This window comes from Microbulbifer maximicatervae (SeqCode), from assembly GCF_052467825.1.
The window spans coordinates 5,208,867-5,249,832 of record NZ_CP174327.1 but is presented as its reverse complement, the minus strand read 5'-3'; the positions used below and the strand labels follow the sequence as shown (position 1 = coordinate 5,249,832).

General features: G+C 48.2%; 35 protein-coding genes, 1 tRNA gene and 1 riboswitch (1 of these 37 running past the window's edge). Of the genes, 19 read left to right on the top strand and 17 right to left on the bottom strand.

What is annotated here, in order from left to right:
- Positions 1 to 410: 410 nt before the first annotated feature.
- Both ACJJII_RS23040 and ACJJII_RS23035 read right to left on the bottom strand, forming a co-directional pair.
- On the bottom strand, positions 411 to 1,526 hold the full coding sequence (locus ACJJII_RS23040) for a DUF3419 family protein (RefSeq protein WP_444917868.1): 1,116 nt from the start codon (positions 1,524 to 1,526) through the stop codon (positions 411 to 413).
- Between the two features lie 26 nt (positions 1,527 to 1,552).
- Entirely contained in the window at positions 1,553 to 2,695 is a 1,143-nt protein-coding gene (locus ACJJII_RS23035) for an SDR family oxidoreductase (RefSeq protein ID WP_444917867.1), read from the bottom strand.
- A gap of 808 nt (positions 2,696 to 3,503) precedes the next feature.
- Here ACJJII_RS23035 and ACJJII_RS23030 point away from each other — a divergent pair.
- A complete protein-coding gene (locus tag ACJJII_RS23030; protein WP_444917866.1) occupies positions 3,504 to 5,015 on the top strand; it encodes a thioredoxin domain-containing protein in 1,512 nt (503 codons plus the stop codon).
- A gap of 61 nt (positions 5,016 to 5,076) precedes the next feature.
- Here the strand turns inward: ACJJII_RS23030 and ACJJII_RS23025 are convergent, their stop codons facing one another.
- On the bottom strand, positions 5,077 to 6,003 hold the full coding sequence (locus ACJJII_RS23025; RefSeq protein WP_444917865.1) for an SGNH/GDSL hydrolase family protein: 927 nt from the start codon (positions 6,001 to 6,003) through the stop codon (positions 5,077 to 5,079).
- Between the two features lie 262 nt (positions 6,004 to 6,265).
- Positions 6,266 to 6,364: riboswitch (TPP riboswitch) on the top strand.
- Positions 6,365 to 6,449: 85 nt separating this feature from the next.
- Between ACJJII_RS23025 and thiC the strand changes: the two genes are divergently transcribed.
- The 7 genes from thiC to ACJJII_RS22990 all read left to right on the top strand — a co-directional run bounded on the left by thiC (position 6,450) and on the right by ACJJII_RS22990 (position 13,583).
- Positions 6,450 to 8,360 carry a phosphomethylpyrimidine synthase ThiC gene (gene thiC, locus ACJJII_RS23020; protein WP_444917864.1) on the top strand — a complete coding sequence of 637 codons (1,911 nt, stop codon included), beginning with the start codon at positions 6,450 to 6,452 and terminating at the stop codon, positions 8,358 to 8,360.
- Positions 8,361 to 8,471: 111 nt separating this feature from the next.
- Complete coding sequence (thiO, locus tag ACJJII_RS23015) at positions 8,472 to 9,548, top strand: glycine oxidase ThiO (protein WP_444917863.1); 1,077 nt, start codon at positions 8,472 to 8,474, stop codon at positions 9,546 to 9,548.
- The gene (thiS, locus tag ACJJII_RS23010; RefSeq protein ID WP_444917862.1) at positions 9,548 to 9,748 is read left to right on the top strand and encodes a sulfur carrier protein ThiS; all 201 of its coding nucleotides are present in this window, start codon (positions 9,548 to 9,550) and stop codon (positions 9,746 to 9,748) included. Before thiO ends, thiS begins: the two co-directional genes overlap by 1 nt.
- Before the next feature lie 2 nt (positions 9,749 to 9,750).
- A complete protein-coding gene (locus tag ACJJII_RS23005) occupies positions 9,751 to 10,557 on the top strand; it encodes a thiazole synthase (RefSeq protein ID WP_444917861.1) in 807 nt (268 codons plus the stop codon).
- 7 nt (positions 10,558 to 10,564) lie between these two features.
- The gene (gene thiE / locus ACJJII_RS23000; RefSeq protein ID WP_444917860.1) at positions 10,565 to 12,118 is read left to right on the top strand and encodes a thiamine phosphate synthase; all 1,554 of its coding nucleotides are present in this window, start codon (positions 10,565 to 10,567) and stop codon (positions 12,116 to 12,118) included.
- On the top strand, positions 12,112 to 12,861 hold the full coding sequence (locus tag ACJJII_RS22995) for a HesA/MoeB/ThiF family protein (protein ID WP_444893139.1): 750 nt from the start codon (positions 12,112 to 12,114) through the stop codon (positions 12,859 to 12,861). The genes thiE and ACJJII_RS22995 overlap by 7 nt, the downstream gene beginning before the upstream one ends.
- Before the next feature lie 248 nt (positions 12,862 to 13,109).
- Positions 13,110 to 13,583 carry a Dps family protein gene (locus ACJJII_RS22990; RefSeq protein WP_108734073.1) on the top strand — a complete coding sequence of 158 codons (474 nt, stop codon included), beginning with the start codon at positions 13,110 to 13,112 and terminating at the stop codon, positions 13,581 to 13,583.
- 33 nt (positions 13,584 to 13,616) lie between these two features.
- On the opposite strand, the gene ACJJII_RS22985 is transcribed toward ACJJII_RS22990, so the two are convergent.
- On the bottom strand, positions 13,617 to 14,495 hold the full coding sequence (locus tag ACJJII_RS22985) for a LysR family transcriptional regulator (RefSeq protein WP_444917859.1): 879 nt from the start codon (positions 14,493 to 14,495) through the stop codon (positions 13,617 to 13,619).
- A 166-nt stretch (positions 14,496 to 14,661) separates the two neighbouring features.
- Here ACJJII_RS22985 and ACJJII_RS22980 point away from each other — a divergent pair, with 166 nt between their 5' ends.
- The 4 genes from ACJJII_RS22980 to ACJJII_RS22965 all read left to right on the top strand — a co-directional run bounded on the left by ACJJII_RS22980 (position 14,662) and on the right by ACJJII_RS22965 (position 23,341).
- A complete protein-coding gene (locus ACJJII_RS22980) occupies positions 14,662 to 16,641 on the top strand; it encodes an acetoacetate--CoA ligase (protein WP_444917858.1) in 1,980 nt (659 codons plus the stop codon).
- A 368-nt stretch (positions 16,642 to 17,009) separates the two neighbouring features.
- Complete coding sequence (locus tag ACJJII_RS22975; RefSeq protein ID WP_108734070.1) at positions 17,010 to 17,384, top strand: hypothetical protein; 375 nt, start codon at positions 17,010 to 17,012, stop codon at positions 17,382 to 17,384.
- A 150-nt stretch (positions 17,385 to 17,534) separates the two neighbouring features.
- Positions 17,535 to 19,334: an autotransporter assembly complex protein TamA gene (locus ACJJII_RS22970; protein WP_444917857.1), complete on the top strand. Its 1,800-nt coding sequence runs from the start codon at positions 17,535 to 17,537 to the stop codon at positions 19,332 to 19,334.
- Positions 19,334 to 23,341: a translocation/assembly module TamB domain-containing protein gene (locus tag ACJJII_RS22965; RefSeq protein WP_444917856.1), complete on the top strand. Its 4,008-nt coding sequence runs from the start codon at positions 19,334 to 19,336 to the stop codon at positions 23,339 to 23,341. The genes ACJJII_RS22970 and ACJJII_RS22965 overlap by 1 nt, the downstream gene beginning before the upstream one ends.
- 40 nt (positions 23,342 to 23,381) lie before the next feature.
- Here the strand turns inward: ACJJII_RS22965 and ACJJII_RS22960 are convergent, their stop codons facing one another.
- From ACJJII_RS22960 to ACJJII_RS22920, 9 genes are all read right to left on the bottom strand, one after another.
- Positions 23,382 to 24,143, bottom strand: coding sequence for a hypothetical protein (locus ACJJII_RS22960; protein ID WP_444917855.1), 762 nt, complete (start codon positions 24,141 to 24,143; stop codon positions 23,382 to 23,384).
- A 178-nt stretch (positions 24,144 to 24,321) separates the two neighbouring features.
- The gene (locus tag ACJJII_RS22955) at positions 24,322 to 24,795 is read right to left on the bottom strand and encodes a hypothetical protein (RefSeq protein WP_444917854.1); all 474 of its coding nucleotides are present in this window, start codon (positions 24,793 to 24,795) and stop codon (positions 24,322 to 24,324) included.
- Positions 24,796 to 24,883: 88 nt separating this feature from the next.
- A complete protein-coding gene (locus tag ACJJII_RS22950) occupies positions 24,884 to 26,011 on the bottom strand; it encodes an acetyltransferase domain-containing protein (RefSeq protein WP_444917853.1) in 1,128 nt (375 codons plus the stop codon).
- Positions 26,012 to 26,489: 478 nt separating this feature from the next.
- Positions 26,490 to 26,819: a YceK/YidQ family lipoprotein gene (locus ACJJII_RS22945; protein WP_413662864.1), complete on the bottom strand. Its 330-nt coding sequence runs from the start codon at positions 26,817 to 26,819 to the stop codon at positions 26,490 to 26,492.
- Positions 26,820 to 27,044: 225 nt separating this feature from the next.
- Entirely contained in the window at positions 27,045 to 27,548 is a 504-nt protein-coding gene (locus tag ACJJII_RS22940; protein ID WP_444917852.1) for an SMI1/KNR4 family protein, read from the bottom strand.
- A gap of 38 nt (positions 27,549 to 27,586) precedes the next feature.
- Entirely contained in the window at positions 27,587 to 28,063 is a 477-nt protein-coding gene (locus ACJJII_RS22935) for a DUF6892 domain-containing protein (protein ID WP_444917851.1), read from the bottom strand.
- Between the two features lie 150 nt (positions 28,064 to 28,213).
- The gene (locus ACJJII_RS22930) at positions 28,214 to 28,942 is read right to left on the bottom strand and encodes a thiaminase II/PqqC family protein (protein WP_444917850.1); all 729 of its coding nucleotides are present in this window, start codon (positions 28,940 to 28,942) and stop codon (positions 28,214 to 28,216) included.
- A gap of 102 nt (positions 28,943 to 29,044) precedes the next feature.
- Complete coding sequence (locus tag ACJJII_RS22925) at positions 29,045 to 29,893, bottom strand: M90 family metallopeptidase (protein ID WP_413662861.1); 849 nt, start codon at positions 29,891 to 29,893, stop codon at positions 29,045 to 29,047.
- Positions 29,890 to 30,312, bottom strand: a complete 423-nt coding sequence (locus tag ACJJII_RS22920) for a nuclear transport factor 2 family protein (RefSeq protein WP_444917849.1) — start codon at positions 30,310 to 30,312, stop codon at positions 29,890 to 29,892. Before ACJJII_RS22920 ends, ACJJII_RS22925 begins: the two co-directional genes overlap by 4 nt.
- A 184-nt stretch (positions 30,313 to 30,496) precedes the next feature.
- Here ACJJII_RS22920 and ACJJII_RS22915 point away from each other — a divergent pair, with 184 nt between their 5' ends.
- Positions 30,497 to 31,255, top strand: coding sequence for a substrate-binding periplasmic protein (locus ACJJII_RS22915; RefSeq protein ID WP_444917848.1), 759 nt, complete (start codon positions 30,497 to 30,499; stop codon positions 31,253 to 31,255).
- 86 nt (positions 31,256 to 31,341) lie between these two features.
- Here ACJJII_RS22915 and ACJJII_RS22910 read toward each other — a convergent pair whose 3' ends face one another.
- Complete coding sequence (locus ACJJII_RS22910) at positions 31,342 to 32,070, bottom strand: SDR family oxidoreductase (RefSeq protein WP_444917847.1); 729 nt, start codon at positions 32,068 to 32,070, stop codon at positions 31,342 to 31,344.
- Positions 32,071 to 32,108: 38 nt separating this feature from the next.
- A complete protein-coding gene (locus ACJJII_RS22905) occupies positions 32,109 to 33,209 on the bottom strand; it encodes an alkene reductase (protein WP_444917846.1) in 1,101 nt (366 codons plus the stop codon).
- A gap of 138 nt (positions 33,210 to 33,347) precedes the next feature.
- Between ACJJII_RS22905 and ACJJII_RS22900 the strand changes: the two genes are divergently transcribed.
- Positions 33,348 to 34,220: a LysR family transcriptional regulator gene (locus ACJJII_RS22900; RefSeq protein WP_444917845.1), complete on the top strand. Its 873-nt coding sequence runs from the start codon at positions 33,348 to 33,350 to the stop codon at positions 34,218 to 34,220.
- Positions 34,221 to 34,586: 366 nt separating this feature from the next.
- Here ACJJII_RS22900 and ACJJII_RS22895 read toward each other — a convergent pair whose 3' ends face one another.
- A complete protein-coding gene (locus ACJJII_RS22895; protein ID WP_444893151.1) occupies positions 34,587 to 35,489 on the bottom strand; it encodes a LysR family transcriptional regulator in 903 nt (300 codons plus the stop codon).
- A gap of 152 nt (positions 35,490 to 35,641) precedes the next feature.
- Here ACJJII_RS22895 and ACJJII_RS22890 point away from each other — a divergent pair, with 152 nt between their 5' ends.
- The 4 genes from ACJJII_RS22890 to ACJJII_RS22875 all read left to right on the top strand — a co-directional run bounded on the left by ACJJII_RS22890 (position 35,642) and on the right by ACJJII_RS22875 (position 39,079).
- Complete coding sequence (locus tag ACJJII_RS22890) at positions 35,642 to 36,619, top strand: DUF1852 domain-containing protein (protein WP_444896507.1); 978 nt, start codon at positions 35,642 to 35,644, stop codon at positions 36,617 to 36,619.
- A 28-nt stretch (positions 36,620 to 36,647) separates the two neighbouring features.
- Complete coding sequence (locus ACJJII_RS22885) at positions 36,648 to 37,676, top strand: methionine synthase (RefSeq protein ID WP_444917844.1); 1,029 nt, start codon at positions 36,648 to 36,650, stop codon at positions 37,674 to 37,676.
- A 25-nt stretch (positions 37,677 to 37,701) separates the two neighbouring features.
- Positions 37,702 to 38,214, top strand: a complete 513-nt coding sequence (locus ACJJII_RS22880; RefSeq protein ID WP_444917843.1) for a flavin reductase family protein — start codon at positions 37,702 to 37,704, stop codon at positions 38,212 to 38,214.
- An 82-nt stretch (positions 38,215 to 38,296) separates the two neighbouring features.
- Positions 38,297 to 39,079, top strand: coding sequence for a sulfite exporter TauE/SafE family protein (locus tag ACJJII_RS22875; protein ID WP_444917842.1), 783 nt, complete (start codon positions 38,297 to 38,299; stop codon positions 39,077 to 39,079).
- A 444-nt stretch (positions 39,080 to 39,523) separates the two neighbouring features.
- On the opposite strand, the gene ACJJII_RS22870 is transcribed toward ACJJII_RS22875, so the two are convergent.
- Positions 39,524 to 39,600: transfer RNA gene (locus ACJJII_RS22870), tRNA-Arg, on the bottom strand.
- Positions 39,601 to 39,965: 365 nt separating this feature from the next.
- Here ACJJII_RS22870 and ftsH point away from each other — a divergent pair.
- Positions 39,966 to 40,966, top strand: partial view of an ATP-dependent zinc metalloprotease FtsH gene (ftsH, locus tag ACJJII_RS22865; protein WP_444917841.1) — the 5' portion only. It continues 973 nt past the right edge of the window; the window shows 1,001 of its 1,974 coding nt (coding positions 1-1,001); it begins with the start codon at positions 39,966 to 39,968; the stop codon falls past the right edge of the window.

Here is a 40,966-nt window from a genome sequence, read left to right as displayed (position 1 = left end):
TCCAGACTGTGGAAATCCGCGCAAAACAAACCCCTGCAAGTTTCCCTGTTGGGGCTTTGTTTTTTGGATAGGGTGAAATACTTTTACTACCGGGCAGCACCTGCGCTGCCATGTGAGTCGTGCGCGATCCCGGAGCCGTGCCAGCTTGGAACACCGGAGGCGCTCATAGGATAGTGTGGGACAGCCCTACCCGTTGGATTGGAGGTGAACCGTGCCTGTGGTGGTCTAAACCGGTATAGTGGTTTATCAGGCTTCTAATTCGAAAAGGGCAGTCTAATAGGGCGGCCCTTTTTAGTGCCTGCGCTGTACTCTAGCTTAGCTGGCGAGCACCGTTGTAAGTCTTCTATTAGGAATTCCTAAAGGTAGCTGTCATTTAAATTACTGTAATAGCTATACATTGGTGAGGTAATTTAGTCTCCTCTTTTCACTCCAACATTAAAGCTATAAACAAACGATATATCGCTATTATTGAGCTCTTCCTCAAGAACTGGGTTAAAAGAAAATTTATTTTTTATAGAGTCAGGAATTATTCTTTTGGTAATAAAGTGGCGCATGCAGAGGATGCTGTTTTCGCTAGCTGCTGAGTATATTGCGTTTAGTAGGGAAACAAAGCTCTCTTCATCAAGATAAGCTGAGACGTCAGAAATGGAGAATTTATCAATTTTATTTTTACAGTTGTATAAATATTGTTCTATCGGTGAGGTTACTATTTCTATGGCTGTTTTATCTAGTGCTCCCTTAATTACTGGGTAGTTATTTTTTTCCAAATATAAAGGCATTCCATATTCGGGGTTGTATTTTCCAGTTAGCAGGAATGTCATAAAGAAATTGTTAAGAACCAGGTGGTTCATTAGAGAGTGGTCCATTCTGCCTAATAAATACTCAGAGATTGACACTTCTTGTGGGATGTGTTCATAGAACCCAGGATCTTTAAGGAAAGTTCTGAAGAAATATTTGTTGGTAAGGAAATGCAAAAATGTTTTCCAGGCTGAGGTATTCCATTTGTTTTTAACAAACTCACGCTGTTCTTCAATGCTTTTTAGGTGGGTTAGAGTTTTTATTTTGCTGGGTCGAAAAACTTTAATTATCATACTGATTAACTTGAAGTGCTTTTCGAAAGCGCCTTCATAAATAAACCCTTTTTCAATGATATTTATGTTGTTTGACCAAAACAACTCCGCCTTTTTTGATAAAGAGGGTTTTATGTTGTCATAGGTGTTTAATCTCTTTTTGCATGGGAGTATTCCTGAGAATCTTAAAAATTCCTCATAATTTAATTTCTGGATGCCAATTTTTTTTAGTTCAAAGAGAAAGTTTTGGCTGGGATTCAAGTCAATGGCAGTTATTTTTTTTGGATTACCCAGTAGAAGGCTTAAGGCGCGATCTCCACCGCCAGTAACACATAAAATACTATCATTTTTATTGATATTTAGAGCCTTAAGCTCTGATCTTGAATCTTCATTTGGCCCTGAGTAACTGATTCTGTTTGCATAATGGGAAAGTGATATGTCACTAGGTTTGTTCATGGCATACCTGATCGGGCTGAATTTAGTTACGTTTGATTTGAAAAATAATCCACCACTTTGGTCAGATAACTCTTGCTATTACGCCATTGATCCTGAACAGGGTGACCTAAGACTCTTTGGCTATTTGCGCTGCAAAACCTGAAGTCACTGTTTAAAAATGGTCCATTTTGCATTCTATTAATGATCTTAAGTATCCGCCTTTCTTTTTCTGGTAGGCTGCTTAACAATACGTGGCTGTCTTGAATTTGCCTTAAATCTAGCTCAAAGTAATCGCGGTTAAACTTAACGAATTCGTCGATTGTCATTGGGTTAGAGTCGGCAATATTAAAGTATTGGTTTTTTGTGAGTTCATGGTTGTTTGAAATCTTTAATATTGCATCACAGCAAATGTCAACCGGAATGACATTGATAAGGCAGTTTGGAAGATATTTTAGGTGAATGGGGGTCTGTATATTCTGTTCTTTTAGTCTATTTAGCAGTTTTACATATTCATAGTAACCGGACTGAGAGTTTGTGTAACCAGTCACCGAGTCTCCTAGGACAATAGTTGGCCTATAGATGGTGTATACCAGGTTTTTGGACTCTGCGATTAAATTCTCTGCTGCATTTTTGGTGTAATCATAGGCATTAAAAAATTCTTTAGGTTGATAGAGTTTTTCCTTTACGATCACTCCGCTGGCATGATTTTTACCGGCAATAAAACTGGTTGATATTTGGTTGAACCGACATTTTGCTGCTACAGCAACCTCTATTAATCGTTCCACACCGTTAACATTTGTATTAATGCTTTGCTGCAGGTTGCTATAGCTATAGCTCATGTCAGCTGCACAATTCCAAATTGAACCAATGTGTAGAGAGCGTAGTTGTCTGTAAGACGTAGAACTTAAGCTGAGCTTTGGCCTGCTCAAGTCTCCTGAAATGATTATAAGTCGGTCGAAATCATTTTTCGAAAGTTTGTAAATAGGATTGACAAAACTATTTCTTTGTTTTAGCTGCTCGAATCGATCATGAATATCATTTCGCGCAATTAAAACTACATTAAAACCTTTTCGTAATAGTCCCCATGTTAAGTACTGGCCTATAAAGCCAAGACCACCAACAACCAGTTGTATTCTTTTCAGGTCTTGTATTTCTGATAATTTTTCAAAGGTATGCTGGCTTTCTTTCATTGATCCATACGAACCAGTCATAGTGGTGAATTAGATGTGTGTTTCTTTAGCCCAAAAGAATTATTCTCCTTGAGAGTTACTTTTACTTTTTTACTGTGGAATATAAAAATTTGGTCTGGTGTCGGGTGTATCTTGAGGGTGCTTATGATTAACACAACTAAGCTATCCATCTATTTAACAAGGTCTATAGGCTCGCTGTGAAGTCAAACGATGGTAATAAGTGGTAGTCGTATCATGGTGATGTTATCCATTGCGAAAGTTGTACCAATAACTCGAGCTATGAATTTTCAGTAGAGTACCGTTGAGTAATTGTAGTACATCTGAGTATTTGGCCGTAGATTGACTGTAGATTCTCTATTTTTACTGTCCCCGTCATAAACGGATCTGGCATCACTGTAGGAGACTTGAATTTATTCTTCCGCTAAAGCGTCTTCTTATAGACGATTTGGAGTTTCCTGCAATCGATACTTTTGGCTATAGCTCTTATTGGATACTTCGATATGATCTATTGCTTGTTTTGGTTTCAAGATTTTCCCATGTAGTTTTAAAAGCGATTTCATATGGGGGGCAGTGATCTAAGGATCGAATAGGCTCGCGAAATTACTCAGGGTTAGTTTGTTGGATATTCCCTCTACTGGAGAGACGTTAGCTTAGATGCCAAAAAGCTTGCCTGGTTCTCATTTTTTGAACACGTTCTGAATAAAGCTTGCTGTAAGCGGCTGAAATGAGAATTGGTGAGTAAGATTGGTCAAAACCGGTAAAAGGAGAATTACCAGTGAATCGACTAAGGAATGTTATAGCAAAGTTAATGGCGTTGGGTATTTTGAGCCTAATGGGGGGGTGTTCAAAGGATGCGGAAATAACAGTAGGAACTAAAGTACTTGATCAACAACATATAGCTGCACGGATTGATGGCCAGGAGGTCAGCGTGGAGGCCTTGGATAAGGAGCTCCAGCTTGTGTTGTATGATATTGCTGAAATGGAGCATAAATTACGTCTCAACAAGCTGCATGAAATGATTGCCAAAACAGCAAAAGATGGTCAAGAAATAGAAGTTATGCTTCCCGTTCCAGAGCCACCACGGATAGATCTTGATTATGGCGGGCGCGCCGCTCGAGGAAATCCCGAAGCGCCTATAACAATTGCTGTGTTCTGCTCCTTTCAATCTCCCCACTGTAAATCCTTTCAGCCAACCTTGAGGCGTTTGTTGAGTGACTATTCTGGTTGGGTTCGCCAGGTAAATTTTGATTTTCCCCTTAAGTTCCATCGGGAGGGTATCAAAGCTGCTATTTCGGCTAAGTGCGCTGGTGAGCACAATATTTTTTGGGAATATCACGACGCCTTATACGCAAAAACTCCAAACCTTGGTGAGAAATCTTACTCCCAGACCGCAAGCAGTTTACTGATCGATGACAAGCAATTTAAAACCTGTATTGGAGATATGAATTATAAAGAAGTTGTTCTTGGGGATCAGGAAATTGCTTTAGGGCTTGGCCTTACAAATGTGCCGGTTGTTTTTATAAACGGTTTGTATCTAAAGGGCGCACGATCATTTGAGCAATATTCTTACTGGATAGAAAAGGAACTAATCAGGCTTGATATAGATCCTCAGCAAAAATATACATGGAAACAACAAAAAGATACTGAAAATCAATTACCTGTTACGGATCTACCTCTTGCCCTGGTAGGAGTTAGTGAATCGAGTATAGAGAATAAGTCCAAAGCTTTAATAGAAGTAAATGGGCAGAAGGCACAGAATTTTTCACTGGGGCAGTCTGTTCTTAAAGATGTCTTTCTGAAGCGTTTGAAAGGGCACTATGCCGTTATTGATAATCAGGGCTCCCTGGAGCGTCTGCTATTGCAAGGTGAAGAAGGTAATATTATCCCTTTAACTTTGTCCCATCAGCACGATGAGGAGCTGCGCAAACGTATTGAACAGCCTCAGGGAGAAAACGGTAAAAAACTAATCGAGCCGGCTGGTGTCTTGACTCTTGGGCAAGAGTGGTTGGCGAAGCAACTCGAACAACGAGAATTCTTGGAGGCTAAATTTATTGAGGCGGAGCTGGAAGTTGAGGGCCACCATTTGATGCGCTTGGAGGGTGTGGCTAACAATGAGTTCTTTACTGCACTTGGGTTCGAGGAAAACGATGTGCTGTTGAGAGTCAATGACAGTTGGGTCCACAGTGGTCAGAATGAGCTGTGGAATGCTCTTACCAGTGGAAAAGTAATTGATGTCGCCTTTATGAGAAAAGGTTTGCCGCATAGATTGCAGTATGTGGTTGAAGAGAATGGTTACTTTGATGAGGATTTAGGTAAGTGAATTGATTAGGGCCCGCAGTATATTATTGCGGGCCCTGAATTTACCGAGCAGTAAAAGTTACTTATTTATCCGGATTTCCTTGCCACAGTAGATCAGCAACAATATTTTGTCCTTGAATGCTTGGGTGGAAACAGTCCCCACCATCAATATCATCTTTATTAAACTGAAAAGTCCCGGCATTTAACTCATCCTCACCGGTATATTCAGCAACAACTTCTACCCCATTCATACCGTTGTAACTTTCTGCTTCCTCAACAAGGATTTCATTATAACGTTGTTGGGCTGCGGCTATTCCGTTATAACGAGTAGCAAAGCTCTCTCCATTCATCGAGCCGCCATTTGTTGCAATTCGGCAAATTCCGAAAGTCGACCAGACACTCTCGCAATCTACGCGGGAATTACCGCTTTGCTTATCCAGACCAGCTGCCCGGAGATCGTGTACTCGTGGTACTGAGCCGAGTACTATCGTTGAACCGTTAGGGAGACCATCGACTAATTTGTCCAGTCCAGCTTGAACTGCCGAGCGCCACTCGCTATCGGTGTAGAGTGGATCGTTACAGTTGGCTGGATCGACGCATTCCCGGTTACAGATGTCATTACCACCCAATACTACCTCGACATGATCAGGTAAATTACTTTGGGATAGAATCCGATCGGCTTGAGTGGAGAAGTTGTCGCCTCCACTAAGCATCTCAGCACCGGATTCCGCTGCGCTTTTATTGGCAGCCATATTGGGGTAGTTAACTTTATATTTATCGTGAACACTCTCCACTGAATTGTCGTCGCCGTCAAACCAGGAATGCTCGGGTTGGTCTCCGCCGAGAAGACAAAACAGGTCCCAGAAATACTTATTGCGGGTACAGTCTGCACCGAATGCCATGGTAATACTGTCACCCGCAGCAACAGACTTGGAGGGGGCTGCCATTGCTGGCTGTATCGACAAGATGCCCAAACAGAGCGTTACTAGAACTCCATATTTATTCAACATTGTATTTTCTCCCACACCGACTTTCGCCGTAAGTTGTTATCGTTTTATTCACTGCTCCGGTAAACGAGAAGGAGTGTAGGACGCACTCAGATATTGTGAGTGGTGAATGCTTGAGACCCTTTGGTCAGTTATCAATAAATTGAAGTCTGTTAGAGTTTTGTCGCCAAGAGCATTGATTACTTTATTGGCGTTTCAAAGCTTTAGTTTTTCTGGCACAGTTTTATGCCATCTGTTTTTCTTCTGGTGCTTCCACTATACTGCGCTCTACTTGTCGGAGTGCCTGTGGGCTGAGATCGCTGTTGCGAGATCCGTTGAACCTGATCGGGGTAACCCCCGCGTAGGGAACAAGATCTGAAGTCGCCTGTTTTGTTACAGTTTGGCGTCTTTTCTCTTTGTATGTGCCCTGGATGCTGCGACCTTTAAATTCCCAAGTTTTAAGGTTACGCATGTCTGAGATCATTGAACAATCCGGTAAAGCCGGAAAGTCCTCCCGCGCTGCCAGTCGCGATTCCGCTAAAGAATTTCTTGAGAATCTCACGGTTCAGTCTTTCCCTAACTCGAGCAAGGTGTATTTGCCCGGTGAAACTGCCGACATCCAGGTTGGTGCTCGTCAGATCTGTTTGGGAGATAGTTTGGTAGGTGGGGATGCAGAGAATCCGGTGTTTGAACCCAATGAGCCCCTCACCATTTACGATACTTCGGGCCCCTATTCCGAGCCCAATTTTAAAGTGGATGTACGGGAAGGGCTGCCCAAATTGCGCCAGGGCTGGATAGAGGCCCGTAGAGATACCGAACTGCTGGATTCTCGCCAGGCGGCCTACAGCCAGAAGCGTATGGCGGACCAGGGGTTGGATCATATCCGCTTTGAAAACCTTCCCAGTCCTCGCCGGGCCAAACCGGGACAGAATGTATCTCAGATGCACTATGCCCGCCGCGGCATTATTACCCCAGAGATGGAATTTATCGCAGTGCGCGAAAATATGGGGCGAGCCAAGTTGGCAGCGGAAATGAGTGAAAGTGAATACCAGAAGGCACGTGATGGTATTTACATCCCCGAGCAAATCACGCCGGAATTTGTGCGCCGGGAAGTTGCAGAAGGGCGGGCAATTATCCCGGCGAATATTAATCACCCGGAAGTGGAGCCGATGATTATCGGGCGCAACTTCCTGTGCAAGGTGAATGCAAATATTGGTAATTCTGCTGTGACTTCTTCCATTGAAGAGGAAGTGGAGAAACTGGTTTGGTCTACCAAGTGGGGCGCGGACACGGTGATGGATCTGTCTACCGGTGCCAATATCCACGAAACCCGCGAGTGGATTCTGCGAAACTCGCCAGTGCCCATCGGTACTGTGCCAATTTACCAGGCGCTGGAGAAAGTAAACGGAATTGCTGAAGATCTTAACTGGGATGTGTTCCGCGACACCTTGATTGAGCAGGCGGAGCAGGGGGTGGATTACTTCACTATTCATGCTGGCGTGCTTTTGCGCTATGTGCCGCTCACTGCCAAACGTATGACCGGGATTGTCTCTCGCGGTGGTTCCATTATGGCCAAATGGTGTCTCGCCCATCACCAAGAGAATTTCCTCTACACCCACTTCGAGGAAATCTGTGAGATTATGAAGGCTTACGATGTGAGCTTTAGTCTCGGTGATGGCCTGCGCCCGGGCTCCATTGCGGATGCTAACGATGAAGCCCAGTTTGGCGAGCTGCACACGCTTGGCGAGCTGACTGAAATTGCCTGGAAGCACGATGTTCAGACGATGATCGAAGGCCCCGGTCATGTGGCTATCCATAAGATCAAAGAAAATATGGATGAGCAGCTGAAGCACTGCCACGGCGCACCTTTCTACACTCTGGGTCCATTGACCACGGATATTGCTCCCGGCTACGACCACATTACTTCCGGCATCGGCGCTGCACTTATCGGCACCTACGGTTGCGCCATGCTCTGCTATGTGACCCCCAAAGAACACCTGGGCCTACCCAATAAAGAGGATGTTAAAGAGGGCCTTATGGCCTATAAGATTGCGGCTCATGCCGCAGACCTGGCCAAAGGGCATCCGCGGGCACAGAAGCGCGATGACGCCCTGTCAAAAGCCCGCTTTGAATTCCGTTGGGAAGACCAGTTCAACCTCGGCTTGGACCCGGAGCGGGCACGCACCTATCACGATGAAACCTTACCAAAGGAATCCGGCAAGGTGGCTCACTTCTGCTCCATGTGCGGCCCGAAATTCTGCTCCATGAAAATCACCCAGGATGTGCGCGATTATGCGGCCAAGCAGGAAGCGGCACAGGGCATGGAGGAAATGTCGATTAAATTTAAGGACATGGGTAGCGAGATTTATCACAAGGGCTAATGAGTATTTTGGGGGAGAGTCCTCTCCCCCAAGAATCGGATAGCAAAAGTACGGCGAGTGCATAGCGCATATCGCTGGGTGTCGATTTGGATTTGCGAAGATAGGTGGTCTGTGACAAGCGAAACCAAAGCCAAAGTAGCTATTGCCGGTGGCGGCCTGTTAGGTCGCTTGCTCGCCTGGCGGCTCTGCCAACGGGAACTGGATATTACCCTGTTTGAAGCGGGTGATCTGTCGGCACCAGTCGGGGGAGCTTGCTGGACGGCAGCGGGAATGATTTCACCACTATCGGAATTGGTGCACAGCGATAAACAGGTTTACAACCTGGGGCTGAAAAGCCTTGAGATTTGGTCTGAGTGGGCCCGGCAGCTGGAGGAGCAGAGCGGGCAAGACGTGGAGTACCGCAGGGCGGGCTCAGTGCTGGTTGCTCATGGCAAGGATAAAAGTGAGCTGCTGCAATTCCTGCGGGAGCTACAGGGCAAGTTGGGCGAGTCTGCCAGGGAGCAGGTGCAGCCCCTCGATTGTAATACTTTAGCGAAATTAGAGCCCGCCTTACACGGCTTTGAACAGGGGCTTTACCTGCGGGGTGAGGCGGATATCAATAATCACCGCTTATTGCCTGCGTTACTCAGCGTATTGCGCCGAAGTGCAGTCACTCTGCGAGAGCACAGCAAGGTAAATTGCAAAGCCGGGTATATCTCTGTGAACTCGGAGTGCGAACAATTTGATTGCGTGATCGACTGCCGTGGTCTCGGTGCCAAGGGGCAGATTGAAGGCTTACGCGGTGTCCGTGGTGAGGTGATGGTGGTGGAATCCCGGGAAGTGGTTTTGCAGCGTCCAGTGCGACTGCTCCACCCGCGCTATAAGCTCTACGCTGTACCACGCAGCGATGGGCGTACAGTAATTGGTGCTACGGAAATTGAGAGCGAAGACCAGTCGCCCATTTCCGTGCGCTCCAGTATGGAATTGTCTTCCGCGCTTTACTCCCTCAACCCGGCTTTTGCCGAGGCTCGTATTGTTGAGGCCCGCGTAAATTGTCGCCCCGCCACTATGGATAATATGCCTTATATCCACAGCGAGGATGGGCTGATTAGGGTGAATGGCCTTTACCGTCACGGTTATCTTTTAGCGCCGGCAGTAGTGGAGCAAGTGGAGAATCAAGTGGCACAACAACTGTTACAGGTGGTTTGATGCAGGTACTAATTAATGGGGAAACACAGAGCCTTGAATCCCCGCTAAAACTCTCTGCGCTTTTACAGAAGCTCGGCTATCGCGGAGAAACATTTGCCGTTGCGATCAACGGTGGATTTATTCCCCGTACGGAATATAGCAATACACAGATAAATAACGGCGATAGCCTGGATATTGTTGCTCCGGTAGTGGGGGGGTAAAGGTGAGCGATCTATTAACACTTTACGGAAAAACATTTAACAGCCGGCTCTTGGTGGGCACCGCCCTGTATCCCTCCCCAGCGATTATGCGCGAATCCGTGCAAGCCTCAGCTTCGGAAATTATTACTTTGTCTCTTCGCCGGCAAAATCCGGCACAGCAGCAGGACAATCGATTTTGGGATTATATTCGCGAGTCCGGTTGTCAGTTGTTGCCTAATACCGCCGGTTGTAAATCGCCGCGAGAAGCGGTGGAGCTGGCAAAAATGTCCCAGGAAATTTTCCAGACCGATTGGCTCAAGCTGGAAGTGATTGGCGATGATTACAATTTGCAGCCAGACCCCTTTGGTCTGGTAGAAGCTGCACGGGAATTAATTCAGTTAGGCTTCAAGGTTTTGCCTTATTGCACAGATGACCTGGTTCTGTGTCGAAAACTTTTGGATGTGGGTTGCGAGGTATTAATGCCCTGGGGGGCTCCCATCGGTACCGGGCAGGGCCTGCTCAATAAATATAACCTGCAAACACTGCGCGAGCGCCTGAGTGATGTACCGCTTATTATTGACGCCGGAATCGGTGCGCCATCACAGGCGGCAGAAGCACTGGAGATGGGCTTTGATGCGGTGTTATTGAATTCCGCGATTGCAAAAGCCCAGGATCCGGTACTGATGGCTAGTGCTTTTAAACTGGCTGTGGAATCCGGGCGCGCCGCCTTTAATGCCGGCTTGATGCTCAGGCGTCAAACTGCCAGCCCCAGCACCCCCACCCTGGATATGCCTTTCTGGCAGCAGGCAGAGAGCATATTGCAGGATTAGTATTTTTATGCGCGATCAACTCCAATTGAAAAAGCCAATTGTCTGGACCATTGCCGGCAGTGACTCCGGCGGTGGGGCCGGCATTCAGGCGGACCTGCTGACTTTTGCCGATCTCGGCTGCCATGGTTGCAGTGCTATCACGGCCAATACCGCACAGAATACGGTGGAAGTAACTGCAATTAATGCAGTTTCCCTAGAGGTCTTGGGTTCTCAGTTACAGGCTTTACAGCGGGATCTATTTCCTGCAGCAATTAAAATCGGTCTGCTAGCGAATGCTGAACAAGTTGTTGCGGTGACAGATTTCCTGCGCCAGCTGAAAGCGGTGCAGCCGGTTCCGGTTATTTACGACCCGGTTGCTGTTGCTACCAATGGAGCCGGGCTCACTGAAGGAAGTATTACCGCAACGGTGTTGGCTCAGTTAATGCCACAGTGTGATCTGGTCACTCCCAATTTACATGAATTGGAATGGCTTACCGGAGCCGGTGTCACGGGTGCGGAATCTATTGTGCAAACTGCGCGTCAGTTGCACGCCCACGGCGGTACCGCAATTTTAGTTACCGGCGGCCATACGCAATTGCGTGCGGGAGAAGTTGCCGACTTACTGTGGGATGGTGAAAAAGCCGATTGGTTTATTGGCCCGGAAGTGTCCAGTACAGGCACACATGGCACTGGCTGCACCCTGTCCTCCGCTATTGCCGCTTGCCGCGCTTTGGGCTACCCGTTGCGAGATGCCTGCGTTGTGGGTAAAGCCTATGTACAGCGGGGCTTGCGCCGGGGAAATAATGCACATATCGGCGCTGGTGCTGGACCTGTAGGCCACTGTGGCTGGCCCCTGGATTTTATCGACTTCCCGGAGATTTTGGTGCCGGGAGAAGAGCGTGCGCTGGATTATGGCTTTGGTGCAGCCCCGCCTCTTGTTCAAGGGTTTGCCCAAACAGACTCTCAAGCATTGGGTTTATATCCGGTAGTGGATACAGTGGAGTGGCTGCAGCGCCTTGCTGAGCTGGGGGTGCGTACTTTACAGCTGCGAGTAAAGAATCCGGGTGGGGACCTGCGCGCACAGATTGAGAGGGCAGTGGCTATTGGCAGGACGTATAACCTGCGCCTGTTTATCAATGATTACTGGCAGTTGGCGATTGAGTGCGGCGCCTACGGCGTGCATTTGGGCCAGGAGGATTTGCAGTCTGCTGATCTGAGGGCAATTCAAGCGGCAGGATTGAAGCTGGGTATCAGTACCCACGGCTTCTATGAATTACTGTTAGCCTACCGTTATCGCCCCAGCTACTTGGCCATTGGTGCAATTTATGCGACCAACACCAAGGATATGTCGGATCAGTTGCAGGGCGTGCAGAAACTTGCGCGAGTGGCCGCGCTATTGCCCGATTATCCACTCGTGGCAATTGGTGGTATTAATATGCAAAGGGCCAGTGAGGTTATCGCTAGTGGCGTTGGCAGTATCGCCGTGGTCAGCGCTATTACTAAAGCAAAAGATTACAAGCAGACGGTTGCCGATTTTAATGTCCTGTTGAAAGGTAAGCATGCGGAAGTAGAGCCATGTTAAGTAGTAAGGAATTACAGCGTTACAGTCGCCAGATAATGTTGCCCCAAGTGGGTGAAGAGGGGCAGAAAAAACTGTCTTCTGCGCGAATTCTGATTGTTGGCTTAGGTGGGCTCGGCAGCCCGGCAGCGATGTATCTGGCCGCAGCCGGTATTGGAGAGCTGCACCTGGTGGATGGTGATCATATCGATCTCTCCAATTTACAGCGCCAGGTTTTGTACAAAACCAATCACCAGGGAAAATCCAAAGCCATGGTGGCTGCACAACAATTGGCTGCAGCCAATCCAACTATTCGCATTCACCCCCACAGCCAAATGGCGAATGAATCCTGGCTGCGTGAGCAGGTAAAACAGGTGGATCTGGTGTTGGACTGCACCGATAACCTGGAAATCCGCCATACGATCAACCGGGTTTGTTATCAGGCAGGGTGTCCGGTAGTAATGGCATCGGTGCAGGGGTTTTCCGGCCAGCTGATTAGTTTTGATTTTTCTGAAGGAAACGGCCCCTGTTATGCCTGCCTGTTTCCGCCCCAGGAGCAGGCTGAAGTCCAGAACTGCTCTACAGCAGGTGTGATCGGTCCGGCGCTGGGTGTGGTTGGTAGCATGCAGGCTCTGGAGGCCATGAAATACCTGATGGATTTGCCGGTATCGAGCTTGAATAAATTGCACTTAATCGAGACGGAAACCTTAGCCCTGCAAACTTTGCAGCTGCCGAGCCATAGCAATTGCCCGGTTTGTAGTGCCTGACTTCTTGTGTTTTCAGCCTGGGGCTTGATAAATAGTTTTAGTTGGAGAGTCCCTTATTGGCAATGTCTTGTCGCAAAATTTTCTTCCAATAGCCGGGTTAAAATTCACGCCATTTTTGTACCTTATAAATCTTACTTGTCTATATAAATAAGCTATTGGCTCGATAGCTTGTGAGAAGTGAATAAAGGTACCAAAATGGCCTTATAACCATTTCGGTGACAACAGTTTTTGGAAGAGGGATTTGTATTATGAAAAAAATCGATATTGGTATCAGTGAAAAGGATCGGGAAAAGATTGCTGCCGGTTTGAAACATTTGTTGGCAGATAGCTACACCCTTTACCTGCAAACCCACAACTTCCACTGGAATGTTACTGGGCCTCTGTTCCGCGAATTACACCTGATGTTTGAAGAGCATTACACCGAGCTGGCCACTGCAGTGGATGATATTGCCGAGCGCATTCGTACCCTCGGGGTTTCCGCTCCCGGTACTTACCAGGCCTTTGCTCAACTCAGCTCCATCAAAGAAGTTGTTGAGGTACCACCCGCGGAAGAAATGGTAAAAATTCTCACTAAAGGGCATGAGCAGGTGATCAAAACCTGTCGTGAAGTTTTAAAAGATGCCCAGGCGGGAGAAGATGAATCCACAGTTGCCCTGGTATCTGATCGTATGAGAGTTCACGAGAAAACGGCTTGGATGCTGCGCGCAACCAGCAGCCACTAGTCGCTTAAATAAGTAGAGGCACTTTTATAGACCTCAACCAGTAATCGCGGATAAAAACGCGGTTGCTGGTGCCGACAAGGTGCCTCGGCTCTTTAATAATATCCCCACCTCCTGACTCACTACTGGCGCCGATAGCGGCAGGCATTCCAGCCCATATTCCCGAACCTGTGTTTCGCACAAGCTCGGTACTGCACTAATCCCCATTCCAGCACGTACTAACTGGCCGATTGTGCTTAATTGATTAGCTTCGCAGATATAGTGAACGCCTTTGCCACTTTGCCCGAAGGCCTCATCGGTCCAGCGCCTCACCGCTGAGCCGCGGTTCATTGCAATAAAAGGAAAACTGGCCAGGTCACTCCAGCGCACTTTTCCTTTTTCGCTGAGGGGGTGCTGGTATGGTATGACTGCGATAAAACGATCCCTGTGTAGGGGCACAAACTCAAGCCCGCCTAAATCCTCGGGGCGAAAACTGATGCCCAGCTCTGCCCGGCCATCTTGCACCGCTTGGGTTACTCGCTCCATCACCACATCTTCCAGCAGGATATTGATTTGTGGGTGTTGGCGGTGAAAATTGGCTAATAATTGGGGGAGTTGGTTGAGCGCATAGGCGGGAATTACTGCCAGGCGCAACTGCCCTCGCTCCAGACGAAAGGCCTGCTGTACCGCATCTAGGGATTGATCCCAGTTGTGCAATAGTTGTTCGGCGCGGGAGAGAAATTCCTCGCCCTCTGGGGTGAGAGTGAGTTGGCGTGCTTCTCGACTGAAAAGCGGGCCTCCAGTCGCATCCTCCAAATTGCGGATGGCAATGGACAGGGCTGGCTGGGAAGTGTGCAACTGAGCGCTGGCCTGGGCCAGGCTGCGGCTGCGGGCCACTGTGACAAAGGCGCGTAGTTGTTTGATCGTGGCACTCACAGCGGCTGCTTCCTGGGGAATTGATAGATTTGGCTATGTTAACTTTTATTTAACAAATCTAAAAAAGATTAAAATAGTTTTAAGTGGTGGGGCAGGGCATTATTGCTCCCCTTGTGCCCGAGAGGGCGATTCGAAAACACAATAATGAGCCACAAGGTCTGTTGAAATGAAGGACAACTCCCAACCGCTCTGGCAACCCAGCGCAGAGGCTATTGCCGCCACTCAGATGGATGAATTTCGTCGCAGGGTCAACCAGCAATACCAGCTGGATCTCAATGATTATGCGGCTTTATACCAGTGGTCAGTAGATAATCGCGAAGCTTTCTGGCGGGAGTTGTGGGATTACACCGGAGTTATTGCTGCAGATAAGGGTGATGAGACACTCAGTAACGATTCCATGCCCGGTGCGCAGTGGTTTCCACAGGCACGCCTGAACTTTGCTGAGAACCTGCTGCGTTATCGCGATGACAAGGCTGCCCTGGTCGAGCGCCTGGAGAACGGTAGCCGCCGCGAGCTGAGCTACAAGGAGCTGTACGATCGGGTGGAGCGCCTGTCAGCGGCCCTCGTTGCCCGGGGCGTTGTTGAGGGGGATCGGGTAGCGGGCTTTATGCCCAATGTGATCGATACCGTAGTGGCCATGCTGGCCACCACCAGCCTCGGTGCTATCTGGACCTCCTGCTCACCAGACTTTGGTATCAATGGAGTATTTGACCGCTTTGGCCAGGTGCAGCCGAAAGTGCTATTTGCCTGTGAAGGATACTTCTATAACGGCAAGGTTATTGATTCATTGCCGCGTCTGCGCGAGATCATGCAGCGAATCGAATCTATAGAAACTTTGGTAGTGGTACCGGTTGCGCGCTCAGAAGAGGAAACTGCTCAGGTACTAGCGGCAGAGCCGCTGGGTAAGGCGGTACTACTGCAAGCTTTTGAAGCTGCGGCGCCCGCTCGCGAACTCTCCTTTGTACAAACCGAATTTAATCACCCCCTGTACATCATGTACTCCTCAGGTACTACTGGTGTACCCAAGTGCATCGTCCACGGAGTGGGGGGCACTTTGCTCCAGCACCTGAAGGAGCATCGCTTGCACGGCGATCTGCGCCATGAGGATGCACTTTTCTACTTCACCACCTGTGGCTGGATGATGTGGAACTGGCTGGTGAGTGGCCTGGCTTGTGGGGCGACTCTAGTGCTGTTTGATGGCTCACCTTTCTACCCTTCATCCCAAAGTCTATGGGATATGACCGATGAAGAGGGAATCAGTGTGTTTGGCACCAGTGCCAAATATATTGCTGCGCTGGAGAAGAGTGGCTGCAAACCCCGGGAGACCCACAAGCTGGAGAAATTGCGTGCGGTGCTCTCCACAGGCTCTCCGCTGGCCCACGAAGGCTTCCGCTATGTCTACAGAGATATAAAAGCAGATCTCTGCTTATCCTCTATTTCCGGCGGCACCGATATTGTGTCTTGCTTTGCCCTTGGCAACCCAGCTCTACCGGTCTATGCCGGTGAATTGCAGTGTCGCGGCTTGGGTATGGCGGTGGAAGTCTGGAATGATACAGGCAGTGCAGTGGTTGAAGAGAAAGGGGAGCTGGTTTGCTCCAAATCCTTCCCCTGTATGCCGATTGGCTTCTGGAACGATCCAGATGGAGCCAAGTACCGCGGTGCTTACTTTGAAAATTGGCCTGGTGTGTGGGCGCATGGGGACTATGCCGAGATTACGGCACACGGCGGTGTTGTGATCTATGGCCGCTCCGATGCGGTACTTAATCCCGGCGGTGTGCGTATCGGAACCGCAGAGATTTACCGCCAGGTGGAGAAAGTCGAGGAGGTGCTCGATAGTATCTGTATCGGCCAGCCCTGGCACGACGATGTACGGGTAGTGCTGTTTGTAGTATTGCGAGAGGGTATTGTACTGGACGAGGATCTGACCCAGAAAATCCGCTCCACGATTCGCGCCAATACCACGCCTCGCCATGTACCGGCGAAGGTGATCCAGGTGGCGGATATTCCTAAGACTATCAGCGGTAAGATTGTGGAACTGGCTGTGCGCAATGTGGTGGAGGGTAAACCGGTTAGAAATAAGGAGGCCCTGGCCAACCCTGAAGCCTTATCGTTATTTGAAAAGCTGCCGGAGTTGGCAGAGGAGTAAGTTAGGGAGCCTCTGAACAACTCCGTGATACCTCTGGCATGCAGAGCGGTTCACAATCAAGGCGCGGCTTCGCAGGAATGTCTAGACCTTTCAAGAGGTCGCAACGCGGAGTGTGGATCGCTCTGCATGCCCCGAAGGGCGGGCCTTGAAGGCCACAGCTGCTGCGTTGCAGCTCTTGCAAAGGGCTACGGCCATTCGCGGCGAGCTGCGCCTAACATCTGCAACCTTCAAGGCCCGCAGAGGCATTACGGAGTTATTCAGAGGCTCCTTAGGAGTAAGGGAGCGTAACCCGGCGCCATTTAGTTTGCTGCGGTTCTGCGCTACCCTTCACTTTATAAACACCAATAATTCACGGTAGAAAAACAGTCATGGTTACTTATTTGTACTGGGCAGCGGTGATTGCCCTGGTTATTGCTTCTCTTTTTATCGGCAGTCGCCTGGGCAGCCTTAAGATCGGCGCAATCGTGGCTGCGGTTTTCTTTGTTGGCGGCTGGCTTGCCTACTACTTTCACTATGAGCAGGTTTTCGTGAAGCGTTTTGGCGGGGTCATGCGTATCTCTGTGCCCGATGGGTACCGCCATATCGGCGCCACCTGGAAAGAAGATAATTTGTGGATCGAGAATTATAACCCCAAAACTAACCAGTGTATTTTCACGGAGTATTCCAAAGGAAATATTCTGGAAGGGCGGGTGATTATCCAGGATTGTAATCCCTTAATGCCCAGCCAAGGCACTCAGCCATAGAAGTCCCAAACGCCGAATCGGCTTATTGGCTGCTCAATAAGTCGATTTAATTATCCCAGCTGTTGTCATCAGCTGGATATTCCAGCCTACGGAGGGAACGGATACCCGGATTTTTTGCGGAGTAGCCGCTACTGACATTGGATAAAGATCTTGCGAATTCTCTTTGTCTCCCTACTTGTTGCCCTTCTAGCGCTGCCAATGCAGCTGGCAGCAGCCATCCCATTTTTTGATCGCTTGCCGGGTTTTACCCTGCTGGTGCAGGGCGATCCCCAGCTGCAGGAAAAATTGACCTCCGAGCTCAACGAGTTGCGCAAGAACAGTAGTGCGCTGGAAAACTACGATGATCCGGCGGATATTGCGCACTATGAGCGGGGTAACCTGGAAAAATTACTGCGTGCGCAGGGATATTATGATGCCACTGTGTATGAGTCTGTTTCTGGCAACCAAATTTTCTATAGTGTCACTCCCGGCCCCCAGTACCATATCAAGAGCCTGGATATTATTATGCCGGCCGGTTTGCGGGCAGGCTTTAGTGGTTTGCCTATCCATGTTGGAGATCCCCTGATTGCCAGCAAGGTACTTGAGGGCGTAAAAAAAATTACCAAGTACCTCAATGAAAATGCCTGTCTGCTGAATGTGGATGTCAGCTACCAGGCAACGGTGATTCACCGGGAAGCTGCAGCGAGACTGGAATATCGGGTGGCACCCAGTCCCGAAGTCCATGTTGGCCAAGTCCGCATTGAAGGAGTCACCTCTATCGAAGAGGACTACCTGTTGGATAAGGTCAAGATTAAATCCGGGGATTGCTTCAGCCGCAGTAAACTGGATGCTGCGCAGTTGCGTCTGCTGCGCACCAACTTAATTGCCAATGTAAATACTGAAGTTTCTGAACCCTACGATGGGTTGGTGGATGTTACTTTTGTTATTCAGGAGCGCAATCACCGCACCATAACCTTGGGGGTGGGGTACACCTCTGATGAGGGAGCCGGTATTTCAGCAGCCTGGGAACATCGCAATGTTTTCCATCGTGGGGAAAAAATTGAAGTCGAAAGTAAGCTGAACGAGGTAAAGCAAACCCTGGAAGGCAAGCTCACTATTCCCCGTTTCTTCCATGACAAGCAACGCTTGACCGCGAGTATTGCTTTGGAAGGTGAGGATGTTGATTCCTACCGTTCAGAGTCCTTGACATTTAGTGCACTGGTATCGAGAAAAATCAGTAAGCATCGCACGCTGAGTGGTGGCGCCGAGCTGAAATTCAGTGAAGTGGACGAGAAGGTGGAAGGGGCAGTTGAAGCAGATGATCCCGATGAAAACTACACACTGTTAGCTTTCCCCCTGGGCTTTAAATTAAACACGACTGACAAACCTCTGGATGCCCGCCGTGGCGCCACTTCTGCGTTGGAAGTAAAACCTTATATCGATCTTAGAAATACCAACACCACCTTTATTAAAAATACCCTACAGCTCACTGCGTATAAAACAGCCGATGACTGGCGTTATAAGCCCACCTTGGCAATAAGGTTGAAAGCCGGGGCAATTACAGGAGAGTCGAACCTTGAGTTGCCTGCGGATGAGCGCTTTTATGCCGGTGGTGGTGGCTCCGTTCGGGGTTATGGTTACCAGGAGTTGGGTCCGCGACTTATTGAGATTAATGATGAGGGTGAGGAAACCCTCTCCGATGCTATCGGTGGTCGGGGACTCAGCGAGATTTCTTTTGAGGGCCGTTTTCGTTTTACGGATACCTGGGGCGGTGTGATTTTTCTCGATGGCGGCAATGCCTATGAGGACGCAGCGCCCAAGTTTTCCGACCTGTTTTGGGGAACGGGTTTTGGCGTGCGCTATATCACCTCCTTTGCCCCGATCCGCATGGACATCGCCTTTCCCCTCGATCGCCGTGAGGGCATCGATGATCGCTATCAGGTGTATGTGAGCTTGGGGCAGGCATTCTGATGCGCTGGTTGGGCCTGTTTGCGCTGGGCGTTGCCCACTGGGTGGGTGCTTTCCTGCGTGGGCTCTGGCGCTCTCTGGGTGCTGGGGGTTCCCTGGTAACAGGTATTTGCCTGTTCCTCCTGATGTCCGCTATCTATTTCCTCAGCACGGAACCGGGGCGCGTCGGCCTTACTCGCGGGGCTTTTTATGCTGCCGAGCAATTGGTGGACGACCTCGAAATTGAGGCAGAGGGAATTCGCAGTGAAAAATTAGGGTTTTGGTTTTTTGAGCGGCTGAGAATTGACTATCGAGCTAATACACTTGCCGAAGCCCAGGACTTGGAAGTTAATCTCAACAGCTTGTCCCGAAATCCCATCGATATCGAGCGAGTCGGGGCCAAAGATTTACTGCTCAACCTGAATATCCTCAATGAACTTCTCTCTGCGCTGGCAGATTCTGGCGAAGAGGAGGTTGAAGTTGTCAGTGAGGAGCAGCCATCGACTACTTGGGAGTTGCTAGTTCCCGGGTTTCGCTTGGCGCAGCTGGATATAGCTCGCCTGCAATTGGTGGACAGCCGGTTGAAGGGGATTCCCCCTGTTGCTATTCAGGCTAACGCCCAATACCGCTGGCAGGGTAAACCGGCGCAGCTATTTATCGAAGTGAGTGAGCTGAATGGTTCCGAGTTTAATCTCACTGTAAATGGCCGGATGCAGGGCGAGCGCTTTGTAATCGATTTCTCTACCAGTGAGGTGGGCCAGGGGTTTGTCAGCCGACAGCTGCATCTGCCGGAAAATCAGGTATTGGATGCTCGCGGCGAACTATCCCTGCGTAAGCAGGGTGAAAAACTGCTGCTGGATATTAATTCGATCGCAGCTCCTCTAGCAGAACATCAGCTGGATCTGACAGGGAGTATCGAAGCCGATATTAACCCCTGGCGCTTATCTTCAACGGGGATTTGGCTGCGAGTGGATGAGCGGCGCAGTACGATTAAAGGCAACATTAGCGCGGACGGTGTCAATGGGACAGTTAGCCTCAATCAAATCCCGCTAACGCTTTCCCGCCCTTGGCAGGATATCCTGGACAGTGGTTGGCTCAGCGCAGATTTTTCGGTGCAGGGCTCCCTGCAACAGCCGAATATTAATGGCAGCTTACAAGTGGAAAGCAGCTATCGGCAGCAGCCCCTGCAATTGGAAGGCCGGGTCGATACCCAGGCAGGTGTGATTGACTTGCAAGCCTTGTCTTTGCACTTTGCCGGTGCACGGATCGAAGTGCTCGGTACTGTAGATACGAATTTGAAAGCACTGGATTTGGTGGGAGAGATTGATGAGCTGGGTGTTGAAGAAATTCGCCGGCTTGCAGCTTCGCTACCCCAGGCTGATAGGGTAGTTATTCCCACTGCTTTATCCGGCACCTTGCACCAGTTGCGTGTGGAGGCAATCGGCTCATGGAAAAATCCAAACCTCAATTTGTCTCTGAGTACAGTGAGTGCTTACCACGACTTACAGGGTGAGTTTTCGGCGGCGATAAGTGGAAACCTGCACGCACTGACCATTGATGAAATGGTGTTTACCGGAGAGAAGCTCAATCTGGAAGTGATCGGTCAGCTTGATATTGAACAGAAGCAGTTGGATTTACACGGGCAGATCGATGGCAAAAATATTAGCTTGCGCGATGACCTTGGAGTTGCCGAGGCAGAGGGGGTAAGTCTAGGGGGGACTTCCGAAGTAACGGTCCAGGGGGAGTGGAGTAATCCCGGGGTAAGTATTTTACTGGATTCCAATGGCGTCGCGCAGGATTACCCCTTTAACTTAAAAGGGGAAGCCAGTGGCGATATGGACCTGATAGAGGTCAGTGACCTGCGATTGGAGTTATTTACCAACGGCAATGGCAACCAGTTTGGTTCATCCTCGAGCAGAGGCCCTCAGTCCCTCGTGATTGCCTCAGGTTTTGATAAAGGGGAGCCGGAGCCCCTACAGAGCCAAAGCCGCCTGACAGCCCTCGCTGAGGATGCCCAGCAGTTGGGTCGGGTGGGGGTGGCATTGTTGCAGGCCGATGGCTCTATCGAACCTAGGCAAGACCGATTACAAATTGATATGGGCGCGCGCAATCTACCGCTGTTCCTGGTAGATCTCGTCGGTCTCTCTCTCCCTAACTCCCTTGAAGGGGAGTTGAGCTTGGATGGCAGGGTTGATGGGGCTATTTCAAACCCGCAGATTAAAACCAACCTGATCGCCCAGGGAGAGTTTCATCTGGAGCCCTGGCATTTACAGGGTACTTTGGACTATGCAGACAGGAGTCTGGTAACTGATGGTATCGAGCTGCTCTGGGCGGGTCGCAACCAATTATCGATACTGGGTAGCTTGAATGCAGAGCGACTGGATTTAGAGTTGCGCGGCCAGGGTGATCTATCGGATTTGGCGAATAGTTTTTCCAGCGGTAGGGCGGGTAATGGTGATGTCAGCCTTTATGCCAGTATTGGTGGAAGTCCCAAGCAGCCTGAATTCCAAGGGGAGTTGCGCGCTACAGGAGAAGCCCTGGGGCTAGGGCAGCGCGGAATTCAGGTTCAACCGCTTTCGATAGTGTTGGATTGGCAGACAGAGAATGGAGAGCTGGATGCATCCCTGATTGCCCAACACGGCGGTAGCAACGCAGTAAATAGCCAAGTAAGTGTCTTGATTGCGCCGATCTTCGAACAATTATTTGCTGAGAATAATCAAACTGGTGGCCTGCGAAATGTGCCCTTCCAATTGCAGGGGCGCGGTACGGCCGATTTGTCAGTGATTGCGGAATATATTGATCCCCGTGTCCACCGTATGCGCGGCTTGCTCAGTTTCAATGTTGACGGTACCGGAAATTGGCAGCGTCCTCTATTAACCGGTGATATCGAATTGAGTAATGGTCGCTATGAGCACCGACCGAGCCATACTCGCATTGCGGATATTAATTTCTACGCGCAGCTGTCTCCTGAGGAGTGGCGGATTGTGCGAGGAAGCGCTACCGATGGTGATGGTGGGCGGATAAACCTGGGAGGGGCGGTCTTTTTACCTCCGGATAGCTCGCCCAGTTTTGATATCGTATTAAGTCTCAGTCGGGCCCACTTGCTTAACTCACCGGGAGTACGCGGTGCAATATCCGGCGATGCCCGTTTGTCGGGCTCAACCCAGGATGCAGAAATTACCGGGCGATTCACTTTGAAGCCGCTGGCTGTACAGATTGAGCAATGGATCGGCAGCAGTGTTCCAGAAATCCAGGTGGTGGAAGTTCAGGTCGATGGCCCACAAGTGCAGCGATCTTCTCCCCTGTTTAGCAAAATTGGATTGGATGTAGAGATTGTTTTGGACCAACAATCCTATGTGCGCGGACTTGGCTTAAATTCTCAATTGCGCGGCGTGGTGGATATTCGAGGCACCGCAGATAAGCCAAAAGCCTCCGGCGAATTAACAATTGTTCGCGGCAGCTTTGATTTATTCGGTAAGAAATTTGATCTGGAAGATGGCGAAATTCGCTTCGAGAATAATGAGGTCGCTATCCTGGTTGAAGGTGTCTATGAATATAGCGATGGAGAAATAACCGCGCAGATATCAGGCACTGCTGCGGACTTGGATATTACATTTACCTCTGACCCCTCGGCCTCTCAGGATGAAATTCTGGCGCAGTTGCTTTTTGGGAAGTCATTATCAGATATTTCACCTTTACAAGCTGTTCGTTTGGTTAGTGTCGTACGCAGTTTGCAGTCGGGTCGAGCGGTATTGGACCCTATCGCCAAGACACGCGAGCTGTTGCACCTGGATACACTCAATATTGAGCAGGAGGAGGGAGATGAAGGTGATGAGTACGCATTGAGCTTGGGCAAATATATTACCAATCGAATTTATGTGGAATTACAGAGAAGTACCGATCCTCTCAGTCCATGGCAGGCGGAGATGCAAATAGAACTTAGGGATAACCTCAACCTGGAGTTTAAAAGTGCCGATGACGGTGACAGCGGTTCCGGTAGTGTAGAGTTACAGTGGAAAAAAGATTATTAGGGTTTTCGCCACTAACCCCCTATCGTTGTAAGAAGCATCGCTAATATTTGCTGATCAGCATATCCGTTATTTTTAACGTGCAACCTGGCTGGGGTGGATTGTTGACGCCCCAGTTGTCGATCACGATCATCATGGATTCATCAAAAATTGCAGGCCCCTTTTCCCGGTAGGCATGCCAAAGCTGATTTGAATCATCGCACTTAGACGCAGATGCTCCACACACTCTTATATCCCATTGATAGGTTCCACTAGCTTCACCCGATATGATTTTCCGGGATGTAAAAGTTATATGCTGTTGGGCACCACTCTTCACCTGTAGGGGACCTGTTTGGCTTGTCCACGCCGCCTGTTTGGGAAGCCCTCCCCAATTGGAAGCGAAACCTCCCGGACCATTGGAGCCTATTGTTTCTACAAAATCGACTTCCCGCTGCCCCCCGGCCCAACATCCACCGGGTTGTTCACACCAGGGAAACATATAAACGGCAATCCACTCTTTAGCACCACACTTACCTGGAGGCACGTCAACCTTAAAGTCAATTGCAGAAATATCTTTCATTCTAATCTCGGTATTCCCGCACTTAACCGCAGATGTATAAGCGCAGGAGCCTTTGGTATCGCCATCCATAATAATAACAGCAGATCCTTCCGTATTGCTTGGTTGAAAGCTGATTTTAGTGCAGCGATTGTTCTTGGCCACTTTGTCATCTTGATGATTGAATATGGGCTTACATGTTGTTGCTGATGCCAGATTTAAGGAGGATAGGGCAGCAAAGATCAGGAAGAGTCGGGTTGCTTGTAGCATGGTGTGGAGCTTGCAAACTATAAAACTCAATAAATTATAGTTTGTGCCTTGATGATCAGGCTTTAGTAGAAATGTTTAGCCTGTCAATAAGATCAATTTTGGCTGGTAGCACAAAGGTCACTTTCACTTATCCAGAAGGTAACCTTTTTATAGATGAAGTCCAATGATTATTGAGTGCTTACAAATGATTCTGAACGTAACTTAAAACATCTGTTGGAGTGCAATTGTCCATAAATCTATCTTGCAGGCTGTAGGCCATTTTTTCCAGAGGTGCACCGTTGTAGCCGTAGGTCTGAATTTCACTGATATAACGTTTGATAAATGACTCTGCTCCCAAGAGAGACCATTGGTGGACATGGACTAACTCATGGAAATGGAGGGAAATGTCCGCAGCAAAAGGTGTTTTGACAAAGTAGGTATCTTTGTAAGTGATACCGGCTACTTCCATGTCGACAAAGTCACCCAGACCAGCCTGGTAGAGCTCGGGAAACCTCGGTTTTGGAATATTATCAACCACTACAAAGTAGCTTTTGCTAAGAAATTCTTCCGTATAATACTCTGAAAACTTCCCTGTGAACCTTGCGCAAGATTGTCTCTCTTCTTTGAAGTCTATCAGTGTTTGATCAATCCAATGGTCTATTTTTTGTAACATCTATATCGTCCTGATTGGGAGGCAACTCTGGGGCATTGCTCACCCCAGAACAGAATTTTCAATATACGAAATAAAGTTGTGCCGAGAGTTATACGTAGGAGTATATCACCGATCCACTTTCTTTTTTCTTTTGAAGATATTTCTTGCAGGGATAGTAAAGTATCGTAATCAGAGCAATCCAGTAGGCATAGGTTCTCAGTAAATTAGGTGTGTAGCCCTCAGGCCATACTTTGGAGCCGTTGAAGAAATTGGTTGCTACTCCAAACTCTAAGTAGCTCCATAGATGTGCGGACAGATTGATCACTGGAACATGGAGTAAATAGAAGAATAATGAGGCCTGCCCAAAGAGGAGCAATACATCCAGTATTCGGTTTTGCCGATTTTCTACGATAGCCATGATCAAGAAAACTATACTCATTGTCATAAGGATATAGCTGAACGACATTGGGTATTTTGCGGTGTTGATAAAGCCCAGAAGCCCCTGCTGTGGAATCCAATCATTGGGGTCGCCAAAGCCTATTAGTCTAACCGCAATAAATATAATCGAAAGCGCGGTCGCTGTTGTTATTAATAATCGCACTCGTTGCTTGTTTGCCATCTCGTAAAGAGGCCCAAATACATAGCCAAGGTACATAAGAGCAAAGAGGGGAATAATATTGTAAGCAGTAAAAATCCCGGTGTTGAACTCGAAAAGTCTAAAACTAGTGCGTACATGCGCAAGAATCCAAAGCCATTCATAGCCACCTAATAGCTGGCGCATGAAGTCATCATTCAGGTATCCATGTAAGAATATTACGGCCAGGCAAGCGATGGTGGTCCATATCATTGGCAAATAGATTAAGCCCGCCAGTATGATCATGGATACGCCCAGGGCCCAGATTACCTGTACAAAAGCGTAATTATAAGCAAACTGCCAAGAGAGGTTTACCAAAGTTAGTTCGAGGATAACTAGTGCTAACCCTCGAAGTATTAAGAATTTTGCCAACTCCGGCTTGGAGTTAAGTTTTTTACCGTGAAAGTAGGCACTCAATCCTGTAAGAAATATAAATCCAGGGGCACATATGTGCGTGATCCAGCGAGTTAAAAACAAAGCGATGGAGGATTGGGATAGGTCCAATGGGTCAAACTGGGTTGAAGTCCAATAATCTCGAGTATGATCGAGGGCCATAATAATTACTAATATACCTCTAGTGATGTCTATTGCTGGATATCGCAATTTGTTATCTCCAAAGTTAGTGGGTTTTATAGCGTTTTCTCTCTAAGGGTTCTTGTTACCTTGAGGTTGGAATGTAGAGGCGGTTAAAGAGAGCTATAAATGATGTCTCTCGGTCTTTGTTTATTATTGTTTAGGGGCAGGTGGGAGCTGTCTGCCTTTCTTATTGTACATATATTCTTCAAGCAACCAATTGCTTTTTAATTGTGTGATATGTAGGTGGAGGGACGATAGTGCAGGCATTTTGGTTCTGGCAAGTCCAAGAAATTTTGTCCACCCAATAATCAATATTATTCAATTTGTTTAGTTTTGCTTTTAGCCTAGGGGCAGCTAGAGGCCGAATCATGGATTTGAAAGTAAGACAAAATCAGTGATCGCGGCCTGTTCGCAATAAATATATTTTTCTGTGGTTAAAAGAGAGATTTTTCAGTTGGGCTTATTAATAACTACTTTAAAATTATTAATCTACAGGTGGAGCATATCAGTTTACTTCGATATTACCATGCTTCGCCTGAGTCACTACGGTATACGGCAAAACAACGGTATCAGCGGCTACAGAAAAAACAGCATCTATAGCTACCAGTGGAACACGGTTGATAGTTGATCCAGTATTTACAGTCTGACTGGGTTCGCTATTTAGCAAGCAAAAGGAGTAAGAGGTTCCGCTATAAACTCTTGGAATACTTTCGCAATAGCTTTTGTGGCCTCTATGAGTGATATCTACCTGATTATTCTTAGGGTTAACTGTCTTCACTGTGGCACATGATACACAAACTAGAGAGGCTGATACTAAAGAAATAATACGTTTCACAAACTAATCCTTGCTGATGTGATCTTTTGCGGGGCTATAGAGTAGTGTTTTCTAAATTGGTTCCAGATTTTGTGTGTACTATAAGTATTATCTGTACTCAATTGGAAGGGAGGAAAGTCAAAATTTTCACATCTAAGGTTTACTTTGTCGCTGCTTGGCGGTATCTCAAACTTAGAACATTAGTTTCAAGTAATGGGCGGGCTGATATACGATATTGGTTAGAATTTAAATATTTTTTACCGGATGGCAATTTTTTAGAAATTCATTAAAGTTGGATGAACAATAGGAAATTCTATACTCTTCCGCTTCTTCTATGGTTTCAATCGTATCTGGTGCTTCAATGCAGCCTGGATAGTAAATGCATTCATGGTCCAAAAGATAAATATGACCGAAGCGGTCTGGGTGTAGGCAGAACATAATTGTATTCCCTCCTTCGTCAAGGCCGATTGGCAGTAGTTCCTTGGGGACCCATGGGTCGATCGGTTTTTTGGTTGCGTGGCGCATAGCGTTAAGGTCATACATACGCCGGGGGATAAGATTGACTCCATTCTGATCTAAAAATTCGACAGGAGTTTCAAATATCCGCCCACCGCTGCAATTTTTTAGATAGTTCTTTATTTCATGTGGTAGAGTTGAACCCAATACAAGTTCAAACTCTGTAAGCTCTTCTTCTGTTGCGACCTTTCCACCTTCATTCTTGATTGTGGCGATAAATGCTTTCAGCTCCATATCTGGTCTCTTTTGTGGTGAGTGTCAATTTTTTAGAGTTATACCCATTTGGCTTCTATGCCTTTTCCTTTGAAATCTTCTAAAATTTCTGGATTTTCTTCATTGTAGAAAAGTATGAGCTTTTTCAGGTTTGGTAGGAGGTTTGTGTCTTCGGTGGAATGAATATCAAAGTCGTCAGTAGTTCCGCACCAGAAGGGAATGATTTGTAACCAGATATGACTGCCCCCATCCTGATGAAGGTCAGTTATATCCTTTAGCCATTCTTTCTTAATTGGAATGGACCGGAAGTGGTCGAGGGCTTCGGGGATAGGCTCGTACCCTTCTTCTTCTATATCTATATTTCTTTTGGTGTAACTATCGGCAAACTGAAAAATATCGAATTCAGGCTGTATTACCTTATAATGGTACATTAACTTATCTAAGACTAATAACCTGAAGTTTTCGTCTTTGAATTCTGCATATTCACTCATTTTTAAGTCTGCCTTTGCTTCCCATATAAGTATTGTGAAATCCATTTTTTTCTTTGTCTACAATATATTTCGCAATAGGGGAAGTTCTTTCGGCTCAAGCGAATAAAAGTAGTTTTTACTAGGTCAATCAAGAATTTTAGGTATTTCTTTGGCGGTTAAGTAATGCCGGAAAGTTGGAGAGTTTGAGTTATCGTACTAATTGCGAATGTTGCTTGCCTCAAATGCCCGCCAAAAATCCCGCTCATAGGCTTGGATTAACCGCACACGAATGGCAATATCATTTTCTCGAACACCTGAAGCTAGTCCTCTTGCAATTATATCGATAGCCTGTTCCCTGAATCCTTCTGGAAGTTGGCTAAAAGTCATTAAGAAACTGAGCTGTTCATTGGTAAAGCGTTTATTTTGTTTGAGAGCTTTTGCAACGCGCTCAGCATTTTTGCCAAAGCTCTGAAAGTTGATTAACAGGGCAGCGGCAATTTCGGCGGGTGTAGCGTAGTTGGCTAGCCAGGTAGTATAGGCTGGATAGGCTTGGGCACCTGCGAGTGGTTGGTATTGGGCGATCTGCTCGGGTGAGATGCCCAATGCTTGAATCAGGTTAGGTAACAGGGTGTTAGCTTGAATTTCTGCTGTCGTAATTCGAGTAAAAAATGCTCTCGTACTATGTCCCGGTAAGCCTCCAAAACGATGCAGAGATAGTGCATTACTTCTCAAGTCCGATAAGTTAATAAGGCGTTGCTCCATTGCAAAAGCCTGTAACTTAGCGTCCGGTAGAGTATTTTTTTCCAGCTGTAGAACAAAGACAGGAGTAGGGCCCTTGAGATGCAGTTTTTCAAGGCGCTCTATCAGAGCTTTTGCATCCTGTTGGTTTGTGGCGATATCTGCTGTGGCCGGTTGAGTCATGACCAAAAGAACAACCAGTCCCACAAGAGCGAATCTTAAACAATGCGTATTGGCCACTATTCCAACTCCGCTGGTGCACGAAATAAGCATAGCAGGAAGACAGAAACCGGACTGGTAGCGTATTTGTCAGGCCACAGTACTTTTTCCGCGTATTAATTCGGCGGGATCAATTCGATAGAAATGACTTAACTCCTTATAGAGTTCCGGGTGTAAGGCGTGCATAGCCGTTGGGATCGTATAGAAACTTTCTGTTGCTACAGCAAAGAACTCAGCGGGAGACTGGGCGCCGTATAAATCGAGCACAGAGGGTGTATCACCAGGAAACTCACCGAATTCAGCTCTTTGTCTCAAACGGTGGAATTCCCGGCTCATAACCTCAGCCCAGGTGGCCCCTTCATCACTGCTTTCAAATAGAGGGCGGCCATCAAAGTAACCATCCTCTTCATCGACTTTGTGGGCGAACTCGTGCAGGGCGACATTGTGGCCCCGTTCAGGCGATTGTAAATCTTTCTCCAGGTCTCCCCAGGAGAGGACTACGGGTCCACGATAATGTGCCTCCCCTTCACGGGCACTGTGCCTGGCTGTTTCTATATAGCCTTCCCGACGGGTTTCGTGAGCGACATAGGTGTCCGGGTAGAGCAACAGGCTGTAAAGGTTGGGGTAGCATTCATTCTTGCGGCCCAATAGGAGTAGGCAGGCATGGGCAGCGATGGCCACCTTCATGCGTTCATTGACCTGAAGCCCCTCGCAACCGACAAACTCTTTGCCGTGGAGAAATAGGGCGATATTACTGCATAACTCTTGCTGTTGATTGGAGTTAAGGTAGTGATAGAGAGGAAGATTTTCCCTAATGAGTTGTAGCTGTTCCCGTGTTAAGGGTTGTGAGCGCAGGTAAAAAATGCGCCACTGTCGGTAGAAGTGGGGAACCAGCCATATCGCCAGGGCCAGCAGGATAATTGCGATAAAAGCACTCACAGCTTAAATGCCGGTTGTTTGCGTGAGATATTATCTTCCAGCTTAAATTCTTGGCAAGGAGTCCCCTGGTGAAATTTCATTTGCCACTGCCCTTTACTTCTAACCCAAATAGATGATCGCTTACAAAACCCCTTGGACTCCCCTTGCTGGCCTCGCCGTGCAGATTTATACAACAGCATAATGACTGTGTCAGAGAGAGGAATGCATTCATAGTTTTGGCTGTGAATTTCCCAGCCCGTATTTTCCTCCTGTTGCATTGATCGCACTATTGCCTTGAAATCAAAGGTCCGCCCGGATTTCCCTACCTCTATAAAATCAGGGCTTAGTAGCTTGCTAATGACTTCAGGGTCTTTGCGCATCTCGAACTGATGCAGCTTTGTTTCATTCTCAATCAGAATATCGGCAATCTCATGTATCACTGTTTTACCCGGTATGCCCCAGTTGCGACAAATTACTATTTGCCTGATTTTAGAATGGGGAGTTTACTGCCGAATTCAAGGTTTCGGATGGATACAGTTATCCGAAAGCGAAGCTTGATAAATGGGGGATGTCTGCCAACACTTAGAGCGTCTGGGTGATTTTCCTGTCACTGTGGAGAAGCTTATGCGTTCGCTATTGGCCTTTCTTGTCTTGATGTTTGGAGTCTGCACCCAGGTGCTGGCCCAGTCGGGTGAAACCCCGTTAAAAGTAGCGATCGCAGGGGATGCACCACCCTATGTGATTGACGGTGCGACCAGTGGTTTGGAAATAGATATCGTTCGGCAAGCTCTCCCTGGCTATAAGTTGGAGTTCGTACAGATGGGGTTTGCGGAGACGGCCCCGGCACTTGAGCAGGGTATGGTTCAGGCAGCGGTGAATGTACTCAAGAAGAGTGATGGCCTATTTTACTCGAACAATATGATCAGCTTCGCCAATTACGCTATTGCTAAAGCCAGCGCAGAAATGAAGATTGGCAGTATTGCAGATCTCGCGGGTAAGAAAGTGATCACTTGGCAGGGAGCTCCTATGGATCTTGGGCCCGAATTTGAAAAAATGTTTGGGCCTAATGGCACCCAGAAACAAAATGTTATGCAGGCGCCAACAGCTCGTGACTTGGTTGCCCAATTCTGGAAAATGCCAGATGTGGTCGCCGTGGTGGATATGGAGCTATTTAAGTACTACAGCAATAAAATGGGCCATACCATGGCTCAGGTTGACCTATTCCAGATATTCCCGATGATGACAGACTTTCGAGTCGGTTTCCGCGATGAAAAAGTGCGGGATGACTTTAATCGCGGGCTGGCAGAGCTGTGCAGCAGTGGCCGCTACAAAGCCCTACTGCAGAAATATGATGTGGTGCAGAAGCAGGATATTTGTAAATGACCCCCTGTTACTGATTACCGATAAGACTGTACTGCATTAGGAGAGCCGAGTTTCCCTCGGCTCTTTTTTACTTGAAGAGTTCAGTGTCAGGTTGCCACGCTTGGCTTTACATTCCACTCAAAGGTCCAGCAGGATTTTTCCTGCTGAAGTACATGAAGGATTTGTCTGGATAAGGCCGCTTGATCGATAAAGTGCTCATTTCCCAGGTCTTCATTCCCCGGAAAATTACGACTTCGAGTATTATCAAGGATACCTTCAATTAATAAGTGAGATACATGTACTCCCTTTGCCCCAAGTTCTGCAGCCAGGGACTGGGACATCATTCGTAGAGCTCCCTTGGCAGCAGCGAAGGAAAAAACATGAGCAAAGCTATCTACCGAAGCTGAAGCGCCAATATTCATAATGGCTAAGGGTGGCTGTCCATCCAGCTTCCATATCGAGAGAACTTCTTGGGTGATATGGAAAGCGGTTTTAAAATTTAGGGTAATCGATCGGTCGAAGTCCTGCTCGCTGATATTGGTTACTGTATCTCCACCTGTCCAGGTTCCGGCATTATTTACCAGTGCAGAGATGCCACCGAATTTGCTGCGAATAGCTGCGACTGCTTCCTTTGTGGCTTTGGGGTTAGTGATATCAACTTGCAAAGCTAGCACTCTTGAGGGATCGTCAAATTGCTCGGAAACTTTCTGAAGGTCCTGTGAATTGCGGGCCAATAGGGCAACGGGGAAGCCTTGTCGGTAAGCCTCTGCAGCGATATCCACTCCCAGCCCACGACTTGCACCGGTAACTATAAGGGCATTTTTTTTCTGGAACATAGTAAAACTCCTAATGTGAATTTCTTTTTTCTTGCGGTTTATACTGGTGAGGAGGCTTCCGCAGTGAATGTGGGATAGTCGATATAGCCTTCAGGGCCATTGGTGTAGTAAGTGGATCTGTTCCCGGTGTTGATTGGCCAGCCATGGCGAAATCGCTCAACCAGATCCGGGTTGGCGATAAAGGGTTTTCCGAAAGAAACAGCATCAGAGCCATCATTGAGAATCATTTGCTTGGCTGAGGCGGCACTGTGACCGCCGTTTGAAATTAGAATGCCGTTATATATCTGACGTAGATTTGGGGTTTGGTAATCGATAGTTTGAATATCATGACCTGAGTCAGGACGAGGTTCGAGTAAGTGCAGATAGGCTAGGTCGAGAGGATTAAGTAGCTCTACTGCTCGCGCGTAGGTGTCCCGGTACTGGCTGTCTTTCACTTGCCAGATCTCATTGCTCGGAGATAGCCGAATACCGACCTTGCCACTTCCGATAGCATCGCAAACAGCGTCAGTAACTTCGCTAAGAAACCGTAGGCGTTTGTCGATAGATCCACCGTATTCATCAGTACGCAGATTGCTGCCATCTCGCGTGAATTGATCGATCAGGAAGCTGTTTGCGGCATGTAGTTCGATGCCGTCGAGCCCTGCAGCAATGGCGTTCTTTGCTGCCTGGGCAAATTCAGCAATTATTTTTCGAATTTCTGTTTTGCTGAGGGAACGTGCTTGCTTGAAAGGGCGGTCGCGCCCAATGGGGGTCGGAAGTGTGCCTTCAAGGGTAATCTGTGAGGCTGAAACCGGTTTGTTCCCGCCAAGAAAATCTGGGTGCACAGCGGCACCCATATGCCATAGCTGTACAAAGATAACTCCTTCATCTCTGTGGACTTCTTCACTGATTTGCTGCCAGCCTGCTATTTGTTCTCGAGTGTAGATACCAGGCCCGTTGATCCAGCCGCGTCCAGTTGGGGATGTTGCTGTAGCCTCAGCGATGATCAGCCCCGCACTCGCTCTCTGCCGATAATACTGAGCAGATATGGGTTGGGGGACGCCATTACTGTTGGCGCGGCTGCGGCTCAGTGGAGCCATGACTACTCGGTTTTTAAGGGTGTAATCACCCAAGGATAAAGGGGTAAACAGGTCGGGCATGGGAGTCTCCTCGCCGTGTTGTATTTGGTACAGCGCAGAGGTTATCCAGCTCAAGTCTGATAATAAATAATCGATTCTTAACAGCCTTTGTGCAAATATGCACATAAATAAGAAAGAGTGGACGAGAGAAGAGGCAAAATGACTAATTGGGATGATATCCGCTACTTCCTTGCACTTGCGCGCAATGGCACGGTGTCTGCGGCTGCCAAGGTGTTAGATGTTAATCACGCTACGGTTTCCCGGCGTATTCAATCTCTGGAGCAGTCTCATGGTGTGCTTTTATTTCATCGCACGCCGAGGGGCTATGCCCTTACAGAGGCGGCAGAGGCAATTTTGCCGATAGCCGAGAAATTGGAGGTTCAAAACTTAATGCTGGAAGAGCGGATCAGTGGGGCGGATAGCCGCATGGCAGGTCCCCTTGTTCTTACGTTACCCCATGATTTACTCAACCAGTTACTGCTAGAGGATCTGTGCCAGTTCCAGGCTGATCATCCAGACATATCCCTGAGGGTTTTGGCTTCCAGTAGCTTGAAGGACCTGGCAAATATCGAGGCAGACGTCGCTCTAAGATTTACGCCTGAGCCACCTGACCTTCTTACTGGTATTCAGTTTGCCCAGCTGGAAATGGGAGTTTACGCTCATCGTTCACTGGTCATCAGCAACAAAGTTAAAGCAGTACTTTGGTCGGCGGAAGAGCAGTTGCCAAGGTGGTGTGATGATCTTCCCAAGTGCAGTGCGGGATTAAGAGTGGATGACCTGCATGCCATGTTTCTGGCGGTAAAGAATGGATTTGGGGTGGCTCGAATGCCCTGCTGGTTTGTCAATGCGATAGGGCACCCTTCGGTGATTCAGCTTCCCCTACGTCAAACTCCCTCCTCTTGGGCTTTGTGGTTATTAAGTCGCACTGACTCACGGCATATGGTGAGAGCAAATAAGTTAAAAGAATTCCTGCGGGAAAGATTGGAAGAAAAGCGAGCTTTATTTGAAAACCCCTTTCCAGTTCAATCTTAAACCGTTTTGAACTGGCTCCATTCGGGCTTGGATAGGGCTCCAGAAAAATAGAAGAGACTATTTCCTGTGATATAAGGCCTTCTTATGTGGATTGCCCGGGAAAGTTCGAACCTCCAATTGCCTGGCCCGTTGCCAGCAAATTGAAATTTATTGTTTATTAAATTTCAGTGGCGTAACTCGCTGTATTTGTCACTACCTGGGCGTGCCGTTTAGCAGTGAAAAACGCAAATGGATTACTTAGGGTTGGCAAGTTTTTCTGTGCGGGCGTGTTTGCGGGTAGTGGAAAGGTCCGTACTTCGTAAATATTTTTCACTCTATGGTGACTGTTCAAACTGCTACCTGAGTAAACGGTAAATCTCACCAGCATTAGGCTTTAGTTTCTGAGTGCTCATAACCTCTGGCCAGTTTGATAAAAGCGCTCAGGTATTCAACTTCGCTATCGTCTTCACGAGTTCCTAAGAAAATCTGTTTGGCAATACCTTGTCGCCCGAGGCGCACCACCGATAGTGCCAGCTTGGTGGAGTACTCCTCTGCAAGCCAGCGAGGCAGGGCTGCGACCCCGCGGCCGCTGGCCACCATCTGTAGCATGATATCGGTAGTTTCACTGGTCTTGTGGCGCAGTGGCACCACGCCCGCAGGGTTGAGAAACTGGGTATAGATATCCAGGCGGTCCGGCGGCACGGGGTAAGTTAACAACACCTGATCCCGTAGGTCTTCTGCTGTCAGGTACTTTCGCTTTGCCATCGGGTGATCTCGAGGGACTACCAGCACCTGCTCGTAATCAAATACGGGATCGAAGCGCAGTCCGGCTTTATAGAAAGGGTCAGGGGTAACTAGCAGGTCGATCTCGTAACCCAGTAAAGCGCCGAGACCTCCAAACTGAAATTTCTGCTTAACATCCACATCCACGTCCGGCCAATCTTCCAGAAATGGCGACACTACTTTCAGTAACCACTGATAGCAGGGGTGGCATTCCATACCGATACGCAGGGTACCGCGCTCACCTTGAGCCATTTGCTTTAGCTTGCTCTCAGCATGTTCCAGTTGTGGCAGGACACGGTTGGCCAATCCAAGCAGATACTCACCGGTCTGGGTCAAGCGCAAGCTGCGGCCCTCACGCAACCAGATAGGGGCCCCGAGGTTCTGTTCCAACTTGCGCACAGTATGGCTCAGCGCCGACTGGGTTAGGCAAAGGTGCTTGGCCGCTGCGGTTAGCGAACCGTGATGGTCTACGGCCTGGATTATTGTTAAGTGCGTGCGCTCTAGCATAGCTGTAACCGAGCAATCCATGAATAAATTTAATGGATAGTTGAAAATATACCATTTTTGTTCATTTATAAAGAAGCTTATCCTGCCTGGCAATGTCAATCACCAAGCAAAGAACTCAGTTTTTGCCTTAGGAATCAGGATACCAGGCCGCAATGAATAAAGAGTTTGCATTCAGCATCAAGAACTTACGCTTTGATGAAAACTATCGTCCAGCGGATAGCACGCGGATCACCACCAATTTTGCGAACTTGGCGAGAGGGGAGAGCCGTCGGGATAACTTGCTCAACACCTTGAGAATGATTGATCGTCGTTTCAATGCCTTGGCGCATTGGGACAACCCTAGTGCAGATCGTTACTCTGTAGAGCTGGATATTATTTCCGTTGATATTGATATTGAAGGCAACGGAGAAGCCTTTCCTACCATTGAAGTATTGAAGACGAATATTGTTGATCATAAAAACAATCAACGGATTGAGGGCATAGTAGGAAACAACTTTTCTTCATATGTGCGGGATTATGATTTCAGCGTGTTGTTGTTGGAGCATAACAAGAAGCAAGACAAGTTTAGCCTTCCTGAAGGTTATGGCGATCTTCACGGGAAAATTTTTCAATCGTTCCTGAATTCAAGTGCCTACAAGGATAACTTCAGCAAGCCCCCTGTTATTTGTCTGAGTGTATCGAGCAGTAAGACTTATCATCGAACTGAAAATCAGCACCCCGTACTCGGTGTTGAGTATCGGCAGGACGAATACTCTTTAACTGACGAGTATTTTGAGAAAATGGGTTTGCAGGTTCGCTATTTTATGCCGCCGGATAGTGTTGCCCCTTTGGCTTTTTACTTTCAAGGTGATTTGCTTGGTGATTATACGAATCTTGAGCTTATCGGCACTATCAGCACGATGGAGACCTTCCAAAAGATATATCGGCCTGAAATATACAATGCAAATTCTGTAGCGGGGACCTGCTATCAGCCCAGTTTGAAGCACCAAGATTATTCACTCACTAAAATTGTTTATGACCGGGAAGAGCGTAGCCAGCTGGCTATAAAGCAAGGAAAATTTACTGAAGAACAATTTATCAAGCCATACAGAAGCATCCTTGATCAGTGGGCCGCTAATTACGCGCTTTAATTAACAAATACAGATAAGATTATTTTTCATGAATCGCCTATTGCCAACTTCAAGCGCTGGAAGCTTGCCTAAACCATCCTGGCTCGCAGAGTCCGAAAAACTTTGGTCTCCCTGGAAATTACAGGGGGATCAATTACAAGAAGGTAAACAGGATGCCTTGCGCCTGACATTACAAGAGCAACAACAAGCCGGTATCGATATCGTTAGTGACGGGGAACAGACCCGCCAACATTTTGTGACTACATTTATTGAGCACCTCAACGGCGTTGACTTCGAGAAGCGGGAAACCGTTAAAATCCGCAATCGCTATGAAGCGAGCGTGCCGTCAGTTGTTGGCGAAGTATCTAGGCAACAACCAGTATTTGTTCAAGATGCCAGGTTTTTGCGCAAGCAAACCAGTCAAGCTATTAAGTGGGCATTACCTGGCCCCATGACAATGATTGATACTCTCTACGATAGCCACTACAAAAGCCGCGAAAAGCTCGCCTGGGAATTTGCCAAAATTCTCAATCAGGAAGCGCGTGAGTTAGAGGCTGCGGGTGTTGATATTATTCAATTTGATGAGCCTGCATTTAATGTTTTTTTTGATGAGGTGAATGACTGGGGGATTGCCACTTTAGAAAAAGCCATCGAGGGGCTGAAATGCCAAACTGCCGTACATATTTGCTATGGCTACGGTATCAAAGCCAATACAGACTGGAAGAAAACTCTGGGGTCAGAATGGAGACAATATGAAGAAGCGTTTCCAAAACTGCAAAAATCCAATATTGATCTAATTTCGCTCGAATGCCACAACTCCCATGTTCCAATGGATCTCCTTGAGCTTATTCGTGGTAAAAAAGTGATGGTGGGCGCTATTGATGTGGCAAGCAACACGATTGAAACACCGGAGGAAGTCGCCGATACCTTGCGAAAAACACTCAAGTATGTGGATGCTAAGGATCTCTATCCCTGTACGAACTGTGGTATGGCGCCTCTATCCCGTCAAGTTGCGAACCGTAAGCTCAATGCGTTAAGTGCAGGTGCAGAAATTGTTCGAAGAGAGCTCTCGGTTTAGCTGTCTACAATATTTAGGTGCTCCCATGTCACTTTCCAGTACAGCCATAGAACCGTTGCGCTTTCGCGAGGCACTGGGGCATTACGCTTCCGGTATTACCGTGATCGCATCGCGCCGTGAGGGTGAGCCGATAGGCTTTACCTGCCAGTCGTTTTATAGCGTATCGACGAGCCCGCCATTAGTGTCGTTCAGCGTTATGTCGAGTTCGTATAGCTATCCCAAAATTCGTCAGGCAGGTCGATTTTCGGTCAATATCCTGTCGGATGATCAGGTTACGATTTCCAACCAGTTTGCTCGTCAAGGCGCGGACAAATGGAGCGAAGTCGAATGGCAGGAATCGCCGCTGGGGAATCCCATTATCGCCGGCAGCTTACACTGGCTTGATTGTGAAATTCATGCTGAACACGCCGCCGGAGATCACCTGATTGTGATTGGTGAGGTGAAGGCGTTAAACCTACAAAAAGCTGCTGCCAGGCAGCCACTTCTGTATTTCAAAGGCCAATATCGCAACCTTACTGCGGTGGCCCCAGCCGGGTAATACATGTGAGCAACGGGTTGCGGACTTGCAGCCCCATCGCCTGCTTCCAGAAGGAACCCGCATCAATCAATTCGAGGAATTTATGGAATTTCTACTCTACCTGTTGCTGGGAGCTGTGGCTGGGGTGCTGGCCGGCTTGTTTGGCGTTGGTGGTGGCATCATCATCGTACCTGTGCTGGTATTCAGTTTTACTGCCCAGGGTATCGATCCGCATGTGCTGACTCACTTGGCTGTGGGCACTTCGCTAGCGACTATTGTCTTTACTTCGATTAATTCGGTTCTGGAGCATCAGCGCAAAGGCGCGGTGCTATGGCCAACTTTTGCCTGGATGAGTCTGGGTATTCTTCTCGGTGCAAGTCTCGGTTCGTTCACTGCGGCAGCTATCCAGGGGCCGGTACTGCAAAAGATTATTGGTGTATTTGCTATCACCATTGCCATTCAAATGGGATTGGAACTTAAGCCCAGGGCCAGTCGCGCTGTTCCCGGCAAGCTGGGGCTGACAGCGGCCGGCGGGGTAACAGGCTGGGCCTCTGCCATCTTTGGCATCGGCGGTGGCACACTGACGGTTCCCTTTCTGACCTGGCGCAGCGTGCCGATGCAGCAAGCAGTGGCAACTTCCTCAGCCTGTGGTTTGCCGATTGCTGCCGTCGGCGCTCTGAGTTTTATGGTTATTGGTTGGCAGCAACCTGAGCTGCCGCAGTGGAGTTTTGGTTTTATCTACCTGCCAGCCATGGTCGGTATCGCCATCACCAGCATGTTTTTTGCCCGTTTTGGAGCGCGACTGGCTCACAAGTTATCTCCGCGATTGCTTAAGCGTTTGTTTGCCCTGCTGTTACTCTGCGTGGGTGGGAGTTTTCTTCTCTGAGGCATCAGTGAATTGCAGTCTATCGATTGTTATCTCGGTGTAGGCGCAGCTGCAAAAGTGGAAGGGGGCTTCAATCCTTTTCCAGGTGCGATCGGGCCCAAGTGAGGAGTATTAACTCCTAACTTTCTTTTGTGTGTCGAAATCTCTAGTCGAGCACACGATCCTAGCGAGATGAAAATGGATTAACGTATCTGGAGGTTGCACAGTTGGTGCAATTGCTCCCGCTGACTGATGTGTGTATATCTATCCGCTGTATGGAACGAATGAAAGAGATTGTTTCTAACCCTGCTGGGTCATTCAAGCTATTTGTGATTGCTTAAAGTGAATAGGGATTGCTGGGGTGGCGAGGCTGCGAAGAATAAATTGTGCAAAGAGCAGTTTGGCACTAGCTGTTCTACAACAAAAAAGGGCTTACGTCGTGAAACGTAAGCCCTTTTCTTTGTATGGCGCGCTCGGGAGGATTCGAACCTCCGACCGCCTGGTTCGTAGCCAGGTACTCTATCCAGCTGAGCTACGAGCGCGTCGTTATGGGTGCGAACTATAGAGAGTTGATTCGTTGCCGTCAACCTCTTTTTGGAAAAAATCCTTAAAAATCCGCAACTTATCGAGTTTCTGGGCCCCTCTGGGAGCGGTCGACCAGTCTCGACAGGGCGCGAATTCTGCCGTGCATTCCCTCAATTTGCAAGACTTACTTTGAAAAATATGCCTTGGGTACCGATTGCGCCAGTTATCCAGGGGCGAGGCATTAAATTCCTCGGTGTGATTGGCGGCGAACTATACTCATTACTCTACCGGGATTCCGATGATTCGCACCTTTTCCATTGCCCATTGCCAGGCCCGGCCTATCTTCCGGCGGCAGGCTTCTCCAGAGATATAGTGAGAATATATGGCGGACGAGCAGGACCAAGAGCGAAAGCTGCCGCAGGGGGAGTCTCCTTCACCGCCATCGGGAAAGCCGGTTCCGCAAGGGCCGCTGAATTGGCTTCAGTACTTCCTGTGGATTTTCCTTTTAATACTGACTGTACAGTACTGCACTAACGGACAGCTTTCTGGCAAGCGGACTGAGTTAGCTTACAGTGACTTTAAGAAAGAGGTCGCCGAAGGCAAAGTTGCCAGCGTGGTTATCGAGGGGGATAGAGTCAGCGGCACTTTTAAGCCGGAGGCGGGCAAGCTGCCGGCGTCAAACACTGGCGAGAAAGAAAAAAAGGCTCCACAGCCTGAGCACTTCACAACCATTCTACCTTCCGTTCAGGACCCCGATCTGCTCCCCCTGCTGGAAAAGGAGAAAGTGGAAATCCTGGCAGAGTCCCCGGGAGGGGGCTTTATGCAGCGGATGTTGATTCTGCTTCTGCCCTGGATACTGATTATTGGGCTCCTGGTTTGGATGGGGCGGCGAATGCAGGAAAAGATGGCCAGTGGGGCTCCCGGCAGTCCCTTCGGTTTTGCTCGATCACCAGCAAAGCGGTTTGAGCGCAGTGAGTCCCAGGTGACTTTCGATGATGTGGCCGGGTTGGCAAATGCGAAGAAGGACCTGCAAGAAGTGGCGGGGTACCTCAAGAACCCGGAGCACTATCGCAAGCTCGGAGCGAAGATCCCCCGGGGCATTTTGCTAATGGGGCCTCCCGGTACGGGCAAAACCCTGATGGCGAAAGCGCTGGCCGGTGAAAGTGAAGCGCCATTTTTCAGTATTAGTGGCTCTGAGTTTATTGAGATGTTTGTAGGGGTGGGCGCTTCCCGTGTGCGGGATATGTTTGCCGAAGCCAAGAAAGATGCTCCTTCAATTATTTTTATCGATGAGATTGATTCCGTCGGCCGGGCGCGGGGAACGGGTGTTGGAGGTGGACACGATGAGCGGGAGCAGACGCTCAACCAGATTCTTGGTGAGAT

Bases quoted from the DNA above. Each gene is read 5' to 3' on its own strand.
- ACJJII_RS23040 (WP_444917868.1), bottom strand. From the start codon at position 1,526: ATGAACAAACCTAGTGACATATCACTTTCCCATTATGCAAACAGAATC.
- ACJJII_RS23035 (WP_444917867.1), bottom strand. From the start codon at position 2,695: ATGAAAGAAAGCCAGCATACCTTTGAAAAATTATCAGAAATACAAGAC.
- ACJJII_RS23030 (WP_444917866.1), top strand. From the start codon at position 3,504: ATGGCGTTGGGTATTTTGAGCCTAATGGGGGGGTGTTCAAAGGATGCG.
- ACJJII_RS23025 (WP_444917865.1), bottom strand. From the start codon at position 6,003: ATGTTGAATAAATATGGAGTTCTAGTAACGCTCTGTTTGGGCATCTTG.
- thiC (WP_444917864.1), top strand. From the start codon at position 6,450: ATGTCTGAGATCATTGAACAATCCGGTAAAGCCGGAAAGTCCTCCCGC.
- thiS (WP_444917862.1), top strand. From the start codon at position 9,548: ATGCAGGTACTAATTAATGGGGAAACACAGAGCCTTGAATCCCCGCTA.
- thiE (WP_444917860.1), top strand. From the start codon at position 10,565: ATGCGCGATCAACTCCAATTGAAAAAGCCAATTGTCTGGACCATTGCC.
- ACJJII_RS22995 (WP_444893139.1), top strand. From the start codon at position 12,112: ATGTTAAGTAGTAAGGAATTACAGCGTTACAGTCGCCAGATAATGTTG.
- ACJJII_RS22990 (WP_108734073.1), top strand. From the start codon at position 13,110: ATGAAAAAAATCGATATTGGTATCAGTGAAAAGGATCGGGAAAAGATT.
- ACJJII_RS22980 (WP_444917858.1), top strand. From the start codon at position 14,662: ATGAAGGACAACTCCCAACCGCTCTGGCAACCCAGCGCAGAGGCTATT.
- ACJJII_RS22975 (WP_108734070.1), top strand. From the start codon at position 17,010: ATGGTTACTTATTTGTACTGGGCAGCGGTGATTGCCCTGGTTATTGCT.
- ACJJII_RS22965 (WP_444917856.1), top strand. From the start codon at position 19,334: ATGCGCTGGTTGGGCCTGTTTGCGCTGGGCGTTGCCCACTGGGTGGGT.
- ACJJII_RS22960 (WP_444917855.1), bottom strand. From the start codon at position 24,143: ATGCTACAAGCAACCCGACTCTTCCTGATCTTTGCTGCCCTATCCTCC.
- ACJJII_RS22955 (WP_444917854.1), bottom strand. From the start codon at position 24,795: ATGTTACAAAAAATAGACCATTGGATTGATCAAACACTGATAGACTTC.
- ACJJII_RS22940 (WP_444917852.1), bottom strand. From the start codon at position 27,548: ATGGAGCTGAAAGCATTTATCGCCACAATCAAGAATGAAGGTGGAAAG.
- ACJJII_RS22935 (WP_444917851.1), bottom strand. From the start codon at position 28,063: ATGGATTTCACAATACTTATATGGGAAGCAAAGGCAGACTTAAAAATG.
- ACJJII_RS22915 (WP_444917848.1), top strand. From the start codon at position 30,497: ATGCGTTCGCTATTGGCCTTTCTTGTCTTGATGTTTGGAGTCTGCACC.
- ACJJII_RS22910 (WP_444917847.1), bottom strand. From the start codon at position 32,070: ATGTTCCAGAAAAAAAATGCCCTTATAGTTACCGGTGCAAGTCGTGGG.
- ACJJII_RS22905 (WP_444917846.1), bottom strand. From the start codon at position 33,209: ATGCCCGACCTGTTTACCCCTTTATCCTTGGGTGATTACACCCTTAAA.
- ACJJII_RS22900 (WP_444917845.1), top strand. From the start codon at position 33,348: ATGACTAATTGGGATGATATCCGCTACTTCCTTGCACTTGCGCGCAAT.
- ACJJII_RS22895 (WP_444893151.1), bottom strand. From the start codon at position 35,489: ATGCTAGAGCGCACGCACTTAACAATAATCCAGGCCGTAGACCATCAC.
- ACJJII_RS22890 (WP_444896507.1), top strand. From the start codon at position 35,642: ATGAATAAAGAGTTTGCATTCAGCATCAAGAACTTACGCTTTGATGAA.
- ACJJII_RS22885 (WP_444917844.1), top strand. From the start codon at position 36,648: ATGAATCGCCTATTGCCAACTTCAAGCGCTGGAAGCTTGCCTAAACCA.
- ACJJII_RS22880 (WP_444917843.1), top strand. From the start codon at position 37,702: ATGTCACTTTCCAGTACAGCCATAGAACCGTTGCGCTTTCGCGAGGCA.
- ACJJII_RS22875 (WP_444917842.1), top strand. From the start codon at position 38,297: ATGGAATTTCTACTCTACCTGTTGCTGGGAGCTGTGGCTGGGGTGCTG.